This window comes from Rouxiella sp. T17 (assembly GCF_036663475.1).
GTDB lineage: Bacteria > Pseudomonadota > Gammaproteobacteria > Enterobacterales > Enterobacteriaceae > Rouxiella.
In genome coordinates, this window is the sequence record NZ_JAWUEA010000015.1 from 1 (window position 1) to 57671 (window position 57671).

General features: G+C 51.3%; 52 protein-coding genes. 17 read left to right on the forward strand and 35 right to left on the reverse strand.

The features are described from left to right. Nucleotides 1-690 precede the first annotated feature (690 nt). From tcyN to fliZ, 5 genes are all read right to left on the reverse strand, one after another. The gene (gene tcyN / locus SC206_RS04720; protein ID WP_332734686.1) at nt 691-1443 is read right to left on the reverse strand and encodes an L-cystine ABC transporter ATP-binding protein TcyN; all 753 of its coding nucleotides are present in this window, start codon (nt 1441-1443) and stop codon (nt 691-693) included. Next, nucleotides 1440-2108 carry a cystine ABC transporter permease gene (gene tcyL / locus SC206_RS04725; RefSeq protein ID WP_332734688.1) on the reverse strand — a complete coding sequence of 223 codons (669 nt, stop codon included), beginning with the start codon at nt 2106-2108 and terminating at the stop codon, nt 1440-1442. Before tcyL ends, tcyN begins: the two co-directional genes overlap by 4 nt. Before the next feature lie 12 nt (nt 2109-2120). Then, the gene (gene tcyJ / locus SC206_RS04730) at nt 2121-2924 is read right to left on the reverse strand and encodes a cystine ABC transporter substrate-binding protein (protein ID WP_332734690.1); all 804 of its coding nucleotides are present in this window, start codon (nt 2922-2924) and stop codon (nt 2121-2123) included. A gap of 289 nt (nt 2925-3213) precedes the next feature. Then, nucleotides 3214-4197, reverse strand: coding sequence for a D-cysteine desulfhydrase (locus SC206_RS04735; RefSeq protein WP_332734787.1), 984 nt, complete (start codon nt 4195-4197; stop codon nt 3214-3216). A gap of 272 nt (nt 4198-4469) precedes the next feature. Next, nucleotides 4470-4994, reverse strand: a complete 525-nt coding sequence (gene fliZ, locus SC206_RS04740; protein WP_332734691.1) for a flagella biosynthesis regulatory protein FliZ — start codon at nt 4992-4994, stop codon at nt 4470-4472. Between the two features lie 345 nt (nt 4995-5339). Here fliZ and SC206_RS04745 point away from each other — a divergent pair, with 345 nt between their 5' ends. Continuing rightward, complete coding sequence (locus SC206_RS04745; RefSeq protein WP_332734693.1) at nt 5340-5516, forward strand: GhoT/OrtT family toxin; 177 nt, start codon at nt 5340-5342, stop codon at nt 5514-5516. A gap of 123 nt (nt 5517-5639) precedes the next feature. Here the strand turns inward: SC206_RS04745 and rlmC are convergent, their stop codons facing one another. The 9 genes from rlmC to nfsA all read right to left on the reverse strand — a co-directional run bounded on the left by rlmC (nt 5640) and on the right by nfsA (nt 14753). Next, nucleotides 5640-6773, reverse strand: coding sequence for a 23S rRNA (uracil(747)-C(5))-methyltransferase RlmC (gene rlmC, locus SC206_RS04750; RefSeq protein ID WP_332734695.1), 1134 nt, complete (start codon nt 6771-6773; stop codon nt 5640-5642). Between the two features lie 85 nt (nt 6774-6858). Beyond that, the gene (locus tag SC206_RS04755; RefSeq protein WP_332734697.1) at nt 6859-7308 is read right to left on the reverse strand and encodes a YbjO family protein; all 450 of its coding nucleotides are present in this window, start codon (nt 7306-7308) and stop codon (nt 6859-6861) included. Between the two features lie 61 nt (nt 7309-7369). Continuing rightward, complete coding sequence (potI, locus tag SC206_RS04760) at nt 7370-8215, reverse strand: putrescine ABC transporter permease PotI (RefSeq protein WP_332734699.1); 846 nt, start codon at nt 8213-8215, stop codon at nt 7370-7372. Further along, nucleotides 8215-9165 (reverse strand): putrescine ABC transporter permease PotH, encoded by a 951-nt coding sequence (gene potH, locus SC206_RS04765; RefSeq protein ID WP_332734701.1) that lies wholly within the window; start codon nt 9163-9165, stop codon nt 8215-8217. The genes potI and potH overlap by 1 nt, the downstream gene beginning before the upstream one ends. A 16-nt stretch (nt 9166-9181) precedes the next feature. Then, nucleotides 9182-10330 carry a putrescine ABC transporter ATP-binding subunit PotG gene (gene potG / locus SC206_RS04770; protein WP_332734703.1) on the reverse strand — a complete coding sequence of 383 codons (1149 nt, stop codon included), beginning with the start codon at nt 10328-10330 and terminating at the stop codon, nt 9182-9184. A 255-nt stretch (nt 10331-10585) separates the two neighbouring features. Then, the gene (gene potF, locus SC206_RS04775; RefSeq protein ID WP_332734705.1) at nt 10586-11695 is read right to left on the reverse strand and encodes a spermidine/putrescine ABC transporter substrate-binding protein PotF; all 1110 of its coding nucleotides are present in this window, start codon (nt 11693-11695) and stop codon (nt 10586-10588) included. A 647-nt stretch (nt 11696-12342) separates the two neighbouring features. Further along, nucleotides 12343-12825: a YbjN domain-containing protein gene (locus SC206_RS04780; protein WP_332734707.1), complete on the reverse strand. Its 483-nt coding sequence runs from the start codon at nt 12823-12825 to the stop codon at nt 12343-12345. 284 nt (nt 12826-13109) lie between these two features. After that, nucleotides 13110-14012 (reverse strand): 30S ribosomal protein S6--L-glutamate ligase, encoded by a 903-nt coding sequence (gene rimK, locus SC206_RS04785; RefSeq protein ID WP_332734709.1) that lies wholly within the window; start codon nt 14010-14012, stop codon nt 13110-13112. A gap of 18 nt (nt 14013-14030) precedes the next feature. Beyond that, the gene (nfsA, locus tag SC206_RS04790; protein WP_332734711.1) at nt 14031-14753 is read right to left on the reverse strand and encodes an oxygen-insensitive NADPH nitroreductase; all 723 of its coding nucleotides are present in this window, start codon (nt 14751-14753) and stop codon (nt 14031-14033) included. A 342-nt stretch (nt 14754-15095) separates the two neighbouring features. On the opposite strand from nfsA, the gene SC206_RS04795 reads away from it, so the two are divergent. Further along, entirely contained in the window at nt 15096-15359 is a 264-nt protein-coding gene (locus SC206_RS04795) for a GrxA family glutaredoxin (protein ID WP_332734713.1), read from the forward strand. 932 nt (nt 15360-16291) lie between these two features. Next, the gene (locus SC206_RS04800; protein ID WP_332734715.1) at nt 16292-16678 is read left to right on the forward strand and encodes a YebF family protein; all 387 of its coding nucleotides are present in this window, start codon (nt 16292-16294) and stop codon (nt 16676-16678) included. Nucleotides 16679-16809: 131 nt separating this feature from the next. On the opposite strand, the gene SC206_RS04805 is transcribed toward SC206_RS04800, so the two are convergent. Both SC206_RS04805 and SC206_RS04810 read right to left on the reverse strand, forming a co-directional pair. Continuing rightward, on the reverse strand, nt 16810-17913 hold the full coding sequence (locus tag SC206_RS04805) for an ABC transporter substrate-binding protein (protein ID WP_442976031.1): 1104 nt from the start codon (nt 17911-17913) through the stop codon (nt 16810-16812). A 73-nt stretch (nt 17914-17986) separates the two neighbouring features. Then, nucleotides 17987-18547 carry a GNAT family N-acetyltransferase gene (locus SC206_RS04810; RefSeq protein ID WP_332734719.1) on the reverse strand — a complete coding sequence of 187 codons (561 nt, stop codon included), beginning with the start codon at nt 18545-18547 and terminating at the stop codon, nt 17987-17989. A gap of 267 nt (nt 18548-18814) precedes the next feature. On the opposite strand from SC206_RS04810, the gene SC206_RS04815 reads away from it, so the two are divergent. Together SC206_RS04815 and SC206_RS04820 are read left to right on the forward strand one after the other, a co-directional pair. Continuing rightward, nucleotides 18815-20371: an MFS transporter gene (locus SC206_RS04815; RefSeq protein WP_332734721.1), complete on the forward strand. Its 1557-nt coding sequence runs from the start codon at nt 18815-18817 to the stop codon at nt 20369-20371. Nucleotides 20372-20457: 86 nt separating this feature from the next. After that, a complete protein-coding gene (locus SC206_RS04820) occupies nt 20458-20730 on the forward strand; it encodes a DUF3811 domain-containing protein (protein ID WP_332734723.1) in 273 nt (90 codons plus the stop codon). Nucleotides 20731-20740: 10 nt separating this feature from the next. On the opposite strand, the gene SC206_RS04825 is transcribed toward SC206_RS04820, so the two are convergent. Continuing rightward, on the reverse strand, nt 20741-21133 hold the full coding sequence (locus tag SC206_RS04825) for a hypothetical protein (protein ID WP_332734725.1): 393 nt from the start codon (nt 21131-21133) through the stop codon (nt 20741-20743). A gap of 454 nt (nt 21134-21587) precedes the next feature. Further along, complete coding sequence (locus SC206_RS04830; RefSeq protein ID WP_332734727.1) at nt 21588-21812, reverse strand: hypothetical protein; 225 nt, start codon at nt 21810-21812, stop codon at nt 21588-21590. Nucleotides 21813-21895: 83 nt separating this feature from the next. On the opposite strand from SC206_RS04830, the gene SC206_RS04835 reads away from it, so the two are divergent. Together SC206_RS04835 and SC206_RS04840 are read left to right on the forward strand one after the other, a co-directional pair. After that, nucleotides 21896-23008, forward strand: coding sequence for an LLM class flavin-dependent oxidoreductase (locus SC206_RS04835; RefSeq protein WP_332734729.1), 1113 nt, complete (start codon nt 21896-21898; stop codon nt 23006-23008). Between the two features lie 51 nt (nt 23009-23059). After that, the gene (locus tag SC206_RS04840) at nt 23060-23983 is read left to right on the forward strand and encodes an ABC transporter substrate-binding protein (RefSeq protein WP_332734731.1); all 924 of its coding nucleotides are present in this window, start codon (nt 23060-23062) and stop codon (nt 23981-23983) included. An 894-nt stretch (nt 23984-24877) separates the two neighbouring features. Here SC206_RS04840 and cbl read toward each other — a convergent pair. Then, entirely contained in the window at nt 24878-25840 is a 963-nt protein-coding gene (gene cbl / locus SC206_RS04845) for an HTH-type transcriptional regulator Cbl (RefSeq protein ID WP_332734733.1), read from the reverse strand. 155 nt (nt 25841-25995) lie between these two features. Next, nucleotides 25996-26946, reverse strand: a complete 951-nt coding sequence (locus tag SC206_RS04850) for a 2-hydroxyacid dehydrogenase (protein ID WP_332734735.1) — start codon at nt 26944-26946, stop codon at nt 25996-25998. A gap of 173 nt (nt 26947-27119) precedes the next feature. Between SC206_RS04850 and glgX the strand changes: the two genes are divergently transcribed. Next, nucleotides 27120-29393 (forward strand): glycogen debranching protein GlgX, encoded by a 2274-nt coding sequence (gene glgX / locus SC206_RS04855; RefSeq protein ID WP_332734736.1) that lies wholly within the window; start codon nt 27120-27122, stop codon nt 29391-29393. 58 nt (nt 29394-29451) lie between these two features. On the opposite strand, the gene SC206_RS04860 is transcribed toward glgX, so the two are convergent. The 3 genes from SC206_RS04860 to smrA form a co-directional block, all read right to left on the reverse strand. Beyond that, nucleotides 29452-30294, reverse strand: coding sequence for a serine hydrolase (locus tag SC206_RS04860; RefSeq protein ID WP_442976030.1), 843 nt, complete (start codon nt 30292-30294; stop codon nt 29452-29454). Between the two features lie 311 nt (nt 30295-30605). Beyond that, entirely contained in the window at nt 30606-31658 is a 1053-nt protein-coding gene (gene apbE / locus SC206_RS04865; RefSeq protein WP_332734738.1) for an FAD:protein FMN transferase ApbE, read from the reverse strand. Nucleotides 31659-31884: 226 nt separating this feature from the next. Continuing rightward, nucleotides 31885-32460: a DNA endonuclease SmrA gene (gene smrA, locus SC206_RS04870; protein WP_332734740.1), complete on the reverse strand. Its 576-nt coding sequence runs from the start codon at nt 32458-32460 to the stop codon at nt 31885-31887. Nucleotides 32461-32753: 293 nt separating this feature from the next. Here smrA and SC206_RS04875 point away from each other — a divergent pair, with 293 nt between their 5' ends. The 4 genes from SC206_RS04875 (at nt 32754) to uspE (ending at nt 37559) form a co-directional block, all read left to right on the forward strand. Further along, complete coding sequence (locus tag SC206_RS04875) at nt 32754-33563, forward strand: mannosyl-3-phosphoglycerate phosphatase-related protein (RefSeq protein WP_332734791.1); 810 nt, start codon at nt 32754-32756, stop codon at nt 33561-33563. A gap of 40 nt (nt 33564-33603) precedes the next feature. Beyond that, nucleotides 33604-34824, forward strand: coding sequence for a glycosyl transferase (locus SC206_RS04880; RefSeq protein WP_045047746.1), 1221 nt, complete (start codon nt 33604-33606; stop codon nt 34822-34824). Between the two features lie 687 nt (nt 34825-35511). Next, nucleotides 35512-36267 carry an FNR family transcription factor gene (locus tag SC206_RS04885; RefSeq protein ID WP_332734746.1) on the forward strand — a complete coding sequence of 252 codons (756 nt, stop codon included), beginning with the start codon at nt 35512-35514 and terminating at the stop codon, nt 36265-36267. A 314-nt stretch (nt 36268-36581) separates the two neighbouring features. Continuing rightward, nucleotides 36582-37559 (forward strand): universal stress protein UspE, encoded by a 978-nt coding sequence (gene uspE / locus SC206_RS04890; RefSeq protein ID WP_332734748.1) that lies wholly within the window; start codon nt 36582-36584, stop codon nt 37557-37559. Nucleotides 37560-37709: 150 nt separating this feature from the next. Here uspE and SC206_RS04895 read toward each other — a convergent pair whose 3' ends face one another. The 3 genes from SC206_RS04895 to pntA form a co-directional block, all read right to left on the reverse strand. Beyond that, nucleotides 37710-38567: a manganese catalase family protein gene (locus SC206_RS04895; RefSeq protein ID WP_332734750.1), complete on the reverse strand. Its 858-nt coding sequence runs from the start codon at nt 38565-38567 to the stop codon at nt 37710-37712. Nucleotides 38568-38851: 284 nt separating this feature from the next. Continuing rightward, on the reverse strand, nt 38852-40243 hold the full coding sequence (pntB, locus tag SC206_RS04900) for a Re/Si-specific NAD(P)(+) transhydrogenase subunit beta (RefSeq protein ID WP_332734752.1): 1392 nt from the start codon (nt 40241-40243) through the stop codon (nt 38852-38854). A gap of 10 nt (nt 40244-40253) precedes the next feature. Further along, the gene (gene pntA, locus SC206_RS04905) at nt 40254-41783 is read right to left on the reverse strand and encodes a Re/Si-specific NAD(P)(+) transhydrogenase subunit alpha (RefSeq protein ID WP_332734754.1); all 1530 of its coding nucleotides are present in this window, start codon (nt 41781-41783) and stop codon (nt 40254-40256) included. Nucleotides 41784-42350: 567 nt separating this feature from the next. On the opposite strand from pntA, the gene ydgH reads away from it, so the two are divergent. Beyond that, nucleotides 42351-43325, forward strand: coding sequence for a DUF1471 family protein YdgH (gene ydgH, locus SC206_RS04910; RefSeq protein ID WP_332734756.1), 975 nt, complete (start codon nt 42351-42353; stop codon nt 43323-43325). Nucleotides 43326-43461: 136 nt separating this feature from the next. Here the strand turns inward: ydgH and SC206_RS04915 are convergent, their stop codons facing one another. The 7 genes from SC206_RS04915 to SC206_RS04945 form a co-directional block, all read right to left on the reverse strand. Beyond that, entirely contained in the window at nt 43462-44460 is a 999-nt protein-coding gene (locus tag SC206_RS04915) for a sugar phosphate isomerase/epimerase family protein (RefSeq protein WP_332734758.1), read from the reverse strand. Nucleotides 44461-44556: 96 nt separating this feature from the next. Continuing rightward, nucleotides 44557-45525: a transketolase family protein gene (locus tag SC206_RS04920; protein ID WP_332734760.1), complete on the reverse strand. Its 969-nt coding sequence runs from the start codon at nt 45523-45525 to the stop codon at nt 44557-44559. Further along, the gene (locus tag SC206_RS04925; RefSeq protein WP_332734762.1) at nt 45518-46348 is read right to left on the reverse strand and encodes a transketolase; all 831 of its coding nucleotides are present in this window, start codon (nt 46346-46348) and stop codon (nt 45518-45520) included. The genes SC206_RS04920 and SC206_RS04925 overlap by 8 nt, the downstream gene beginning before the upstream one ends. Before the next feature lie 170 nt (nt 46349-46518). Next, complete coding sequence (locus SC206_RS04930) at nt 46519-47628, reverse strand: ABC transporter permease (protein WP_332734764.1); 1110 nt, start codon at nt 47626-47628, stop codon at nt 46519-46521. Nucleotide 47629: 1 nt separating this feature from the next. Further along, nucleotides 47630-49150: a sugar ABC transporter ATP-binding protein gene (locus tag SC206_RS04935; protein WP_332734766.1), complete on the reverse strand. Its 1521-nt coding sequence runs from the start codon at nt 49148-49150 to the stop codon at nt 47630-47632. Continuing rightward, nucleotides 49150-49761, reverse strand: a complete 612-nt coding sequence (locus tag SC206_RS04940) for a DUF2291 family protein (RefSeq protein ID WP_332734768.1) — start codon at nt 49759-49761, stop codon at nt 49150-49152. The genes SC206_RS04935 and SC206_RS04940 overlap by 1 nt, the downstream gene beginning before the upstream one ends. A gap of 70 nt (nt 49762-49831) precedes the next feature. Further along, the gene (locus SC206_RS04945; protein ID WP_332734770.1) at nt 49832-50770 is read right to left on the reverse strand and encodes a D-ribose ABC transporter substrate-binding protein; all 939 of its coding nucleotides are present in this window, start codon (nt 50768-50770) and stop codon (nt 49832-49834) included. 200 nt (nt 50771-50970) lie between these two features. Here SC206_RS04945 and SC206_RS04950 point away from each other — a divergent pair, with 200 nt between their 5' ends. Continuing rightward, nucleotides 50971-51921 (forward strand): sugar-binding transcriptional regulator, encoded by a 951-nt coding sequence (locus tag SC206_RS04950; protein WP_332734772.1) that lies wholly within the window; start codon nt 50971-50973, stop codon nt 51919-51921. Between the two features lie 63 nt (nt 51922-51984). Here SC206_RS04950 and SC206_RS04955 read toward each other — a convergent pair whose 3' ends face one another. Further along, nucleotides 51985-52404 (reverse strand): hypothetical protein, encoded by a 420-nt coding sequence (locus SC206_RS04955; protein ID WP_332734775.1) that lies wholly within the window; start codon nt 52402-52404, stop codon nt 51985-51987. Nucleotides 52405-52701: 297 nt separating this feature from the next. Between SC206_RS04955 and rstA the strand changes: the two genes are divergently transcribed. Genes rstA through SC206_RS04970 form a run of 3 tightly spaced genes read left to right on the forward strand, consistent with a single transcriptional unit; the run spans nt 52702 to nt 56257 of the window. Then, nucleotides 52702-53433: a two-component system response regulator RstA gene (gene rstA, locus SC206_RS04960; protein ID WP_332734777.1), complete on the forward strand. Its 732-nt coding sequence runs from the start codon at nt 52702-52704 to the stop codon at nt 53431-53433. Continuing rightward, nucleotides 53433-54737 carry a two-component system sensor histidine kinase RstB gene (gene rstB, locus SC206_RS04965; RefSeq protein WP_332734779.1) on the forward strand — a complete coding sequence of 435 codons (1305 nt, stop codon included), beginning with the start codon at nt 53433-53435 and terminating at the stop codon, nt 54735-54737. Before rstA ends, rstB begins: the two co-directional genes overlap by 1 nt. Nucleotides 54738-54775: 38 nt before the next feature. Continuing rightward, a complete protein-coding gene (locus tag SC206_RS04970; protein ID WP_332734781.1) occupies nt 54776-56257 on the forward strand; it encodes a carboxypeptidase M32 in 1482 nt (493 codons plus the stop codon). Nucleotides 56258-56400: 143 nt separating this feature from the next. Here SC206_RS04970 and SC206_RS04975 read toward each other — a convergent pair whose 3' ends face one another. Then, nucleotides 56401-57237 (reverse strand): alpha/beta fold hydrolase, encoded by an 837-nt coding sequence (locus tag SC206_RS04975; protein WP_332734783.1) that lies wholly within the window; start codon nt 57235-57237, stop codon nt 56401-56403. Nucleotides 57238-57671: the final 434 nt, after the last annotated feature.

Below are 57671 nucleotides of genomic sequence, written 5' to 3' on the forward strand. Positions count from 1 at the left end.
TCGCGGCGCTTCGCGCTTCCTTCACTTCGTTCACAAGCCAAAAACGTCTTGTTCATCTCCGCTCAGCGCCGCCCTGAGGCCGCCAATCACAGCTATTAAAGAAAAGGCGGATACTCTTGGGCGGTCAAGCTCCAATTGCTCCAACAACATAGTGACTGAAATTAAAAATGGCGCAAAAGATAGAAATGTATGTTGTTTTACATAGGTTATCTGGCGCACTCAGTGACTGCGCTGAACGCAGTTGAGAGAGACGATTTTGGCTCTCGAACGGAGTGAAGGGACGGCGAAGCCGCGCGGCGCGCGCCATGCAAGAGTTGCTGGAATGATGTTGGCATTGAGCGGCAACACTGCTCAACGAGGACAAAAGGCGCAGAGATGCAAGAGGTGGCGCCTTCCACCTCTTGCCCGGTTCCGGCACTGTGGATTAAATGCCCATTGAAGTTTTGAAACCGGAAAAATTCCTCAGGGCTTATTGACCTAAGAAATTGACCTTAAAAATTGCCATTTAAGACACTGCCTCTGGGCCAGCGCCCAGTAAGCGAAGCGCATGCAGTTGAATTTAAAGACTTTTACCCAAAAGACTTTGAATCAAAAGATTTAGAATCTAAGAAAATTGCCTTTAGATTCCAAATCTAAAACCAAAACCAAAGCCAAAGCTTTTTGCTCTCAGCCCCACGCCAGTGGGAAAAACTAATTTTGCAGGAATTTTTCCAAAAATTGTTTTGTTCTTGTTTCTTTAGGCGCCGAAAACAGCTCCTTCGCAGGGCCTTGCTCGACGATCTTCCCTTGATCCATAAAGATCGCCCTGTCTGCTACGTCACGGGCAAATCCCATCTCGTGGGTGACGATCACCATCGTGCGATGCTCTAACGCCAACGCTTTGATAGTGTTCAATACCTCACCCACCAGCTCGGGGTCGAGGGCGGAAGTCGGTTCGTCGAACAGGATAACTTCAGGGTTCATCGCCAGCGCGCGGGCAATCGCGACGCGCTGCTGCTGTCCGCCGGAAAGACGTCGGGGATAAGCGCTCTCTTTTCCGGAAAGTCCAACCTTGGCAAGCAGCTGTCGGGCGTTGGCTTCGGCCTTGGCGCGCGGCTCGCCCTTAACAATCGTCGGGCCTTCGATGATGTTTTCAAGCACGGAGCGATGCGGAAACAGATTGAAGTTCTGGAACACAAAACCGACCTGCTGACGCAGTTGGCGAACCTTGTCCTTCTGTTTACTGATTGCAATGCTGGCATCAATCTCGATATTACCCACCTTGATGGTGCCCGATTCAGGCACCTCGAGCAGGTTAATGCTGCGCAATAGCGTGGTTTTTCCGGAACCGCTCGGCCCAATAATCGCCACCACTTCCCCGGCGTTAACCTGCAGATCGATACCGTGCAGCACCGTCTGACCATGAAATTTCTTGACCAGCTTTTTCACGTCGATGGTACTCATGATGGCTCCTGATCCTGTCGGTTAACTCTATCTTCCAAACGATTCTGCAAAAACGACAAAACGGTCGCCAGCACCCAGTAAATCACCGACGCGGCAAGGTACATGGTGAACACTTCAAGCGTGCGCGAGGTCACCAGTTGCGCCTGTCGGAACAGCTCGGGAACCTGAATCGTCGCGGCAAGCGAAGTATCTTTCACCAAACCGATGAAACTGTTGCCGAGCGGCGGCAATGCAGTGCGCGCAGCCTGTGGCAATACCACGCGGCGCAGGGTCTGCCACGAATTCATGCCGATGCTGGCGGCGGCTTCCCACTGACCTTTATCGATCGACGAAATCGCCGCGCGTAAGGTTTCGGACGTGTAAGCCGCCGTGTTGAGAGAGAGGCCAATCATCGCCGACGGGATAGGATCCAGCTCGATGCCAAACTGTGGCAGGCCGTAGTAGATCATAAACAGCTGGGCAATCAACGGCGTTCCGCGAAAAATCGACACATAAAAGCGCGACAACCACGACAGCGGCCAGAAATGTGAAAGCCGCATCAGCGCCAGTAAAAATCCGAGCAGCAGGCCAAACACCATGCCCCCGAGGCTAAGCTCGAGGGTAAAAATGGTGCCTTTTAATAAAAATGGTGCTGAATCCAGCACCAGTTGTAAACTTTCTTGCATCAGGCTTCGACCTTACTTGGAGACGTCTGTGCCGAACCACTTGTCGGATATTTTCGCCAGTGAACCGTCTTTCTGCATCTCGGCAATCGCCTGATTAATGGCGGCCAGCAACTCAGGATTATTTTTACGTAACGCAACGCCTGCTTCCTGACGCGCAAACGGCTTACCGGCCACGGCCAGCGTATCGCCGGTTTTCTTGACCAGATCCAGCGCCGCGAGACGGTCAACCAGAATCGCGTTGATACGACCTACGCGCAGATCCTGATATTTTGTCGGGTCATCATCATAGGTACGGATGTCGACGCCCGGCTCATTTTGGCGCAGCCACTGCTCGTAATTGCTGCCCAGACCCACGCCGACTTTTTTACCTTTCAAATCATCAGGGGTCGAGAACTGGCCTTCGTTGCCTTTATTGGTCAGCACCTGAATACCGGAAACGGTATAAGGGGTTGAGAAATCGTACTTTTTCTTGCGCTCATCAGAGATAGTGACCTGATTGATCGCCACGTCGATACGTTTTGACTCCAGCGCGGCGAGCATGCCGTCCCATTTGGTTGGCGAAAGCTTGGCTTTTACGCCCATGTGTTGGGCCAGCGCGTCGGCAAATTCGACCTCGAAACCGGTCAGTTTGCCGTCATCGCCCTGAAAACTAAACGGCGGATAAGTCCCTTCCAGCCCGACGATGATCGTTCCGCGCTGCTTGATTTTACTGAGCACATCTTCCGACGCGGCAAAAGCATGGCTGACCATGCCTGCCGACAGGCTTATTGCTACAGCACCCAGAATAAAACGACGACGCAATTGTGAAAAAGCCATACTCACCTCATATTCGAATGTTTTTATAAACTCTCGATAGCTTCTTGAAAGATTAAAGCCTCGAGCGTCTTGTTTTCGACTGACCTGTTGCTGATTACTAGGCTGTAATATTGTCTACTGACTCGCCACGTTAGCGGCCAATCAACCGTTAACGTGGACTATTAATGAAGGAATTTTAGCATTAATAGAGTTGAATTAAGGTTATATCAACAATAGGCGATACGCCATAAAGCGCACAGCCCCACTCTTTAATGACTACAAACCCTAACGTCTACAGAAAGACGTACAACTATAAATAGGCAAACAGCGCCGGAGAGCCGCCGGTGTGGACAAACAGCACGGGGCCGTCACCCGGGATCAGCTGGCGTTCCAAACCGTCGAGCAGACCCGCCATAGTTTTGCCGGTATAAACGGGGTCCAAGAGCATCGCTTCGAGCTCGGCCAGTAATTTGATGGCTGCCAATCCCTCCTGACTTGGTTCGCCATAACGCGGCGCGAAATAGTCATCCCATAGTTCGATTTCTGGAATTTCACCCGGCAAGTCGAGCAGCTTCATCACTTCTGTAGCGATAGTCTGCACTTTAGGGCGCTGCTCTTCGGCTATACGTGACACCGTCACACCAATTAACTGAGTGGTTGGCATTAATTCACGCAGTGCCACGGCTAATCCGGCATGCGTTCCTGCACTGCCCGACGCTACAACGACGGCGCTAAAATCGACGAATCCGGCGGAGCTTTGTTCGGCAATTTCGATGGCGCACTGCACGTATCCTAAAGCACCAAGACCATTCGAGCCGCCGACCGGGACTATATAAGGGCGGAACCCTTGAGCTTCGAGCAAGGTTGCCTGTTCGGCCATTTGCGCCATCGGATCATATAACCCGTCGCACATTACAACTTCGGTATTAAATAGGTCCAGCAGCAGGCGATTACCATTGTGCAGGTAATTTTCAGCCTCGGTGCCGATTGGATTTTCCAATAAAGCTAAACATTTCAGCCCAAGTTTTGCCGCAACCGCCGCCGTTTGGCGCACGTGATTGGATTGAATTGCACCTGCGGTAATTAGCGTATCTGCGCCCTCTTCGATGGCCGCCGCTGCTAAAAACTCGAGTTTTCTCAGCTTGTTACCGCCTAAAGCCAGCGGCGTGACGTCGTCACGTTTAATATAAATATCGCGGCCGACAAAATCAGATAGGCGATTCAATCGCTCGAGCGGCGTGCTATTACCCACTAAATCAATGCGTGAAAAGTTTTCCAGCTGATGTTTAAGAATTGAAAGTGACGATGGCGCGGGCAAAGATGAAGGCACGGTATTCCTCCGGAAAGATTAATAAATAACGCGTTAGGATTATCAGTATCTGTCTATTATATCAGTGAATTAACAATCTATACGCCGATAATCTGTAACGGCGTTATGCTTAAAAGAGCTTTATATGATTAAAGCGCCGTGCAAGCTCAAAGGATATAAAAAAAGCAGGCCTTAATAAAAGACCTGCTGGTTATCTGTCGTTTAAGATACAGATTCAAGAGGCTCGCTGCCGGCCTCTATTGCAAGGCGCTGACAGGCATTTGTCTCTCCCATGCGAGATACTGATCGTATTTTCGCAGGGCAATCCGATAGTTATCCGATGCGGCCAACGGCACATCGTCCATAATACGCTGATGAATACTTTCCCCTTGCGTCCGTTCTTGAGGATAGTTGCTGGCCGTCAGGATCTCGTCGAGCCTGCGCAGTCGAACAACGTATTCACGCACCGTACTGTGGTTCATTTCGGTTTGTTTAAACAGATATTGTTTAAAGGCGACAATATCGAAATACAGTGAACGGGTGTTAAATGAAATTTCGCTGCAAAAACGACAAAGCGCACTAAGTTCCTGGGTCAAATTCTCCCACAGCGCCTCATCAATAGGCTCATCCATCTTGGCGATGGCCTCTTTATTGATGACCTGTCCGCGAAAAACGAGCGCCATCCTGTCCAAGTCTTTTCCACACTGGGAGCAGTTGGTCTGAGTATGCTTGTAATCTTTTAGATAACGGCTCAGTGGCCGAGTTTTATTTCCCGCTGGCATAATTCACTTCCAACAAATAGTGGTAATTCTCAGTAATAAATCTGGGTGGCCTCTATGTGCCTTATGTAAAAGATTTAGAATCTTTTAACCAGCTTAAACCACTACCTTAGGGTGCGACAAGTCATGATTGAGCTTAAAGCAAACGATTACGCTTATTCTACGATTGTTCTCCTGCCGCCATTCTGCATTTAAGGAAAAACAATTTTCTTTTAAAACAAGTTACTTAACATTAACATTTTGTTTACTTTGTAAATTTGTGAACATACTCACTTACTAATTGATTGCAAAATGTTAACCGCTTAGAATACCCGCTCTTGTTAAGGTTTTCTAAATGTTGAGGTAGCCGTGCATCTGTGGTGGGAAGTGATTAAAACGATTTACTGGGGTGGTTTGGGGATTGCTGCGCTGTTTACGCTGCTGGTAAGTCGCGATACGGTAAGGATCCGCCTGCTGACCTCTGGCATTATCGGCCTGACCTGGCCTATGAGTTTGCCGGTCGTGGTGATGTTTTCACTGTTCTAACGATTAGAAAATCACGATTCAAGCTTTCGCTGGCGGTCGCTCAAGAAGCCCTGCCGCCAGCCAAATTTTCTTTTTCTCTTGCTACTCTTGAAGCCTCATACCTTTTTCTTCTTTATTTTCAACCTATTGCATCACTCTTACCAGCAAGGTAAGCACCTCATAGTGTGCGGTGTGTGGGAACATATCAAATAGCTGTACTCTTTCGATGCGGTAATTCTTCAGCAGTGCAATATCCTTGGCCATCGTTTGCGCGTTGCAGCTTGAGTAAAGCAAACGCTCGGGCGCCATGTTGTCGAGATATTCACACAGTTCGCGGCCAATGCCACGCCTCGGCGGATTTACTAACACCAGCTCTGGCACGCTGTCATGCCCGGTGGCGAAGCCGGTAGAATCCAGCGCTTTAAACTCGACATTTTTCAAACCCAAACGCTCGGCAGAAATTTTGGCGCAGACAATCGCCTCGGCGCTGATTTCAATCCCCGTTAATTGAGTGTCGGGCTTGGCGCAGTGCAAACCAAAACCGCCGACGCCGCAGAACAGGTCCCACATGCTGGAGATTTCGCGCTCTGCAACCCAATCGCGCGCCGTGGCGTAAAGCGCGGCCGCCACCTGTGGGTTGGTCTGGAAGAAGCTTTGCGGACGGATAAACAGCGGCACCTGATTAAAATGCTCTTCCAGCGCCTGCTGGGAGGTTAGCGCAATTTCTCTTTCGCCTTCCAGAATCGCCATGTGTACCGGCTGAATATTGGCCGAAATCACCTGCAACGCCGGAATCTGCTGCTGTAACCAGGGTAACGCCGCGCGCAGCTGGGTCAGCTTGGTTTCAGAACGCAGCACAAAGCGCAGCATCAGGCCGCCGTTATATTCACTTTGGGTCAGCAATATATGTTTCAGTTCGCCGCGCTTGCGCGCCACGTTATAAGGCGTTAAACCGGCGCGGGCGATAAAGCTTTTAAGATGTCTGAAGATGTCGCTAAAACTGGCCGGATAAAGCGGACAGGCGCAGAGATCTACCGGCGTGCCGTCGCGATGCAGCATGCCCAGCAGCGGGCGCTCAACGCTGCCGCTCACCACCATTTTGGCTTTATTGCGAAACGCCTGCTCTTGCCCCGCCACCGGCTCGCGCCATTCCCCCACGGGTAATTCGGCCAGCAGAGCAGCAAGATCCTCCTGTTTATCGGCAAGTTGAACGGCGTAAGGTTTTTCCAGCCATTGGCAGGACCGGCAGGTTCCGGCGGTATATTGGGCGCAATGCATAAATAAGGACCGTTGTCGCTAAAGCGTATTCAAACCATGAAAAAGTTGGCGCGAAGTGTATCACCGCTGCGGGCCAAAGGCTCTTTTATCGCACGTCACGATTGAAAAAACGTCGGCTGCCGGCAGGCAAATAGATAAGGCCGAGCACCAGCAGGTCCGGCAATCTTCTTTGCAGCAGTTCGGCCATTAACTGCGGCGTGCTGTCGATGTCGAGACGAAACAGCATCGGGCCAATCCACTCTTCCGAGGCGCAAAACAGATAGATTACCGTCAATAACTGACAGCCGAAAAACAGCCGGCGACTCCAGCGACGCCCGCGCATCATCGCGTAGGCGCACTGGCATTCGAGCAATAAAATCAATAATCCGGCCAGCATGATAAAGCTGTTAAACCATGACTCGCTGCTAACGCTAAGCAGCTCTTTGATGCCAACATAACCATAGGCATCAAAGAGTAAAACGAATTCGAGCAGGCGCGTAGCAACGATTGCCGACGCGCCGACCATTACGGGAACCGGTATAAATGCCAGTTTCATACGTCCTTGTTGCCCTCTTGTTTCTTATTATTAGGTGTTTAATGCCTGATTAACGCGCCAATCAATGGCGCGTCGCTTTCTGCATATCTTTCACGCGTTGCTTTTCGGCGCGATGCATAAACCACCAGGCAATGATGCCGATAATCCCGACCACCAGCAGAATCAGCGTTGCCAAGGCGTTGATTTCTGGATTGGTGCCGAGACGCACACTGGCAAAAACCAGCATTGGCAAGGTGGTCGAGCCCGGACCCGCCACGAAGCTGGCTATCACCAAATCATCCAGCGACAGCGTAAACGCCAGCAGCCAGCCAGAAACCAGCGCAGGCGCAATCATCGGTATAGTGATAATAAAGAAGACCTTAAGCGGCGTCGCACCGAGATCCATCGCCGCCTCTTCTATTGAACGGTCAAGCTCGCGAAGACGCGCAGAGACCACCACGCAGACGTAGGCGCTACAAAACGTCACGTGCGCCAGCCAAATGGTAAACATGCCGCGCTCGCTCGGCCAGCCAAAGGTGTGCCCCATCGCCACAAACAGCAGCAACAGCGCGAGGCCGGTAATCACATCGGGCATGACTAACGGCGCGGTGAGCATGAAAGCAAAGCCCGTCGAGCCTCTAAAGCGTTGATAACGCACCATTACCACGGCGGCCAGCGTGCCTATTACTACCGCCATGCTGGCCGCGGCCGTGGCGATCGTCAGGCTCATGCTCACTGCGCTTATCATCGCCGAGTCATGAAATAGCTGGGTGTACCAACGCGTTGACCAACCCGCCCACACGGTGACCAGTTTGGAGCTGTTAAACGAGTAGATCACCAGTATGACCATTGGCGCGTAAAGGAAGGCGAAACCCAGCACCAAAATCACAATTCGCCACGGCGAGCGCACAACCGGTAACGGATTCATTATTTATCCCCCAGCGCTTTATTCTGGTATTTGTGGAACCAGATGATAGGCAGGATCAGCAGCAACAGCATGACCACCGCGACCGCAGAGGCCACCGGCCAATCGCGGTTGTTGAAGAATTCTTGCCATAGGATACGGCCAATCATGATGCTGTCTGGTCCGCCGAGCAGCTCAGGGATCACGTATTCACCCACCGCCGGAATAAATACCAGCATTGAACCAGCAATAATTCCGCCTTTGGTCAGTGGCACGATAACTTTGACAAACGTTTTAAACGGTTTTGCGCCTAAATCCAGCGACGCTTCCACCAGCGAATAGTCCATTCGGGTCAACGCGGTGTAAATCGGCAGCACCATAAACGGCAAATAGGAGTAAACGATGCCGATATACACCGCCAGATTAGTATGTAAAATAACCAGCGGCTGATCGATAACGCCGAGCCACATCAAGAAATTATTCAGCACGCCGTTGTCTTTCAGGATAGCCATCCAGGCATAAACGCGGATCAAAAACGAGGTCCACGACGGCAAAATAACCAGCAGCAGCAAGATGTTACGCGTGGCTGGCCTACTGTGTGCAATCGCCCATGCCAGTGGATATCCAATCGCCAGACAGAGCAGCGTCGAGATAGCAGCAACCTGAAGCGATTGAAGATAAGACTCGATATAGAGCGGATCATCAGTCAGCTGAATGTAATTGCCAAAGTTTAGCGCGATATCCAGCACGCCATCGGCCCAGCTCATTAAATCGGTATAAGGCGGGATGGCGCGGGCAATATCGGCAAAGCTGATTTTAAGCACGATTAAAAATGGCAGCGCGAACAGCAGCAGGAACCACACCAGCGGCAGCAGGATCACCAACTTGCGGCCGTGCGCCTGCCGAATTCTGTTGATAAAAGCGCGGCCTTTACCCGGAGGTTGCGCCTCAGGGACCGGAGAGACCATAGTCATAGTTGTTTACCTCGCCCTAAACGGTTAACACGACGCAGCTGTCGGCTTCCCAACACAGGCGCACTTCATCGCCCCACGTTGGCATACCCTTGCGGAAACGGTGGCCGTTTTGCAGCTGGGCAGTGATCATCTGGCCGCTATGCAGCCTGACGTGATAAATCGACAAATCGCCCAGATAAGCAATGTTTACCACCTCTCCCACGGCGAAATTACAGCCATCGGCGGGCACGTCTTCGCACAGCATGATTTTTTCTGGACGCAGTGCAACAAACGCCGGTACGCCGTCAATAACCGTGGAGTCAGCCGCTACTTTAAGTGGATGAACCAGGCCCGGACTGCGGATCACTAACCCTTCTTCCTGCCGCGACTCGAGCAGGCCTTCAAAAACATTTACCGAGCCAATAAATTCGGCGCTGTATTTGCTGTTCGGATGCTCGTAAATCTCTTCGGGTTCGCCAATCTGCACAAACTTGCCGCGATTCATGATGGCAATACGTCCCGCCATGGTCATCGCCTCTTCTTGATCGTGGGTGACCATCACGCAGGTTGCGCCGACGCGCTCGAGAATATCCACTACCTCAAGCTGCATGCGATCGCGGAGTTTTTTATCCAGCGCGCCCATCGGTTCGTCGAGCAGCAACAATTTTGGTCGCTTGGCGAGGCTGCGAGCCAGCGCCACACGCTGACGCTGACCGCCCGAAAGCTGGTGCGGCTTACGTTTGGCGAAATCCTGCATGTGAACCAGCGTCAACATTTCGGCCACCCGCGCCTTGATATCGGCAGAAGGCATTTTGTCCTGCTTGAGGCCAAAGGCGATGTTTTGCTCAACGGTCATGTGCGGGAACAGCGCGTAAGACTGAAACATCATGTTGATCGGACGCTGATAAGGCGGCACCTGCGAGAGATCCTGTCCGTCGAGCACAATCTGCCCGTGAGTCGGCGACTCAAAACCGGCCAGCATGCGCAGCAGGGTCGATTTACCACAGCCCGACGCACCCAGCAGCGCAAAAATTTCGCCTTTATAGATGGTGAGATTAACGTCATCGACCGCGGGCTGGCCGTCGAACGATTTGGACAAGTTGCGAATTTCCAGCAGAGGCGTCAAAGCTTTCAGGGCTTTTTCACCTTTATTCTGCGGCTGAGGGCGTGGAATTGCGTCATTCACTCAGGGAGTTCTCCGTAAAAGCAGGTGATAAACGAGTTAATCGCTGTTTTTGTTTGTTGTTCATGGATTGTTCATGAACCGTTCATGCGCCGTTCAAGGACTGTTCATCTAGTTTAGAGCATAACAGTCCAGCCAAAATTCGCCGGATTGATTACCTATTAACGAATGGAATCAGCGTGAAAGGCGAAAAGCACAGCGGCCCCGAAACTTTACGGAGCCGCTGGAGGCGCAAACAGCGTGTTGGATGCGTGCTGCTTACTTGCCGCTTTTCACTTTGGTCCACGAACGGGTGATTACGCGGTCAATCTTCGGATCCTGAACTTTCAGGGTGAAGAGCTTGGCGCGCACGTCAGCCGGTGGATAAATGCTTGGATTATTGCGGATTTCTGGTTTCACCAGCGGAGTCGAGGCCGCGTTGCCGTTGGCGTAATAAACGGCATTACTAATGCCCGCCATCACTTCCGGTTTCATCAGATAGTTAAGGAACTGATACGCTTCGTCAGTATTTTTCGCATCGGCTGGCATCGCGAAGACGTCGAAGAACGCCAGTGCGCCCTCTTTTGGAATGCTGTAGGCAATATTGACGCCATTTTTAGCCTCTTTTGCACGATTTGACGCCTGAACCACGTCACCCGCCCAACCTACGGCCACGCAGATATCGCCGTTCGCCAAGTCGTTAATGTACTGGGATGAATGGAAATAACGAATGCTCGGACGCAGCTTCAGCAGCAGATCGGTTGCCGTGGTGGTGTAATCCGACGCCTTGGTGCTGTTCGGATCAAGATGCAGATAGTTCAACACGGTGGCATAAATTTCAGCCGGTGCGTCGAGGAACGACACGCCGCAGCCTTTCAGCTTGGCGAGGTTGTCAGGATTTAATACCAGATCCCAGCTATTGACCGGCGCGTCTTTACCCAACGCGGCTTTTACTTTATCAACGTTGTAGCCAATGCCCGTGGTCGCCCACAGATAAGGAATCGCATATTTATTGTCAGGATCGTGCTGGGCCACCATTTTCAGCAGCTCAGGGTCTAGATTTTTGTAATTTGGCAGTTTGCTCTTGTCGAGCGGTTTGAACACGCCCGCCGCAACCTGTCGTTCAAGGAAGCTGGCCGAAGGAACCACCAGATCGAAACCGGTGCTGCCCGCCATCAGCTTGCCTTCCAACACCTCGTTGGAGTCAAACACGTCGTAAACCACTTTAATGCCCGTTTCCTTTTGGAAATTGGCGACAGTGTCAGGCGCGATATAATCGGACCAGTTATAGATGTGCAGCGTTTTGTCTTCTGCAGACGCAGCGACGGAAGCCGCCATCGCCACACCGGCAATTACGCCGGACAACCATTTTTTACGCAGGGTAAACATCCGTTATACCTCCAACAGGGTGAACCAATAAGGTGAGCCTACAGTGTGAACTATTATGCAAACTTACAACGTGAAGCAAGCGGGGTAGATCTTGGCAACTGAGCCAACGTGGGGAGTAAAACAGCCCTACGCTCGGTTACTTACTAGATTAGTCAAAACTTTACTAAACGGAACATTTTGTTGCCTAGTCTGGCATCTACGCCCGTCGCCTTCTATGTCCATTGCCCTCTTTGCCTTTAAAGAGACATACCGGCATTTTAAGACACCACTTATCGATTAAACGCTTGGTTTTTCGAGGTATCCTCCTCGTCCTGAGGAATCAGCAGCATAACGCTGTGAGACAGATCACACCATAGGCCTAGATGAAAAGAGGTCATTAATCGAATTTTTATGCAGTTTTGTCTATACCCTGCGCCATTTCATTATATATAAAGAGAAATAGCCCGTAACATTAGGATATATCCAGCATAAAATATGGATAAACATAAAAAAGACAGCGCAGCCATCGGAATGACTGCGCTATATGAAAGATTCTTGGTAGGAAATTCTTGGGCTGGCTGTTATGAAATTAACCAGTGAAAGCTTAGTGCGTTATGATTTAAGCCAGCTTGAGATAACGCTTTGTGTGATTAATGTGATTAGTGTGATTAATGCAGCAACGGAACATTTAGGTTAACTACCGGCGCGCCTTCTTCTTCATCGCCGAGGAACAGCAGTTCGTTGGCATGCGCTTCAAGAATAATCATCGACATTTGCTCTTCGCCCTGTTGCAGGAAGTGAGCAAACTGTTCTGGCGTGATACCTACGACCACGCTAATCGACTGACACACAATCAGTTTTGGCAGATTGTCGTCTTGAATATCGACGAAGGCTTTAACCGTTAATGAGCTGGCATTAATTTGGCTGAGATCGGCAACCAACGGGATAAGCGCCGTTGGTTTAACTTCTGCCAGCGCCGAGAACAGGATAACGCCGTCAACCAGGTCGATTTTGGCATCAAAAACGCCGTCGAAATTCTGCATGTGTGGCAGATGAAGAGCCTGACAGGAATCACACTCGAAAAATGAGATGCCCAACTGATCGAGCCAGCGTCGAAGTAACGCCAAATCAGGGACGGTGAGTGAATCCATATAAGCAGCCTCAGTGTGTCGGAAAGCTCGATGACAAATCGAAAAATTTCGGAACTTGAAAATGGGGTTACGCGCCGCAGCCGTAATCGGACATTTTAAGCGAATGTTCAAGAGCCACAGCTTACGGAAATTTCCCTATAAGCGCCACGATCAATGCCGAGATTAGTCTCTATTCGCTTAAAATATAGGTGCTTCAGCCACAAAATTCGGCATTTGGCGATTTATTGATCGCTTCAATGCTTTGATGTCGGCTGTTCATTTACAGGTAATGCCTGACATAAGTGCTAGCCACCGGATTTGAGTTTAAAGCCAGGCTTGGCGCGATGTTCAATGTAATCAATCATCATGCCCGCAATATCAAGACCGGTGGTGGTTTCTACGCCCTCAAGACCCGGCGAGGCGTTGACTTCCATCACCAGTGGGCCACGTGCCGCGCGTAAAATATCAACGCCCGCGACATCAAGGCCCAGCGTTTGCGCCGCGCGAATTGCCATCTCTTTCTCTTGGGCAGTAATAGTGACTTTACTTGCCGTGCCGCCACGATGCAGATTGGAGCGAAATTCGCCCGGCTTAGCCTGCCGCTCGATGGCAGCCACCACTTTTTTACCGACCACCAGACAGCGAATGTCACTGCCGTTGGCTTCGCGGATATATTCCTGCACCAAAATATTGGCGTTCAGGCAGCGAAAGGCATCGATAACACTTTCTGCCGCCTGACGCGTTTCGGCCAGTACCACGCCGAGCCCCTGCGTGCCTTCGACCAGCTTCACTACCAGCGGCGCACCGCCGACCAGAGCAATGAGATCGGCGGTATCGTCGGGAGAGTGAGCAAAACCGGTGATCGGCAGGTCAATTCCGGCACGGCCAAGCAGCTGCATTGATCGCAGCTTGTCTTTGGCTCGGGTAATCGCTACCGATTCGTTTAACGGAAAGCTGCCCAACATTTCAAACTGGCGCAGCACGGCGGTACCATAAAAGGTAATGGCGGAGCCGATACGCGGAATGACTGCCTCATACTTGTCTAACTGTCGCCCGCGATAATGCACGCTCGACGCCGAACAGTTGATATTCATATAACAGGAAAGCGGGTCGATGATATCGATTTGATGTCCTCGAGACTCCCCTGCTTCTTTTAAACGCTTGCACGAATAAAGAGTTCCGTCGCGCGACAGTATGGCAATTTTCATCAGACACTCCGTCGTCTGTCAGCGGGTAATCCAGCCTTGTTTATGCAATGCAGCCAGCATAAAGGGACGCTGCTCTTTTTTCAGCGTGCGCACAATCAAATCACTGAAATTATCGCGGCGGGCGTTGCTATCGCGGCTTGCATAATAGGCTTCAAGCTCGGCGTCGTATTCTGCCAACTGCTCTTTATCCAGCGGCTGATAGGCATTTTCATGCACCAGCATGGTTTGCGGCATGCGCGGTTTAAATTCGTTTACGTGCTCTGGATGGCCGATACAGAAACCAAACAGCGGCATGACGAATTTAGGCAGATTCAGCAGCGCGACCACATCTTCTACGCGGTTACGAATTCCGCCGATAAACACGCCACCCAGCCCTAATGATTCGGCAGCGGCCATGGCATTTTGCGCCATTAACGCGGTATCTACACAGCCCAGCAGCAGCTGTTCGGCGAGGCCCAGCTCAGCTTCGGGATTGATTTGCTGATTGCGATTGAAATCGGCACAAAACACCCAAAACTCGGCGGCGCTCTCAACCCACTGTTGCCCACCGGTATATTCCACCAGCGTTTTACGCAGGTTTTCATCGGTGATACGAATAATAGAGGAACATTGCAGGAAACTTGAGGTAGACGCAGCCTGTGCCGCGCCGATAATCGCTTCGCGCTGTTCGTCGGAAACAGGTTGGCCGGTAAAAGAGCGCACCGAGCTGTGGGCGCGAAGAAGGTCAATCGTTGGCGTCATAATAAGGTTCCTTGGATTAAATTTGGACAAAGTGGAAAGTCCGAAAGCAGGCAATAATTCCTGTTCGTTGCCGCCATTGCAAGCGCGGCCGCACTAATTGACCCCCTGTTAACGTCCTTTCATTCTGTGAGCGGGTTAACAGTTAATCGAAGCGTGCTTTTTTCGTGCAGATAGGCACAGCACATCAAAGCGACAGGTAAATCCTACTTTTTTTTCATCTTTCGAGCAGGCATAGTACCCCCAAGCATTGAGAGCTATGCGCTAAATATAAAAATTCTGCGATACTTATCTCAAATTTACAAAATCCTGGCTTTCAGGTATCAAAAAATCTAAGGAGTCTCCATGTTTGCAGTAATTTTCGGGCGTCCTGCGTGTCCATATTGTGTTCGTGCAAAAGAGTTGGCTGAGAAACTGACTGAAGAACGTGATGATTTCAACTTCCGTTATGTTGATATCCATGCGGAAGGTATCAGCAAAGCTGACCTTGAGAAGACTGTCGGTAAGCCGGTTGAAACTGTGCCACAGATTTTCATCGACCAGAAACACATCGGTGGATGCACGGATTTCGAGGCATATGCCAAAGAGAACTTGGCACTTTATCAATAAGAATTGAATCTTAGATTTAGAATCTAAGGGCAATTTTTTTAAAGGCGGATTTGGATTTTAAATTCAAATTCGCTTTTTTTATTTCAAAATTTCTTTTTTAAGTTTAAGTTCAAGTTTAACTTCAACTGCATGCGCTTCGCTTACTGCGCGTTGCTGAAGCTTGACCGAGCATTAACGGTTTTTTAAATTCAAAAGCATGCGCTTCGCTTACTGCGCGGCGGCGCAGACCGCCTCAAGGATGTTCCTAAGCGAACACCCTTAAGAATCCCGCGCTTTTTTTCCACAGCTGTAACTTGAGGACTACATTCGTAGATCTTTCCAGTTGCCGCAGCGTGTGGCGTAGGTCGCGCGGCTTCGCCGTTCCTTCATTACGGATTTGAGCCAAACACGTCTCAAATCACTCCACTCAGCGCCGCCCCGATCCCGCCAATTACAGCCTCAAAAGAAAAACCGATAACTCTTAGGCGGTCAAAAGCCGATCCCTCAAACGATAAATTTTAGGTTGAAGGACCGGACCTTGACCGCCTAAGAGTATCTGCCCTTGCTTTAAATGTTGTGATTGGCGGGATCAGGGCGGCGCGGAACGGAGTTGAGAAAGACGTTTTTGGCTTTCGAGCGAAGTGACGGAAGCGCGGAGCGCCGCGACCTACGCCACACACGGAGGTTTCTGGAAAGATCTCCCGTTTTAGTCCTCAAGTTGCAGCTGTGGAAAAAAAGCTTGGGATTCCAAAGGGGCGAGCGACTGCGCCTCTTTGGGCGGTCTGCGCCGCCGCGCAGTAAGCGAAGCGCATGCAGTTGAACTTGAAGTTGAAGTTGAACTTGAAGTTGACCTAAAAATTTGCCTTTAGATTTCTAAAATCTAAAACGTAAAAGGTTTCGTTAAACCCCATTTCCCTTATAATTAGGAAATTTTTGGAAAATCAGGAGTTCCCGTGATAGGAAAGACAGGTAAAATCGTTTTGGGTAGCATGGTTTGTGTGGTGTTCGCGATGGTCGTCCTCACTCTCGGCATGACCTATATCTACCCGACCTGGATGCAACGCACCACCCCAGAAGCCTGTGCCGATGTCACCGCGCAAAACGCGATGGACCTTGTCACCCGCGATTTTATGCAGAACAAATTGCCAAATTGGGGTAACGATAAAGATAACCTCGGGACCCAAGTTCCAAGCCTGTCGTTTATCTCAGATAACGTGAAAGATAATAAAGGGACCTATGAAGTGCCGTTTACCGCACGCGGCCCCGCCGGTACGCTGAAATATGCTGCCCACCTCAACTGCACCAATAAATATATTAAATACGATACTATCGATCAGTAATGCTCGAAGGTTGATAGTTGATAGTGATAGTTCAGAATCAATGATTCATCGTCGATAGCTCACATCGTCTTTCACTACGCCGTCGCTCGACGGCGTAGTGCTTTTCATCGTTTAACGTTATCTCTTTGCCTTTATTTAAGGGCCTTGGCGGGCAGTTGGCTCCAATAAGTTCCAGTCAATGGCATCGGCATAAATTGCTGGTACATCTCGTTGAGGGTTTGCTGCGGATCCAGCGAGGCAAATAGCTGCGGATAAAACGCTTTGGCAAACACTTCAACATCAATCAAATGAAACGGGCTGAGGTAAAAGGTGTGCCACACGCTGTGCGCCCTGCCGTTTTGTACGGCGCTAAGACTAGATAAAACAGGCTGTTGTGCCATTATTTTTACAAAGCTGGACTGCGCCTGCTGTGCGCTCACTAAAGGACCAAGCTGGAGATCGTCAGGTTTTTCAGGCCCTGACATGCCGGTAGTAATATAGACGTCAGGGTTAGCGATGATGACTGATTCAGGGTTCATTTCTCCATAAACGCTCTTAAATGCCTTGGCGGCAATGTTGTCGCCCCCGGCAAATTCAAGCAGGTCCGCCAAATTGCCGTGCGCTACAGTCGTGCAACAACTTTCACGACGGCCCAGATGCAGTTGCAACATTACCGTCGGCTTTTTCCCCTGATAGGTCGCCAGCGTTTGCGCAATATGATTCATATGTTGCTGATAAAAGGCGATAAATTTCTCGGCTTTTTGCTGGGTGTTAAACACTTCTCCCAGCAGACGCAGGCTTGGCACCGTGTTATGCAGCTGATCGACACGCAAATCGACATAAATAAATGGGATACCGGCGCGCGTAAGCTGCGTTTCAATCGTGCCTTGATCGGTGGATTGTTTTGCGTAACGCGGGAGGATCACTAAATCAGGTTTCAACGCGAGAATTTTCTCCGCGCTCATCTGATTAAAACTGTTATTGCCGAGCTGAGGAATGCTGGCCGCGTGCGGATAAGCTTTGACATACAGCGGCCAGTTTTGCGGATCATAATGCGGTAAATCGCCGGGCCAACCGACTACGTGCTCGGTCGGGTCGCCGCTGTCAATGAGCGCCAGCGTATAGAGCATGCGGCTTTCACCTAACAAAATACGCTGTGGATGATCGGGGATTTCGACCTTGCGCTGGTAAATATCGACCACCGTTTTGGCCTCGACAGGAGAGATCATCGCCGCGCCACTCATGGCTATCGCCATCCACATTGCCCATCTGTATAAACGCATAAAGCCTCAAGACTTATTGTAAAGCCTCGGATGATATTGATTATCGTTACTTAGTGCAATCGATGGGGGGCGTGCTGTCGCCCTCGCCTAAGGTTCGTTGCATGAGAATAGTGTTAAGCCAGCGACCATGTTTAAAACCGACGCCGGTTAATTGCCCGATAACAGTGAAGCCCAATGATTGATGCAAACGTAACGAGGCGATGTTTTCGCTATTGCCGATAATTACCATCATTTGCCGCCAGCCGCCGCGCTCGGCCCTGTCGATAGCTTCAGCCATCAATCTTTTACCCAGCCCTTTGCCCTGCTCTCCTTCTGCTAGATAAACGGATCCTTCGACGGTAAAACGATAGGCGTAGCGTGGACGATAAGGCGATAGATAACAGTAGCCTACTACTTTTCCTTGCCGACGTGCGACCAGATAAGGCAGTCCTTTGCTCAACACATTGCGACGGCGCAGCAGCATCTCGTCGAGCGACGGCGGCTCTGTTTCGAAACTCGAACAACCGTGAATCACGTGTTCGGCATAGATTGCCTGCACCTGCGTCATATCCGCCTCGCTGGCGTCGGCAAGTTCAATCTCTTCATCGGTATAACGCACTGCTAACATAGAAGTTTCTCGGCGAAAAAAACCAAATGGTTGTGCGATTTAACCTAAATCAGTGCGCTGGATTTTTCAACACGCATTTAGCGCTAATTACTGCACTTCCAGCAATCCTCGCAACTATAAGAAAATCTGATTATGTGATGTGAAACTCCTCTTTGCTTTGCATTATTCTTCCCCCTTATGATTGATAGCAGGCTAAGACCAGAAAAATTTCTGCTTTACGCTGCCACACCTCGTTGTTTTTCCTCATTTTGCCGTAGAGCAAGGTTTATGACTGATACCGCTATTGCTTCACCGTTGACTTTTAAACGCTCGTTATTGGCCGTGCTTGGACTCGCGCTGGTGTTGATGCTTTCTGCACTGGATCAAACGGTGATTGGCAACGCCATGCCCTATATAGTGGCCGATTTGGGTAATTTCGACCTTTACGCCTGGGTCGCCACCAGTTATCTGCTGACCTCGATCATTACCGTGCCGATTTTTGGCCGCCTCGGCGATTACTATGGCCGCAAATATTTTGTGATTGCCGCCACGGTGCTTTTTACGATCTCTTCTGCGCTGTGCTCGTTTGCCGGCAGCATGCAGATGCTAATTTTGTGGCGTGCGGTGCAGGGAATCGGCGGTGGAATGCTGGTCGGCACGGCGTTTGCCTGTATTCCGGAGCTGTTCCCCGACACTCGTCAACGGCTGCGCTGGCAGATTTTATTTAGCACCGCGTTTAGCATCGTAAACGCGCTCGGCCCAACGCTCGGCGGTATTTTGACCGAACAATATGGCTGGCGGTCGGTATTTTACCTCAACCTGCCACTCGGCCTGCTGGCCTTGGTCGTGTCGTGGATTTATCTTCCTTATTTCAAACCCGCTAAAAAGGCCGCCATTCGCCTTGACTGGTTGGGAGCTTTACTGATTATGTGCGTGCTTGGCAGCATGCAGCTGCTGGCCGAATTTCTGCCCAGCAACGGCTCCTCGTTTACGCTGATTGGCCTGCTGCTGGCCTGCGGATTAAGCGCCGCGCTGCTGATTTTCCAACAGCGTCGGGCGCATTCGCCTATCTTGCCGCCTTCGCTATTTGCCATCGGTCCGGTTAAACAGCTGTTTATCATTTCGGTGCTGATTGGCGCGGTGCTGTTTACCTTACTGTACTTTATGCCGCTACTGTTTCAGGGTGGCTATGGTTATTCGCCGAAACAGGCCGCGTGGCTGGTTACACCGATGGGCGTGAGCATTACCATCAGCGCGATTATCAATGGCCGAATCGTGACGCGCATGCGTAATCCGATGCGCCTGCCGCAGATGGGATTTTTAGTGGCCGCGACCGCCTGCGCCCTACTCGCGCTCATCGGCAGTAAAGGACATTTTGGCACGTTGATGGGCCTGATGATGATGGCGGGCATCGGTATCGGTTTCATTCTGCTTAACGTAACAATCTTTATTCAGACGCTGGCACCGCGTGAGTTTCTCGGCATCGCCACGGCGCTGACTCAGTCTTTGAGGTTGGTTGGCGGATTGCTTGGCACGGCGTTGACCGGCGCGGCGGTAACAAAATGGTACAACGTTCACGTCGGCGGCGCGTTGCAGCAGGCCAATTCGGCGGAAATTCCAGAGAATGTTCAGCAGCATTTTGCCGATCCGCAGGTACTTTTGCAGCCGGTTGCCCCTGTTTTCGCTGCTTATTACCCATTGGCACGCGAAGCAATGGTTAATGCTATCGACATCGGTTTGGCGGTGTGTGCAGTGTTGGCTTTGCTGGCTTTTTGGCAATCTACCCGCCTGCCGTTGATTCAATTTCCGGGCGTGGCGCTGAAAGATAAGAAAAGCCGTAGTTAAGTTGAGTAAAAAATGCGTTATGTCTGAGTTTTTTAACCTTTAGCGGCTACACTGGAGAACACTTTCCTCAGAGGGACCCAAAAGTAATGAAAAGACTCACGCAACAAGACATGACGGAAAGCGAGCAACGCGAGTTGAAAACGCGGCTTGATAGGGCGAGAAAAGCCCAGGGACGGGAGCTGACCAACTCCGAGAACAATCGCACCAAAGATGAATATATTGATGAATTGATGGCGGAAAAAGAAAAAATCGCCAGCAAAGCGCGCGCAGAAAAACGCCGAGCCAAAGCCAACGCCACGCCAAGCACCTCGGCAACTTATGACTGGACGGCGAGAACGCATCCACGGGGGAGACGATAAGTTTTAGTTTTTAGATTTGAAAATCTAAAGGCAAACTTTTAGGTTCAAATTCAACTTTAACTTCAACTGCATTCGCTTCGCTCAATGGGTGGCGCTGAGGCTTGACCGAGCCTTGGCGGTCTTTGAATTCAACTGCATTCGCTTCGCTCAATGGGCGGCGCTGAGGCTTGACCGAGCCTTGGCGGTCTTTGAATTCAACTGCATTCGCTTCGCTCAATGGGCGGCGGCCCATACCGCCCAAAGGCCCGCAGTCGCTCGGGCCTTTGGAATCCGAGCTTTTTTTCCATAGTTGCAACTTGAGGACTACATTCGTAGATCTTTCCAGATGCCTCAGCGCGTGGCGTAGGTCGCGGCGCTCCGCGCTTCCCTCGCTACGCTCACAAGCCAAAAATGTCTTGTTCATCTCCGCTCAGCGCCGCCCTGATCCCGCCAATCACAGCCTCAAAACAAAAACCGGATACTTTGAAGCGGTCAAGGGCCGATCGCTCAGGCTTGGTTTTATGTATCAGCAATATCAGAAATAAAATCAGGGAAAACTCGGTTGTGTATTAAAGAAAACTCAGTTGATTAACACCCCAAATAGTAAAGATAATTCGGTAAAACAAAGTATTAATTCAGTTTGAGCGATCGGTCCTTGACCGCCTAAGAGTTATCGGTTTTTCTTTTTAGCTATTATTGGCGGGATCGGGGCGGCGCTGAATGGAGTGATTTGAGACGTGTTTGGCTCAAATCCGTAATGAGGGAACGGCGAAGCCGCGCGACCTACGCCACGCGCTGTGGCAACTGGAAAGATCTCCCTTTCTCGTCCTCAAGTTACATCTGTGGAAAAAAAGCGCGGGATTCTCAAGGGTGTTCGCTTAGGAACATCCTTGAGGCGGTCTGCGCCGCCGCGCAGTAAGCAAAGCGCATGCATTTGAATTTAAAGACCGCAATGGCTCGGTCAAGCCCAGCACCGCGCAGTAAGCGAAGCGCATGCAGTTGAGCTTGAGCTTGAACTTGAGCTTGAGCTTGAGCTTGAGCTTGAGCTTGAAATTAAATTTGAAATTAAAATCAAAAAACCATTTTTTGAATTTATAAATCATAAATATTGATTTCTAAAAGCTCACCACTCTCTTTAGGGTTAAAAAGCAGCCGTCTTCTGCCAAAGACCCATAAGGAGTTAGAAATGAGCATTCAATTTATTGGGATGATCGGCCATCGATTGGCGTCGGAAATCATTCCAGCCACGGGACCTATCTTCGACAAACAGTACATCGCCGATTTCGCCAAAGCCCACGAAAATGCCGGATTCGACAGGATATTAGTAGGCTACGCCTCCGATCAACCCGACGGGTTTTTAGTCACCGCCCACGCTGGTGCGCATACCTCACGCATCAAATTCCTGCTGGCGCACCGGCCAGGATTCGTCGCACCCACCCTTGCGGCGCGTAAATTTGCCACCCTCGACCACCTGCTCGATGGCCGCCTTGCCGTGCATATCATCAGCGGCGGCAGCGATGCCGAGCAGCGTCGGGACGGTGATTTCGTGGCCAAAGACCATCGCTATGCGCGCACCGAAGAGTTCTTGCAGGTGATTAAAAAAAGCTGGTACGCCTCTCAGGGTTATGATCACAAAGGCGAATTTTATCAGGCGGAAAATGCCTTTTCGCACATCAAACCCCATCAAAGTCACCTGCCCGTGTACTTTGGCGGATCCTCGGATGATGCCATCCGCGTGGCGGGAAAACATGCCGATGTCTTTGCGCTGTGGGGCGAACCCCTTGCCAGCGCTGAAGAAACGGTTAAGGCTGTAAAAGCAGAAGCCGCACGTTATCAACGAGATATCGGTTTCAGTATCTCCTTCCGTCCGATCATTGGCCGCACCCAAGAAGAGGCTTGGGCCAAGGCGGAAGCTATTCGAGCCAAGGCAAAAATTCAGATTGAGAAAAGTGGCTATCACTTTGGCGCGCCAAAACCACAAAGCGTGGGGGCACAACGCTTGCAAAAGGCTGTCGAGCTGGGCGACAGGCTCGATGATAATCTGTGGACCGGCATTGCGGCGCTGGTCGGTGGTGGCTACAACTCTACGGCGCTCGTCGGCACCGCCGATCAGGTTTCCGATACCTTGCTCAAATATTATGAACTCGGAATTGAGACCTTCTTGATTCGCGGTTTCGATCCGCTCAACGACGCCATCGAATACGGTAAAGAACTTATCCCGCTAACACGTCAAAAAATCGCCGCTCGCCAGCAGGCCACTGCTCAGCATCAACTTCCTGAAGCGCATGCTCAGTGGTAAGTGCAGTAACTCTTTCAATTAACTCTTTTTCAATCTACACGAGAACATAACATGAAAATCTTACCGCTCAGCCTGCTGGTATTGACTCTTGCCGCCAGTTGGCACAGCGCGACGGCGGCGGAGGTGACTCTTCGCGTTGCCGATCAAAAAGGAAATATGCGCGCACAGCTTGAGGCGGCAAATAAATTACAAAATTTGCCTTATAAAATCGAATGGTCTGAATTCCCGGCCGCCGCGCCTCTTGCCGAAGCATTGAACGCGCAGGCGGTAGACGTTGGCGTTATCGGCGATGCCCCTTTATTGTTTGCAGAAGCAGCCGGTGCGCAGGTTAAAGCCTTGGTAGTCGATAAAACCGATGCTTACGGTACGGCGCTGATTGTCCGCCCTGACAGCCCTGTTCACACCGCTGCCGATTTAAAAGGTAAAACCATCGCCACAAACAAGGGTTCGATTGGTCACTTTGTTGCCCTCAAAGCACTCGCCTCGGCCGGTTTAACCAGCAAGGATGTCACTTTCCGCTTCCTGGCCCCGAGTGACGCCAAGCTGGCGCTAATCAGAGGTGACGTCGACGTGTGGGCCACGTGGGAACCTTACACCGCCTACGCTGAAACGCAGGATCATTTACGCGTGGCCATTAACGGGCGCGGCTTACGTTCCGGTAACACGTTCCTCGCTGCAACGGACAGTGCGCTGCAAAACTCAGCCAAGCGCGAAGCTATCAAGGATTATATCCAACGTCTCACCGACGCGCAGGTATGGGCTTATCAGCATTTGGATGCTTATAGCGTAACGCTTTCAAAAATAATCGGTTTTCCTCCGGAGGCGACGAAGCTTTCGTTTGGGCGTAGTGAAGCGCATTGGGAGAGGGTTGATGCTAAGACTGTTGAGCAGCAGCAGGAAACAGCGGACTTTTACTACAAAGTGGGTCTTTTATCGCAAAAGTTTGATGTAAAAGGGAGTTTTTCTGAGCTTTAACAAGCTCACAGTTTTTAGATTTTGGAAATCTAAAGGCAAATTTTTTTTGAATTAAATTTTTGAATTCAAATTCAAATTCAAATTCAAATTCAACTGCATTCGCTTCGCTCAATGGGCGGCGGCCCATACCGCCCAAAGGCCCGCAGTCGCTCGGGCCTTTGGAATCCGAGCTTTTTTTCCAAAGTTGCAACTTGAGGACTACAAAGGGAGATCTTTCCAGATGCCTCAGCGCGTGGCGTAGGTCGCGGCGCTCCGCGCTTCCCTCGCTACGCTCACAAGCCAAAAATGTCTTGTTCATCTCCGCTCAGCGCCGCCCTGATCCCGCCAATCACAGCCTCAAAACAAAAACCGGATACTTTGAAGCGGTCAAGGGCCGATCGCTCAGGCTTGGTTTAATGTATCAGCAATATCAGAAATAAAATCAGGGAAAACTCGGTTGTGTATTAGAGAAAACTCAGTTTATTAACACCCTAAATAGTAAAGATAACTCGTTAAAACAAAGAATTTATTCAGTTTGAGCGGTCGGTCCTTGACCGCCTAAGAGTTATCGGTTTTTCTTTTTAGCTCTTATTGGCGGGATCGGGGCGGCGCTGAATGAAGTGATTTGAGACGTGTTTGGCTCAAATCCGTAATGAGGGAACGGCGAAGCCGCGCGACCTACGCCACTCACCAATGTGCCTGAAACGATCTCACTTTTTCAGTCCTCAAGTTGCAGCTGTGGAAAAAAAAGCGTGGGATTCTCAAGGGTGTTCGCTTAGGAACATCCTTGAGGCGGTCTGCGCCGCCGCGCAGTAAGCGGAGCGCATGCAGTTGCAGTTGCAGTTGCAGTTGCAGTTGCAGTTGACCTTAAAAACTTAGAACTTAAAAAAATTGCCTTTAGATTCCAAATCTAAATCAAATTTCATAATCAATCACTACACTTGTCTCTCCCGTCGGCTGTTTAAAGACCTTCTCTTTAATCTCGTTAATCGACAAACTCTGATTACACAGCTCGATAAATCGCCACACATAGTTACGTTGTAACTGCGACCGTTTTAAACCTAGCCAGACGGTGTTTGACTCGAATAAATGTTCGGCATTAATCAACTGTAAGCCGCGATCGCGGTCGGCGTCGAAGGCTTTGTCGGCGAGAATGCCCACGCCAAGCCCCAGCTCGACGTAAGTTTTGATGACGTCGGAGTCCTGCGCGCTGAGCACGATATCGGGATTAAGCCCGTTTTGCTCGAACGCACTGTCTACGCGCGAACGCCCAGTAATGCCCTGACGATAAGTCACCAGCGAATATTCGCTCAGCTGCTGCAAGGTAACCGGTTGCTTTTCAAGCAAAGGATGACCGTCCGGAACCAAAATCGCATGGTGCCAACGGTAATAAGGGAAAGATGCCACCGACGGATCGTTAATCAGTTTTTCACTGGCAATCGCTACGTCGGCCTGTCCGCTCAGCAACATCGCCAATACTTCCTGCGGCGAACCCTGATGCAATTCGAGGCGTACGGCAGGATAAACCGCGCGGAACGCCTTGATTACACGTGGCAAACTGTAACGCGCCTGCGTGTGCGTGGTCGCAATAGTTAAAACGCCGGCATCCTCTTTTGAAAAGATATCGGCGAGGCGACGAATATTTTGTGCCTCGTTTAGAATTCTTTCCGCCACGGCGAGCAACTCTTTGCCTGGTTCGGTTAACCCCAGCAAACGCTTGCCGCGACGAATAAAGATTTCCACCCCGAGTTCATCTTCAAGCTCGCGAATATGGCGGCTAACCCCTGACTGCGAAGTAAAAAGCATGTTTGATACTTCGGTCAGGTTGTAATTGCATCGCGCCGATTCCCGAATAATTTTTAGCTGCTGGAAATTCACCGTCGCACCCCTGTTTCTTTAATTAAGTATTGTATTTGTGCCCTATTGTTACGTTCTGCTTGGCACTAGGACAAATACGAAAAAAAAGTTACTTATGCTTTTTCCTAATAAGGGCGCTCGGGTTATTACCTTTTTATGATGTTACTGGCTGATGACTATGAATTAGGCACCGGTGTTTTTACCGTCTCACCGCGGAAATGTGCACGTAGATTTTCAACCACCAGCTGCACCATATTATGCATCGCTTCAGGTGAACGCCCCGCCACGTGCGGCGTCAGCACTAAATTATGCCGAATACCTATCATCTGATCCGGAACGTCTGGCTCACCGTCGAGCACGTCGAGCGCCGCGCCGGCAATAGTATTATTTTGCAGGCTTTCAATAACTGCCTGAGTATCGACCACGCTACCGCGGGCAATATTAATTAAATAACCGGCGGGTCCAAGCGCGTGCAGCACCTCTGCATCCACCAGTTTCAGCGTATCCTTGCCGCCCGGCGTGGCAACCACCAGATAATCGGCCCATTGAGCCAATGACTGCGGACTGTCAAAATAGTGGTAAGGGCTTTCTGCAATTTCACGGCGATTGAAATAACCAATAGGCATCTCAAAACCTCCGGCGCAGCGTTTAGCAATCAGGCCGCCGATATTTCCCATACCAATAATCCCAAGCTTTTTACCGAACATTCCGGCGGGAATATTGCGCGCTTTGGCCCATTCGCCCTGACGTGTACGGTGATCGAAATAGGCAATTTCACGGGTAATGGCGAGCATTAGCGCAACCGTATGATCGGCCACCGCAGAGCTGTTGGTATTAGGACCGTGAGTGACCTGAATATTTTTGGCACGCGCGGCGGCAAGATCAATACGCTCATAACCGACACCCTGCGCGCAGATGATTTCAAGATTAGGCAACGCCTCAATCTGCTCGCGAGTAATACCGATAGTGCCGATGGTTAAAACGGCGCGCACGCGGTCGAGCAATTCGGGTGCGAGAGTGTCGCGTTCCTGCGGCGTGAGGGCAAAATGAATCTCGAATCCTGCCTCTTGGTAATAGGTAATAAACTTCTTATCGACAGGAATATAGCTGAGTACCATGGTGTTCATAATAGCTCCCTAATAAAGGGTAAAGGAGCTAATAACTATCCTGTAACAGCCTAAACTTGTACAGTATTTCAGCCAAATCTTCTGTTTCAAGGTGCGTTTGTAAATCTGCGTCTACACTCCTTTCATGCGCTTTGCATTAATTGCTTGTTTACTCTTTTGAGGAATATCTAACGATGGACAAAGCCCCACCAGACAAATTTGCTGTTCCAACTGGACCACTTGAAACGCCAGTAAAACCTCAGGCTCAGGTCGACGTAGAAATTAATGAACATGGGGTGCGCCTCATTCATCCTTATACCGATGGCGAGCTGGTCAAAAATTTTGACAGCGGCCATAAAACCCGCGTTCGTGAAGGTTTGCCGGTGCCGTTAGGCGCTACCTGGGACGGACTTGGCGTTAACTTTGCCATTTTCTCGGCCAATGCGACCCGCGTCGAACTTTGCCTGTTTAATGATGATGGCGAAGAGTACGACCGTATCGATCTGCCGGAATATACCGATGAAGTCTGGCATGGTTATCTGCCCGATGCCCGTCCCGGCCTGCTGTATGGCTATCGTGTTCACGGTCCGTATGCGCCGCATGAAGGCCATCGTTTTAATCCTTCAAAGCTGCTGCTTGACCCTTACGCCAAGCAAATTGTCGGCGACCTTAAATGGGACGACGCGCTGTTTTCCTATGATATGAAAAGCGAGAAGAAGGATTTGGCCCTCGACGAACGCGACAGCGCAGAGTTTTTGCCGAAATGTCGCGTTATCGACCCTGCTTTCTCGTGGTCGCGCTCGCGTAAAAATCCGGTGCCGTGGGAACAGACCATCATTTATGAAACCCACGTGCGCGGTTATACCAAACGCCATCCGGCGGTGCCTGAACATCTGCGCGGCACTTTTTCGGGTATGAGCACGCCGCAAATTGTCGATTACATTAAATCGCTCGGCGTCACGTCGATTGAGTTGATGCCAATTCACGCCTTTACCGACGACCGTCATTTACAGGAAAGTGGGCTGCATAACTATTGGGGTTACAACACCTTAAGCTTCTTTGCGCCTCATCCGCAGTATATGGCGACCCACACCATCAGCGAATTCAAGCAGATGATCGCCACCCTGCACGCGGCGGAAATCGAGGTCATTCTTGACGTAGTTTATAACCACACGGCGGAAGGCAACGAGCTGGGTCCAACTCTATCGTTTAAAGGGATTGATAACGCCAGCTATTATCGTTTGATGCCTGAAAACAAGCGTTACTACATTAATGATACCGGCACCGGCAACACGCTGAATTTGAGTCATCCGCGCGTGCTGCAAATGGTTACCGACTCCCTGCGCTACTGGGCGACGGAAATGCAGGTCGACGGCTTCCGCTTTGATTTGGCAACTATTCTTGGCCGCGAAAGTTACGGTTTCGACGAGGGCTGCGGCTTCCTCGACACCTGCCGTCAGGACCCGATCTTAAGCCAGTGTAAACTGATCGCCGAGCCTTGGGACTGCGGTCCGGGCGGCTATCAGGTTGGCGGCTTCCCGCCGGGTTGGGTCGAATGGAACGATAAATTCCGCGATTCGGTGCGTCAATTCTGGCGCGGCGACGAAGGCCAGCTGGCAGAGTTCACCACCCGCCTTTCCGGTTCGGCCGATATTTTCAACCATCGTGGCCGTAAACCTTATGCCTCGGTCAACTTTATTACCGCCCACGACGGCTTCACCCTGAATGATTTGGTCTCTTATCAGGACAAGCACAATGAGGAAAACGGCGAAGACGGCAATGATGGCACCGACAACAATATTTCGGCCAACTATGGCGTTGAAGGTGAAACTGAAGACCCGGAAATCAACGAGTTGCGCCTGCGACAAATGCGCAACATGCTTGCATCGCTGTTCTTTGCCCAAGGCACGCCAATGCTGCTGGCAGGCGACGAATTTGCGCGAACGCAAAACGGCAACAATAATGCCTACTGTCAGGATACGCCGATCGCGTGGGTAAATTGGGAGATTGAAGAGCGCGGCAGGCAGATGATTTTGTTCACTTATCGCCTAATTGCCTTACGTAAGCGCTTCCCGATTCTGCATCGCGGTCGTTTCCTGACGGGGAAAGTGCATGAAAAGCTCGACGTCAAAGATGTCAGCTGGTTTATGCCGAACGGCGACGAGATGACCGAAGAGGCCTGGGGCGACGCGCATGCCAAATGTATCGGTATGCTGCTCGACGGGCGCGCGCAGCCAACGGGTTTGATTCGCTACGGCTCATTGAGCACCGTGTTAATTCTATTTAACGCGGCCCATGAAGACGTGGTGTTCTCACTGCCATCGGTGGCGCACGGTGAAAGCTGGCGGCACATTATGGACACCTTCCAGCCAGACGACATCAACGAGCATCACGTTGATTTTGGGTCGGAATATACCGTTCGTTCGCGCACTACCGTGCTGTTCGAGCTGATCAGCCACAAAAAATAATCGTTTGGCTAAATCTCTCAAAGCGCCTTTTCAGGGCGCTTTTTTTTATGTCTGAACCCTAAAGATTGCCGTGCATCAGCCAGGCTTTGAGTCCGAGCGCATCGTGATAATGCGAATAACGGTGCGGCCCGCCGGCGATCACCATCAGTACGTCCTGCCCTTTTAGCTTGGTATAAACAATCAGGCAGTGTCCGGCCTGATCGGTAAAGCCGGTCTTCTGCAACACGATATTCCAGGTTTTATTGTTGATTAAGCCGTCTGAACTGCGATAAACCAGCTGCCCGCGACCGGGATGCACCACATAACGTTTATCGGTCGAAAGCTGGCGGATAAGCGCGTAGCGATAGGCGTGCTTGGCCATAATCGCCAAATCGTGCGCCGAGGCGGTATTGCGCGGCGTGAGGCCGGTGGCATCGTAAAAATGGGTGTGGCGCATGCCGTAAGCTCGCGCCTTACGATTCATCTGGCGAATAAATGCCTTGCGGCCGCCCGGATAATAACGACTTAGCGCCGCCGCCGCTCTGTTCTCTGACGACATCAGCGCGATGTGCAGCATATCTTTTCGCGATAGCGTCGAGCCGATAGTCAGCCGCGAATGGGTATTCTTCAGCAGGTCGCGATCGGCGCTGGTGACGGTAATCTTCTGTTTAAGCGACTGTTTGCTGTCGAGCACCACCATCGCCATCATCAGCTTGGTGAGTGACGCCATCGGATAGGCCCGCGCCGTGTTTTTCTGATACAGCACGCGGCCATTTGAGGCATTCATGACCAAAATCGAACGCGACAGCATGCGTGGATAAACCTTTGCCATTACGTTGGTTGAGAAAACGGTAAACAGCAGCATCAACATGATAAACAGCGGACGAGGAAATAATGTTCTAGCGCGGGAGAAAAATGACATGACAACCATAATACGTTTAAAAATGAATGGATGACTTCAACAATCTTGAGACCAAACAGCCGCTTCCTGAAGACAAGGGCGGAGAAAAATGCCTGATTGTTCATCATAAAAGCACTCTCCAGAGAGCGAAGAGTGCCTAATTTGTTACAGCTTGCCTAAAGGTAAATTGTAAAAAAATCGTTGCAAACCTCTCTAATCGCGCCATAACGGCGTGGAGCAAACGCGTTTTAGGAAGGTTCTTAATCATTCTAAGGCGAGATTTAAAGGCGCCATGTAAAAACGGCAGTTCACGCCCATCTGTTTTCTCGCCTTTAAGGCTTTTCGCCCTTACGCAGGTAGGCTTTAAACTGCTGGGTCATATTGGTTTTGAACCCGTCGCCCTCTTTGGTGATTAAATAGACCGCCAAATGCTCTTTCTGGGCCAGCGCCAACGCTTTATCCGTGCCGAGCACCATTAGTCCGGTATCCCAGCCATCGGCTTCCAGCGCGGTTGGCGCAATGACCGTGGCAGAGACCAGTTTGTGGGTTATCGGACGCCCCGTCGCAGGGTCAATAATGTGAGAAAGTCTTTTACCATCAAGCTCATAGTAATTCCGATAACTGCCGGAGGTGCTGATGCCCATGCCTTGCAAATCGACAATCGCCTGCACCGCGTTCTCTTTATCGGTAGGTTTTTGAATCGCTACCTGCCACGGTTTGCCTGCCGGATTTTTGCCCCTCGATACAACGGCACCGCCAACAGAAACCAGATAATCGCTGATGCCATTGCCTTCAACCAGCCGCGCCAGATGATCGGTGGCGTAACCTTCGCCCACGGTTGAAAGGTCAACGTATAAGCCAGGCAAATCCTTCTGTAGATATTGGCCGTCAGACTGCTGGATTACCTTGAGGTGCTGTAATCCTACTTCGGCCTTCGCGCTGTCGATTTGCGCCTGCGTCGGCATTTTTACCGGCTCTTTATTGGGTCCGAATCCCCAGAGATTGACCAGCGGACCCACGGTAATATCCATTGCGCCAGCGGTTTTCTGGCCGATACGCAGCGAGGTGACGATGGCGTCGGCCATGCCGCTGCTGATCGGCTGCGGAACAGTGCCGTTATATTGATTAAAACGGGACAGCACAGAATCGTCTTTATAGGTCGAAAGCTGGTGGTCATCTTCGGCAAGCTGCGCCTCTATTTGCCGACGCAGCTCGGGCTCGCGGCTTTTATCCAGCCCAACGACGCTCACCCGATAAAAGGTGCCCATCGTTTTACCGGAAATAACCGTGGCGGACGCCTCGTCGGCAGTTGGCCCGCAGGCAGAGAGCAGCAATCCGCTGCCTAACAGCAGCGTGACCGAGAGAAGATGACGATTAAAAAACATGAAAACTCACTTAGCTAGCGCGATAAAGGTCATACCCAACATCCAAAAGTCATTGCGATGGCTAAAAAATTAATCCAATGCGCCATCAGCAATGTTCAGGGAGGCAAGAGTATACAGATCAACGTAAACAGGGCGTTAACGATGCAGGGCTTATCGCGAATTTTAAGGTTTTCATACTGGCTATTGAGCTAACGATTAAAATAGTCACCTTGAGTTGATAAGAGGATTATTTGCTGCGCTTGGCGTGGCGCTCCCAGTTTTCCTGCTTGGCCGCCGCAGATTTTTTCAAGACGATGTAACAGGCGCCCGCCCCACCGTCTTTACCCTGCGCCACGCAAAATGCCTGCACTTCATCGAGCTGTTTTAACCACTTTGCCACGTAGCTGCGCACAATATTGGCGTGGCTCTGGTTATGGCGGCCACGTCCGTGTACCACCAGCAGCGTGCGCAGATTTTGCGCTTCAGCCTGTAAAAAGAAGCTGAAAAGCTCTTGTCGACAGGTTTCTACAGGCTTACGCAGCAGGTTCAGGCTGGCTTCAAGCGGATATTTGCCGTGACGAAGCTTGTCCAAAACGCCTTGCTGCACGCCGTCATGCTTATATTCCAGCGGCTCTGCGCAGTCGATCACCTCGAGGAAACCGGTAGTGAAAATATTTTCAGATTCGGTGAGTTCCGGCCCGTGTATTTTGGCGGATTTTTGGTGATTCTTGAGGTAAACCACCTGTTGGGTATCTGCGAGTTTTTGTACGCCGGCCATCTCCTGAAAGAAAAGAAAATCATCGTTTTCATCATCAATTTTCATTGTCTGTCTCCCGACGTCGCGGTCTGTTTTAATCTTTTCAAGGCCAGACTTTAAGATTGATTCAAGGCAAGCCCCAAGCCTGAGTGTACCCAAAAACACGCGGGCTGCAATATTCTGCCCTTTCCTTTATTGCGCCGTGTTCCTTTCACATTCGCGCTATGCCCCCTTCTTTGGTAAGCCATCAGATGGCCGCGCGAAAAAATAGGTCGCAGATTTAGGTATATACTTAAAAGCTGGAACAGAAACATGTCGACATTGTGAGCTTCTGTTTCCATTGATATTGGGGAGAAATGATGCCGTACCTTGAAGACAATCTGGTTGTATTCACTGACCTCGACGGTTCACTTCTGGACCACCATGATTACGGCTGGCAGCCCGCGCAGGCATGGCTCGATAGACTCAAGGCCGCCAAGGTGCCAGTCATTTTAACCACCAGCAAAACGGCGGCGGAGGTGGTTGAATTGCAGGCGAAGCTCCAGCTTGCCAATCAGCCGTTTATTGCCGAAAACGGCGCGCTGATCCGTCTTCCTGAGGGTTGGAACACGGAAAACGCCGAGAAATCGGGCCAGATTATCGGCGCGTCTTATCACGATATTCGCCGAATTCTGGTGAATTTACGCCAGCGTTTTGATTTTGAATTTCGCGGTTTTGGGGATGTTAGCCCGCAGCAGGTGATCGACTGGACCGGTTTGCCTTCGCATAACGCCGAGCTGGCGATGCAGCGCGAAGCCTCGGAGCCGATTATCTGGTTTGGCAACGATCTGGATTTTGCGCGTTTCGAAAAGTATCTGCATGAGGAGAAACTGGCCCTCACTCGCGGTGGCCGTTTCTGGCACGTCATGGGCGCGGATGCCGGAAAGGGTCAGGCGGTTAACTGGCTGCGCGAACAGTTTACGCAGCGCAGCGGCAAGCCGGTGATTACGTTGGGTCTTGGCGACGGTCCGAATGATATTGGCATGCTTAACGCCACCGATTTTGCCGTGGTCATTCGGGGAGTTCATGAACACCCCATGCAATTGGATAACGAAACGACGGTTTTCCGAACCCGGGACTATGGCCCAGAGGGCTGGAAGCAAGGATTGGATCACTTCATTAGTCTCTGACTTTTCTGAATAATTTATTATTACAAGAGCCGAGGTTCGTATGAGCGACTTTTATCAGGACGGTATCATTACCAATTTTCATAATCTGACCAAGAGAAAATTGGAAGAACTTGAGTACGATCTACAGGTGTTCTCCGGGCGTCGTTCAATGGGGCTTATTCTACCTTCGCTGTTTTCAGAACTTGAAGGCCCCGCGCTTTCCAAAATTGTCGATGAACTGACCAAAGTTCCGTATCTTGAAGAGATCGTTATCGGGCTTGACCGCGCCGATCGCGACCAGTTTCTGTTTGCCCGCGAATTCTTCTCGCGCCTGCCGCAGCGGCATCGCATTTTATGGAATGATGGCCCGCGACTCAAAGCGCTGGACGAAGAATTGAAGAAAGAGAATCTTTCACCGATGGAACCCGGCAAAGGCCGCAACGTCTGGTTCTGCGTGGGTTATACGCTTGCCTCGCGCCGTACCAGCGTGGTCGGCCTGCATGACTGTGACATTGTCACTTATACCCGTGAAATGCTGGCGCGTTTGATGTATCCGGTGGCGAATCCGAATTTCCATTACGATTTCTGTAAAGGCTATTACGCTCGTGTGGCCGACGGCAAGTTTAACGGTCGCGTAGGTCGCCTGCTGGTCTTCCCGTTGCTGAAATCGCTGCAAATTGTTTACGGTAATTCGGATTTTCTGGAATATCTGCGCAGCTTCCGTTATCCACTTTCAGGTGAATTTGCGATGCGTACGCAAGTGCTGAGCGACCTGCGAATTCCGAGCGACTGGGGTCTGGAAATCGGCGTGCTTTCGGAACTGCATCGTAATACGGCGACTAAACGTATCTGTCAGGTCGATATTGCCGATAACTATGACCACAAGCATCAGCCGATGTCTGAAGAGGATGCCAGCACGGGCTTGCAGCGCATGAGTATCGATATTACAAAAGCGCTGTATCGCAAAATGGCGATTTTAGGCGTGCCGATCACCGCCGAGTCGTTCCGCATTCTTAAAGCCACCTACTATCGCAACGCGCTGGATATGATTGACGGCTTTGAGCACGACGCGCGCATGAACGGCCTCAAGTTTGACCGTCACAGTGAAGAGTCGGCGGTAGAGCTATTTTCGGGTGCGATAATGGAGGCGGGATTAGCCTTTGTGGACACGCCAAGCGAAAAGCCGTTTATTCCAAGCTGGAGCCGAGTGCAATCTGCGTTTCCGGATATGCTGGAGCGTCTGCATGACGCCGTCGAAGAAGATAATAAAGGTAATGTTTAAGCTTTTCCGCCGCGTGCTTTTAAACAGTAAATGGCTTAATCAAGGCTAGCTTTTCTCTCTGCCCTACTGTTAATCCGAGACATCGCTATAATTTTAATGGCGATGTCTCTTAACATCCCGCCGCATTATTTCAGCAAGTCATTATCTTTTATAAGTAAGTTTATCTTATCGGATTTCAGCTGTAATCCCGGTGGGTCAATAACTACCATGAGGTATTTTACAGGACAAGTCTGTAATTAATTCTTTCAGGTCCGACCTCCAGCCTTAAAATGTAACATTAAAGTAACACTTGAGCGGCGGCGTTATAAACACTTGCCACAGACAAAAGAGAAACCAAAAGGTCAGCAGACTACATCCTTATGATTAGTATGCATTTTATTTACATCCTTTTAGGTAACACGCGTTTAACACGTTATTTAATCTTATAGCTCGGCGATTACCTGACTGTTTAGCTCGGTTATTTACCGCAATGCTTAATTTTGAATAAAAATATTTTTATTGGCTTTTTGCGCGTTAAATCACGCTCTTTTTCAATATTCTTACTTTCTTTAAAAAATATTTTTAATTAAAACCCCTTTAAAATCGTGGTTTTTAAGTAAATACCTCCTCTGGGACAGGACTTACTCTTATCACCCCCTGTAAAAGGTGGTAAAGTTGACGCATATCAATATTGCGAGAGCGAAACCTATGATCCCGGAAAAACGTATTATTCGGCGTATCCAATCTGGTGGTTGTGCAATCCACTGCCAGGACTGTAGCATTAGTCAGCTATGTATCCCCTTCACCCTTAATGCGCACGAACTCGACCAGCTCGATAACATTATCGAACGAAAAAAACCGATTCAAAAAGGGCAAACGTTATTCAAGGCGGGTGATGAACTTAAATCACTTTATGCCATTCGTTCCGGGACCATTAAAAGCTATACCATTACCGAACAGGGCGACGAGCAGATTACCGGTTTTCATTTAGCGGGTGACCTTGTCGGCTTTGACGCTATCTGTAATGTGAAGCACCCAAGCTTCGCGCAGGCACTTGAAACCTCAATGGTCTGCGAAATTCCATTCGAAACCGTTGATGATCTTTCCGGAAAAATGCCGAAACTGCGCCAGCAGATGATGCGTTTGATGAGCGGCGAGATTAAGGGCGATCAGGACATGATCCTGCTGTTGTCGAAGAAAAATGCCGAAGAGCGGCTGTCGGCGTTTATCTACAATCTGGCTCGCCGATTTGCCCAGCGTGGTTTCTCGCAGCGCGAATTCCGCCTGACCATGACCCGTGGAGATATCGGTAACTATCTTGGCCTGACCGTCGAAACCATCAGCCGTCTGCTGGGGCGATTCCAGAAATCCGGCATGCTGAGCGTGAAAGGTAAATACATTACGATTGAAGACTATAGCATGCTCGCCGTGCTGGCCGGACAGGCCATTCCCGAGCCTTCATAACCTCCCTCCTCATCGTCCCCGGAGCCGGATCCTTGCCAACTGGATAGTTATAATCTAGTTTATTGATCCGGTTCACTTTATCCCCCTGTCCTGTTTGTTCAACGTGGTTTATTCTATAAACAGGTGTTGGCTTTTTGCGCCCTCGCAAAAGACGGGGCCGAGTAAAGCCAATTCAGGCTTAGGCTTCTTTGGTTGTACCTTACTGGGTTTTGACATTGCTTGAGAACATGGCGCCGCGTGCGCTTTCAATCATCATTGTTTGTGCTTTCACTTAACTTGATGGTTCAGACAATAATAATGTTTAGGAGGCTACCTTGGCCAAGTATCAGAACCTTCTGGTCGCTATCGACCCAAATCAGGATGACCAGCCGGCCCTGCGCCGCGCGGTATATCTGGTTCAACGCAACGGCGGGAAGATTAAAGCCTTCCTTTCCATCTATGATTTTTCCTATGAAATGACCACCATGCTGTCGCCCGAAGAGCGCAGCGCGATGCGTCAGGGCGTGATTGCAGAACGCACGGCATGGATAGCGGAACAGTGCCACTATTACGTCGAAGCGGGCATCCCTATCGATATAAAAGTGGTGTGGAACAACAAGCCTTTCGAAGCGATAATCCAGGAAGTGTTGAACGGTCAGCATGATTTGCTTTTGAAAATGACCCACCAGCACGACCGTCTCGAGTCGGTAATTTTTACCCCAACCGACTGGAATCTATTGAGAAAATGCCCTTGCCCAGTCTGGATGGTTAAAGATCAGCCTTGGCCTGAAGGCGGCAAAGCGGTGGTGGCGGTGAATCTGTCGAGCGAAGAGCCCTATCACGACCCGTTAAACATCAAGCTGGTTAAAGAGAGCATCGAGCTGGCTTCGCACGTTAACCAAACGGAAGTGCATTTAGTGGGTGCGTACCCTGTTACGCCGATTAATATCGCTATCGAACTGCCCGATTTTGATCCGAGCGTTTACAACGATGCCATTCGCGGTCAGCATTTGATTGCCATGAAAGCGTTACGCCAGAAGTTCCAGCTCGACGAGAAATACACTCACGTTGAAAAAGGCTTACCGGAAGAGGTCATCCCGGACCTGGCTGAGCATCTACAGGCGGGCGTCGTGGTGTTAGGCGCGATTGGTCGCACGGGCCTTTCAGCGGCTTTCCTCGGCAATACCACCGAGCAGGTTATCGACCATTTGAAATGCGATTTACTGGCGATTAAACCCGACGATTTTGTCTGTCCGATTGCTATCGACACCAGCGGCGAAAATGCAGCCGCGCAGGACGTCGATAAAGTTTGACCTGCACTGCCTTAACCAGAAAGTTAAACCAAAAAACGCCCAATATTTTGCTATTGGGCGTTTTCTTTTTACTGCTCTTCGAAAATAACGAAGATAGCGGCAAAAATTTGGTGAAATCGTTTAGCGTTTTACTCGATTAGTGACGCCTAATCAGATTGGGCCTTTGACCGGGGGTACGGCGGCATCAATTTGTTCCTGCTGAGCACCTGAACCCGGGCGTGCATTGCCTAAAATTGGCTCCTGACCCAAAATATCGGGCTGCTCTTTGGCGGTAAACTGGCCTTTACCATCAAATGCCGGGCCTTCACACCAACGCCCTTTCGGCAATGGCTTGTCCAGCGAGGTGTTCAGGCAATAATAGGAGTGCTCCAGCGCTTCGTTTTCCTGCGGGAAACTGTTTGGAATGGGCAGTGACGAATTCAGGCCGCCCATCTCTTCAATCACGCCTAACCACTGCTGCTGGTGCATGGTATCGCGGGCAATCAGGAAGGAGAGAAACTCCTTCATTCCCTTATCTTCCGTCAGATTATAAAGACGCGTTGCAAGAACGCGGCCGGTAGCCTCTGCGGTGACGTTAGCCAGCATGTCCGCCGCCACGTTGCCCGATGCATAAATATGACTCATATCGAAAGGCACGCCGTTGGCGTTGACAGGTAGCGCGGCCAAGCCGGAAGAGAGCACGTGGCGCGGATTCATGCCGCCCAAAATCGCATTGACGACCGGATCTTTCGCCGACTCTTCCTGATAGGAAAGCGGCGCGCCATCAAGGTTCAACGCTACCGCGTAGCCGAGCATCTCAATGTGGCTCAGCTCTTCGGTGGCGGTCGAAATCAGCAGGTCTTTGATTCGCGCATCGCCTCGCGCTCCCATTGCCTGAAAGAAATATTGCATCGCGACGCGGATTTCTCCTTCGACTCCGCCAATAGCCTGCTGTAAAAGCATGGCGAATTCCGGATCGGGTTTCTCGACACGTACAGGAAATTGCAGTTTGGATGAATGATGGAACATGGCTTTCTCCTTCCCAGTAGTTGCAGCAGTCATTGTCCAGGGGTTGCATCAATAGTTGCAGTCGAACTGCATAAAAAAGCCTAGATTCGGGATGTACAAAAATAAAACGGCGCGACCAAAATTAAGCCAAATTAAGATAATTCTGGGGCGAGTGTCGAGGCGATTGATGCAGGTTTACAGGGGGAATAAAGCAATAAAAAATGCACCCTGACTTGCTGAGCGTTCAGCTTTTGGGGTGCATTCAAGTTGTTCAGACTTTTATAAATTAAGCGCCTTTACAACGTTTACAGCGCGCGCAAGATACCTTCTACGCTTTCTTTGGCATCGCCAAACAGCATTTGGGTATTATCCTTGAAGAACAATGGGTTCTGCACGCCGGCATAGCCCGTGCTCATTGAACGTTTGAACACGATAACGTTCTGCGCTTTCCACACTTCCAGCACCGGCATACCGGCGATTGGACTGCGCGGATCTTCCTGCGCGGCCGGGTTAACGGTGTCATTGGCACCAATAACCAGCACCACGTCGGTGTCGCTGAAGTCGTCGTTGATTTCGTCCATTTCAAGCACGATGTCGTAAGGCACTTTCGCCTCGGCCAGCAGCACGTTCATGTGGCCCGGCAAACGTCCGGCAACCGGATGAATACCGAAACGCACTTTGATGCCCTTGGCACGCAGACGCGCGGTGATGTCTTGAACCGGATACTGCGCCTGCGCCACCGCCATGCCGTAGCCCGGCGTGATGATGACAGAGCTGGCGTTTTTCAGCATGTCGGCCACGTCTTCTGCGTTGACTTCGCGGTATTCGCCCATCTCTTCACCTTCGCCGGTGGAAGAGCTGTCGGTACCGAAACCGCCGGCAATCACGCTGATAAACGAACGGTTCATCGCTTTACACATGATGTAAGAGAGAATCGCACCCGATGAACCCACCAGCGCACCGGTAACAATCAGCAGGTCGTTGGAGAGCATAAAGCCCGCCGCCGCCGCTGCCCAACCGGAGTAGGAGTTCAGCATTGACACCACGACCGGCATGTCTGCGCCACCAATCGACGACACCAAATGCCAGCCGAAAGCCAGAGCAATAAGGGTCATGATGATCAGGGCAAAGACCTGCGTGCCGGTGCTTTCAGCGCGGACAAACACAATCAGCAGCAGCAGAGAAACCACCAGCGCCGCAAGATTCAGCTTGTGACGGTGCGGCAGAGCCAGCGGCTTGGACGAGAAAATCCCGCGCAGTTTGCCGTAGGCCACGATAGAACCGGTGAAGGTTACCGCGCCGATAAAGATGCCGAGAAACACTTCGGTCAGATGGATATTTTCCATCACGCCGACCATTGGCACGCTGCCGCTGTCCAGATAGCTGTTGAAGCCAACCAGAACCGCAGCAAGGCCAACGAAGCTGTGCAGAATCGCCACCAGCTCCGGCATTTGGGTCATTTCAACTTTGCGCGCCAGATAGACGCCGATAGCGCCGCCGACGATCATGGCGAAAATAATCCAGCCAACGTGACCCGAGTCAGGACCGAGAATGGTAACGATTAACGCAATCGCCATGCCGGTGATGCCAAAAATATTCCCCTGCTTGGACGTCTCGTGCTTCGAGAGTCCCGCAAGGCTGAAAATAAACAGAATAGCGGCAACGATGTATGCAGCTGTAACTAAACCTCCAGACATGGTCTACCCCTTAATTCTTACGGAACATTTTCAGCATGCGCTGAGTGACGGTAAATCCGCCAAAAATATTGATACTGGCAATCAGCACCGCGACAAAGCTGAGGAAACTGACCCAGCCGCCGTGACCGATTTGCAGCAGCGCGCCGACCACGATAATGCCGGAAATGGCATTGGTGACCGCCATCAGTGGCGTGTGCAGCGCGTGGCTGACGTTCCAGACCACGTAGTAACCCACCACGCAGGAGAGCGCGAACACGGTAAAGTGTGACAGGAACTCTTTCGGCGCCACGTCGGCCAGCCAGCCAAACAGCACGATGGCAATCGCCATAATGATATATTTGGTCCACGGCGAGGCAGGCTTGGCTTCTTCTTTGGCGATGGGCGCAGCGGCTTTCGCGGCCTGCGGCTGGGCAGAAACCTGAATTGGCGGAGCTGGCCAGGTAACTTCACCGGTTTTAACCACGGTTACGCCACGCACGACGGTATCTTCGAAATCAATCTCGATTTCACCGTTTTTCTCTTTGCAGAGCAATTTCAGCAGGTTAACCAGGTTGGTGCCGTAAAGCTGGGAAGACTGCGTCGGCAGACGGCTTGGCAAGTCGGTATAACCGATGATCTTCACGCCGTTTGGCGTCACGGTGATCGCGTCAGCGACGGTCAGCTCACAGTTGCCGCCGGTTTGCGCCGCGAGGTCAACGATGACGCTGCCCGGTTTCATCGACTCAACCATTTCGCGGGTGATCAGTTTTGGTGCTGGACGGCCTGGGATAAGCGCGGTGGTGACAATAATGTCGACCTCTTCTGCCTGCGCGGCAAACAGCGCCATCTCGGCCTTGATAAAGGCTTCGGACATCACTTTTGCATAGCCGTCGCCGCTGCCGGCTTCTTCTTCGAAGTCCAGCTCGAGGAACTCGGCGCCCATGCTCTGAACCTGTTCCTTCACTTCTGGACGGGTATCGAAAGCGCGAACGATTGCGCCAAGGCTGCCAGCCGCGCCGATAGCGGCCAAACCGGCAACGCCTGCGCCGATAATCATCACTTTGGCCGGTGGCACTTTGCCTGCGGCGGTGATTTGGCCGGTAAAGAAGCGGCCGAATTCGTGGGCGGCTTCAACAATCGCGCGATAACCGGCGATGTTGGCCATGGAGCTCAGGGCGTCCATTGACTGCGCGCGTGAAATACGCGGCACGGAATCCATCGCCAAGGCAGTCACGCCGCGCTCGGCCAGCTTTTGAATCAGCTCGGGATTTTGTGCTGGCCAGATAAAGCTCACCAGCGTGGATCCGGCCTGTAATTTGTTGATTTCATCGTCAAGCGGTGCATTGACCTTCAGCACGATGTCGGCGTGCCATACGGCATCGCCCGCTTCGACCGTTGCTCCAGCCGCTTCAAAGGCTGCATCGTCAAAGCTGGCCAGTTTACCTGCGCCCTGCTCTATGGCGACTGTAAAGCCGAGTTTCAGCAGTTGTTCCACCGTTTTCGGTGTTGCTGCAACGCGGGCTTCATTGGTCAACCGTTCTCTTGGTATACCAATACGCATAATTATTCCCTTCACCCTTTTATTTGACGACCGAGGTCATCGTTGTAGATACAAAAGTTTAAAACCTACCGATTTGATAAAATTTGAAAACTCGCCGCCTTTTTATCACCGACATGCTGACTAAATTTTCAGGCGGGCTATAACCTACTGAATATCGGGTTAATATGCTAGGCGCAATCCGTATTAATGAGAATTAAATCACCCTTAAAATGGCATAAGGCTCAATTGCGCTGCCAACCGCCCATATTGCCCCATTATTTCACTCTAAAAGCGGGTTAATTCGGGATCAATCACTCTGCTAAATTATCGAAAGAAGGCGATTTGGCGGGCCTAAAAGTGATAAAAATGTAAATTATTAACATATTATTCACTTATCAAGGCGATACCTGAACTTGTAGGGATTAAATATTGAGATTGGTACCTATTAGTGGTTAAAACAGCGCGTGAAGCAGTAACAAAATTACTCAAGCACTCGCCATTATTACATGCAATAATCGAGCGCTAATCTGTTACACATCAATAATTCAGCAAGTTTGAACATTACTGCGCAAGGTGAAAGGATTTTTTATGAAGCAGACGAAAACGATCATCGCATCGGCCGTTGTTTTATTAGTCTCGCAATTCTCTTTTTTGTCTGTTGCCCATGCAGCGGAAGAAATCAGTCCCGAGAAAGCAGCCGCCCTTAAGCCCTTTGATCGCATTGCATTTACTGGTCGTTTTAACAATCTTGGCGATGCCTCAGACGAAGCATCCAAACGTGCCGACCAACTCGGCGCTGACTACTTCTATATTCTAGACACCAACAGCCTTTCCGACAGCGGAAACTGGCGCGTGGTGGCCGACGTGTATCATAAAGATGCACCAAAAGTCTCCGACAAGCCGAAAGCCCAAACTGTTAACGGCATCAGTGGCATTAAACAGCTGCCGAAAACCGAAGCTTATCAGCTCGAGCCTTATGACACGGTCACCGTGAGCGGCCTGTTCCACAGCCAGCCCGATGTGCTTGAAGCGATTGGCAAAGCGGCAAAAGAGAAAGGCGCCTACGCCTTCTTTATTGTACGTCAAATCGACGCCAACAACGGCGGCAACCAGTACGTTACGGCCTTTATTTACAAGAAAGACGCGCCGAAACGTGTCACCCAGAGTCCTGATGCTATTCCTGCCGATTCCGATGCAGGCCGTGCAGCACTGGCCGCCGGTGGCGCAGCAGCTAAACGCGTTGAGATCCCGGGCGTAGCCTCTTCAGACAGCCCGAGCCGCAAGGTGGGTAATTTCTTCGAAACCCAATCTTCTACCGGCAAGCGTTATTCTGTTACCACGCCAGACGGCAAGAAAATTGAAGAAGTGAACAACGTCACCGCCGCGCAGATGACGCCGTTTGATACCGTGACCTTCACCGGCCACTTCAACAGCATCACCGACGTATCGGAAGAAGTAGCGAAACGCGCTGCCGACCGAGGCGCCAAGTTCTATCACGTCACGCGCCAGTGGCAGAACAAAAGCGGCGGTAACCTTACCGTTACGGCTGACCTGTTTAAATAAAGTCTGTGATTATCGCTGCGCTTTTGATTCGAAAGCGCAGCGAATAAAAGACAAAGGGCTGATTCGATATCAGCCCTTTTTGCTTTATTAGTCTATTAATAAATAAACAAAATAAATAGCTAACCGAACGTTCTGATCACTCCTCGTCTTCGATAGATGAAAGCAAAGCGTTCTGAATAATCCGCTGGGCCTTCATCGCGTCCTGCTGCGCCTGCGCGGCTTGAAGCGCGGAGATATCCAGCTTGTCGAGCGCACGGTAAATATGTTTCAAGAAGCGAATGGAAAGCTGCGCGGCTTCGATATTATTTTCGCGGAACGGGAACTGATCGAGTTGCCACACGCCGTCCCAATTGTTGATTTTCAGCACGTAGAAGAATTCGAAAATCTCCGTCATGTGAACAGTGCCGACCACTAAATCGTCGTCCCAGCTGCGCAGGTTGTCATTAACGTCCATGCCGAACAGACGTCCGCGATCGATAATCAGCTGCGCAGAGTCGGCTGGCGATTCGCCGCCAAACAGCGCGTGACCGAAATCGAGCAGCACGCCGACGTTATCCAGCCCAATATCGTCGATACCCAGCAAGGTGCGCGCCGCCGAATCCCACGTCATTTTCACTCGCGGTTCGCGCGGCTTGTATTCGATAGCGAATTTAACGTCGGGGTTTGCCGCCGCCAGATCCCGCATGCCGTCTACCGCCAGCTTCCATAGCTGCTTGTGATCAACCTGGAACGGATAGTCCCAGCCGTCCTGACCCGGCCAGATTTTGACATAGCTGGCCCCCAGCTCGCGCACCACGTCAGCGGCTTCATTCATCAGCGCTATCGCCTCGGCGCGCACTTCAGGATCGGGATGGGTAAATGCGCCGCGCGACCATTTGCGCAGATAAATTTCAGGGGTAATGCCGATGGCTTTAAGACCCGCATCTTCCAGCGCCGCCTTAACCTGATCCAGCGTCACGCCCGGCGAAAAGGGATAAGGAATATCGACATACGACAGGTCACCGACCTTTTTAGCTTCCTGAATCTGTTCAATCGTGCTTAACGCCGGGCCGTAGCCGTCCACGGCATAGCGGTCGATATAGTTGGCAAAATGCCAGAGACCTGCGCCAAACTTTGGGTAGTTGTAGGTAGTCATGAGGGTCAATCTCCATCTTCGACGTCTTGGTTAAATTCACACAGCAGCCGCTGCACTTGATTTATTAGCTCTTTTTTATTAACTCTTTTTTATTAACTAAATGCCGCCGCCGTCACGGCTTGTTGCCGGTTTGCAGAGTCGAAGCGCGTGCTGCACCAAGCTGGCGGCGTCGATGCTGTGACGGGCGCGGGTCGAGGCGCGATCGCCAGCAATAGCGTATTCGCCGTCGCCGATGCCCAAACGCAACAATGGAATGCCGCAGCCGCCTTCGGCCAACACTTCGGCCACCAAACTGCCTACGCCGCCGTTAATGTTGTGCTCTTCAACGCTGATAACCGACGGATAATTCTTAAGAATTTGCAATAACTGCTGGGTGTCGCACGGACGAATCGAAGGGATTGAAATTACCCCCGCCGACACGCCCTGCTGTTCCAGCTCGGCGGCAGCGTCGACTGCTTCGTGTACCGTCGACCCCATCGCCACCAGCGCGATATCCGTGCCCTCGCGCAAAACGTCAATCGCACCGGGAATAAATCTATAGTGCTCGTCGTGCAGCTGGGGCAGCGCTTTGCCGTCGAGCCGAATATAGACCGGACCTTTATAATCCAATGCGTAATCAATAATTTGCAGGCACTCTTCCGGACTGGAAGGCGCAAAGATCTGGATATTGCCGAAGCCGCGCATGATGGCGATATCGTCGATGCTGTGGTGAGTACTGGCGAGCGGGCCGTAGCTGGTGCCTGCGTTAAGGCCAAACAGCTTGACGTTGGTGTTGTTGTAACAAACGTCCACTTTGACCTGCTCGTTGGCGCGCGAAATTAGAAACGGCGCGGCGTTGCAGGTGACGGCGATTTTACCGCCGATAGCCAGCCCCGCCGCCGTGCCGACCATCGTCTGTTCGGCGATACCCACGTTGACCAAGCGGCCAGGAAACGCCTTGATAAACGGCGATATTTTGGCCGTAGAGGTCGAGTCTGCCACCACTGGAACAACGTCTAGCCCGCGTTTTACCGCCGCGATCAGCGCGTCGACCATCACGGTCGCAAGATGTTGTGCATTACTCATCTTTCAGCTCCTCTAACGCCAACGTAATTTCGTCGCCGATTGGCACCCGATGATGCCATTCCGCCTTGCTCTGGATAAACGAGATGCCAAAGCCTTTCTCGGTATTGGCGATAATCACGTTGGGCTTGCCGTTGGCGGGGAGATTTTCCAGCGTGTCGACCACCGACTGCATGTCGTTGCCGGCACATTCCGTGACGTTGAGGCCAAACGCACGCCATTTTTCCGCCAGCGGATCGGTATTCATGATTTCGCTGGTGGCACCGGCCAGCTGTAATTTGTTCTTGTCATTGATAATAATCAGGTTATCGAGCCCGTAATGCGCGGCCACCAGCGCGGCCTCCCAATTACTGCCTTCGGCAAGTTCACCATCACCCGTCACCACAAAAACCTTGCGCGCGCTGGCATCTTTCTTCGCCGCAATCGCAATCCCTACCGCGACCGGCAAACCGTGCCCCAGCGCGCCGGTATTTAATTCAACGCCGGGCGTTTTATGTTTCACCGGATGGCCGGGCAGATGCGAATCGGCGTGTTGATAGGTCGGCAGCCACTCCTCCGGGAAATATCCGGCTTCGGCCAACACGCAGTAATAGCCGCCCACCGCGTGACCTTTGGACTGAATATAGATGTCGCGAGTGCTCTCTTCGGTGCGCTCGGGCGCGCAATTTAACAATCTAAAATAGAGCGCCGTGAGGATCTCGACCTGTGACAGGTCCGCTCCCGTATGTCCGCCTGCCGGACTGTTGGCGTTTAATAAAATGATACGGCGACGAATGGCCCGCGCCTTGGCTTGTAGCTGTTCGACGGTCAGATTGAACGGATTCATCTTGCCACCTCTGCAAATGTTGTCGCGATGAATAGCCGGGTTCCGTGGTTCAACATCTTTAATGAACGAAACCAGGCTATGAATTTACATTGAATTGAGAATTTAAATCAGCGCATGAATTTAAATCCAGCCATGAATAATTATTCAAGTTAGGTAAAAAAAACCCAGCCTTAGCCGGGTTGGCTGCCTTCTCCTGCGTCAATCACCGCTTTTTGCGCGACTACGGCGGCTTTCTGCTGCATACGGTTCTGCATCTGATCGATAATTACCGCGATGATAATGACCACGCCTTTGATAACCATCTGCCAGAATTCGCTCACGCCCATCATGATCAGGCCGTCGGCCAGAAAACCGATGACAAAGGCGCCGACCAGCGTGCCGAGAATGGTGCCGCGTCCGCCAGCCAACGAGGTACCGCCCAAAACCACCGCCGCAATAGCGTTCATTTCAAACGAGGTGCCGTTGGCCGGATGGCTCGCCACTAGCTGTGACGAGACCACAATGCCCGCAATCGCCGCACAAAAACCTGACAGTGAATAGACCAGAATTTTTATGCGTTTCACCCGCACGCCCGAAAGTTCAGCCGCGCGTTCATTGTCGCCAATCGCATAGACCTGACGACCAAACGGCAGGCGGCGCGCGATATAGGCGATGACCAGCGCGAGGACGATCATCATCCAGATGGCGTAAGGCAGCCCCAGAAAGTTTCCGGCACCGATTTTGTCAAAACCGGTGTTGCCAAGCTGCGGATTTCCCTGCAAAGCCGGGAAGGTTTCTCCGCCGGAGGTCAGCATCGCCGCGCCGCGCAAAATGTACATGGTGCCCAGCGTGCAGATAAACGGCGCGACGTTATAACGAGTGATAATCCAGCCGTTCGCCGCGCCGATAATCGCGCCGACCAGCAGCACAAACGGCACGATAACCCAGACGGTCGGGAAAATCGCAATGCCAAACATCGGCAGTACGATGCCCTTGGTGATCAACCAACCCGCAATCATGCCGCACAGCCCCAGCGTCGCACCGATTGAGAGATCGATACCCGCCGTGATGATAACGAAAGTGATACCCAGCGCCAGAAAGGCGTTAATGGCGATGTGTTTCACCATAATCACCAGACTGCCGACGGCGAGAAAATCGGGAACGGTAATGGCAAAAAAGCCGACAATCAGAAACAGCGCAATAAAGGTACGCAGTTTTAACAGCAGCAGGATCAGGCTCTCCCGCGAGTTAAAAGGTTTGAGCGCAGGCGCAGTCAACGCCACTCCAGGACTATTTTTCATATCAGAACCCCTGTGCACTTGCTTTCACCAGCGCCGACTCTTCCGCCGCCGCCCGAGGAATATCGGCGGTCAGCTTGCCGCCGGACATCACCAAAATACGGTCCGAAACCGCCATAATCTCTTTCAAATCTGAGGTGGAAAAGAGGATGGCAATGCCCTGTTCCGATAAATTGACCATCATTCGAAAAACATCGGCTTTCGCGCCGACATCAATTCCCCGGCTCGGCTCATCCAGTAACAGCAGCCTTGGATTAGTCAGCAGCGAGCGGCCAATTACCACCTTCTGCTGATTACCGCCGCTCAGCGCGTTAATGGTGACTTCCGGCGATGAGACTTTGATCGACAGATTGCTCACCGTGTTATCGACCACTTTCTGCTCCTGCTGGCGTGAAATAGCGAAACGATGATCCAGACGCTGCCACAGGCTGGCGATGGTCAGATTACTGGCAACGGATGAAACCGGAAAAATACCGGAACGTTTTCGATCTTCGGGTACCAGACTCATGCCCATGCGGATGCGATCGGCAGTCGAAAGTCGCTGCGGCACCGGTTTACTATCGAGCCACAGCTTGCCGAGATAGTTACGCTGAGTGCCGAGTAAACATTCAAAAAGTTCGGTTCGTCCTGCGCCCATCAGGCCATAAATGCCGACAATTTCTCCGGCACGCACGTTAAACGAGACGTTTTCAACCAGCGTATTGCCCGACGGGCCGACACAGGTAATCCCTTCCGCTTCCAGCACCGCCGCGCCAAATTGGCGATCGGGATGCAAAAAACTGCTGACGGGATCGCTGCCGAGCATTTCGCGCACAATCCACGGCACGTCGATATCACTGACCTGCGCTTCGGCCTGAAAACGCCCGTCGCGCAGGATGGTAATCACGTCGCCTATCGTCATCAGCTCCTCCAGCCGATGCGAGATATAGATGATGGTCACGCCCTGACGCGTCAGCTCGCGGATGACGCGAAACAGAATTTCGACCTCTGTTTTGCTTAACGCCGAGGTAGGTTCGTCGAGGATTAAAATATCGGTGTCTTCGGCCAGCGCCTTGGCAATTTCCACCAGCTGCTGCTGCCCAACCTTAAGATTGGCGACCAGCTCGCGCGGCGAAATGACCTGATCCAGCCGTTTCATCAGCTCAGCGGTGCGCGCCTCCTGCGTTTTTTCATCGATAGGCTTCAAACCCTTCTGTAGCTCGCGGCCCAGAAAAATATTCTCCGCCACCGAAAGATTCTCAAACAGGTTCAGCTCCTGATGCACCATGCCGATACCGAGTTTGGCGGCGGCGCGGGTGCTGTCGAGCTGGACCTGCACGCCGTTAAGCCAAATCTCTCCGCTGGTCGGTTGCTGAACGCCCGCCAGAATTTTCATCAGCGTTGACTTACCCGCGCCGTTTTCACCGATGATCACGTTAACCTTGCCGCGCCAGACGTTATAGCTGACCTTATCCAGCGCCAGCGTGCCTGGAAACAGCATCGACACGGCGCGGGTTTGCAGAATAATCGGATCGGGCTGGCTCATTAAGGCTGCTCCTGTTTTAGCGTCACGGCTACCACGTCCTGCACCTGATTCGGTAGCATGCTCACCGCCAACACCAGTTGCACCGGTTTGCCGACCCAGCCGTTATCTACCGTCGGCAGCTGTTTCACCGCGTGTCGGTTTAAAGCCTTGGTCAACTGAGCAAACTGCACCTGATTGGTGAAGTCTTCAAATTTAAATCCGGCGGCGTCGCGGATGGCGTTGCTACGCATTACCGGCCCAATCATGACCGGCACGGATTCGCCGTTGATGGTGACGGTTAACACCCTTTCTCGTTCTTCTGGCGCACTCAATGCTGTGACCGTTCCACTGGCGCGAACGAAAACGCTTTCAGTGGTTCCGGCTTTCACTGTGCTGCTCTTGGTTTTCATATCCGCCCAGCTCAGGGCGTGTTCCTGAGAATTTTTCAGCACTTTGCTGTCCCAATTCTCTTCTGTAACCTGCTGCGGCGTCTGATTACTGAAACTGGCTTTGGCCAGCGGATCTTTCGGAATGATCGGCTGGCCGCTGCTATCCAGATCCACCACGGTGCAGCCACTCAGCAGCACCGCCGTGGTCAGTAAACCGGCGAACGAGAGTCTCGTCACCATCATCAACTCCTTGCTTTAATCACTTGGCGAGCTTGAGATAATTACCCATACCTAGATGTTTATAAGGAGTTAACTACTTGGCAAGATTAAAGTTTTTCAGTTTACTGGCGTTGCTGTCGTCGATTAACACGCAGTCCATCAGCTGTTTCTCACCTTTTTGCGCCTTGCCGTTGGTCAGGTAATAGTCGGCCTGCTCAATCGCCATTTGCGCCTGCGCCCAGCCCGGTTGCAGCACGGTCGCCTTGATATTGCTCTTGTTGATAATTGAATCACGGACATAATCGCTACCGTCGAAGCCGACCACGATCACGTTGGTTTTACCCGCCGCCTTAAGCGCCGCTTCTGCGCCGAGCGCCATGGTGTCGTTACCGGAAATCACGCCAACAATATTCGGATTCTTTTGCAAAATGGTTTCCATACGGCTGAAGGCTTCCGTTTGACTCCAGTTAGCACTTTGCTGGGCGACCATTTTCATATCGGAATAGTCATCGAGCACGTCGTGATAACCTTGCGAACGCACGCCGGAGTTAGTGTCGGACTCTTTGCCGAGCAGCTCGACGAACTCCCCTTTGCCGTTCAACAATTTGGCGAATTTCTCCGCGCCCAGCTGCGCGCCCTGATAGTTATTGGAGACGATTTGCGCTACCGCAATGCCGGTTTTGTTGATTTCGCGGTCAATCAGGAAAGTCGGGATCCCGGCATCTTTGGCTTTCTGCACCGGCCCTACCGTGGCGTCTGCGCCGGCATTATCCAGCACGATGGCTTTCGCTTTGCGACCGATCGCCGTTTCGATCAGCTGATTTTGCTTATTAACGTCGTCGTCATGCGAAGCCACCAGCGTGGTATAACCCAACGCCTTGGCCTTTTGTTCGGCACCTTCGGCTTCGGCTTTAAAGAACGGATTGTCGTGTGACGGGGTAATAATCACGATGAGCCCTTTTTCAGCCGCAAACGCGGAAGAAGAGAGAGCAAGAGAAGAAAGCAGCAGACCGGCAAGTAGGGTACGTTTCATTATTATCTCCACTGTGAATATATATTCAATTGTGATTCTTTATTCATCCACTATCATTTACAGAGTGGTCTTTGTCTAAACAAAGGTGATGAAAAATAGAACAGGATCACAACCTGTGGTGATTTTTACGCCAATCCGTGAGTGAGTTGTCATTTTCGGCGCCTTGCATAACAATAAGGACGCCCGTTAATGGAGGAATTATGTCAAAGCAGGACGAACAGCGTTTGATGGTGAAGATTGCCACGCTTTATTACACGGACGGCGTAAAGCAGTCCGACATTGCCAAAACCCTGCATCTCTCCCAGTCGTTTGTTTCACGTATGTTGATGCGCTGCGTAAACGAAGGCATGGTGAAAATCAGCGTGATCCCGCCGAGTAACATTTTTCCTGCTCTTGAAAACAGCCTTGAAAAAAAGTACGGCATTCAGCAGGCCGTGGTGGTCGACGTCGAAGACGAGGCAACGCCCGCGCAGATTCGTCAGGCTATCGGCTCTGCCGCCGCGCACTATATGGAAACGCGGATCCGCGCCAACGATTTAGTCGGCATCTCCTCCTGGAGCGGCACGATTCGGGCGATGGTCGATGCGCTGCACCCGAAAAGCGTAAAGGCGCGTGGCGTGATCCAACTGCTGGGTGGTGTGGGTTCAAACGGCAACGTGCAGGCAACAATTTTGACTCAAACGTTGGCCGCACACCTTGGTTGCCAGGCGTGGTTGCTGCCGGCGCAAAGTATCGAGCGTTCGGTCGATGAGCGACAAAGGCTGGAGAATAATCAGGATGTCGCTGAAGTTATGGGCAAATTTGCCGAGGTGGACGTGGCGATCGTCGGCATCGGCGAGCTTGAGCCGTCGCAGTTGCTGAAAAATTCGGGCAACTATTACGATGAGGCGATGCTGGAGATTCTGGCGGCGCGCGGCGCGGTAGGCGATATTTGCCTGCACTATTTCGATGCCAGCGGCAAACCGGTATTAAGCGCCGAAGAAGATCCCGTGATTGGCATGGAGCTGGCGCAGGCGCGAAACTGTCCGCAGGTGGTCGCGCTGGCGGGCGGCGTTGGTAAGGCCAATGCGATTCGCGGCGCGTTAATTGGTCAATATATCAACGTGTTAATCGTCGATTATCCAACTGCGCAGCTGTTGCTGAAAGAGTAAGGCAAGAAGAAGAGGAAAAAAAAGAGGAAGCGGCTGGCGGGGTAATGGCCCCGCAGCGTTAAATCAGTGGGTTGACGGCTGTTGTAGAATTTCAACCGCCAAATGCTCATCTTTTTGCAGCAAAGTGAGCGGATGTTTACACTCTTCTTGAATGGCAACCAGCTGCTGATCGGTTAATCCATAAGGCAAGTGAATATCTACGCTGTAAATATTTTGCTGCTGAGCCAGTTCAATCAGGCGGACGATATTAATCTCGTCACTCACCTGCGTTGATACTACCTGTAAAGCCAGCGCGTTTAAATTATCTTGTCTGGACTTTTCCTGGGTCGTGCGCGAACGCAACACCATGCCAAAAAATGGCAAAACCCCATAAATGGCATCGAGAAAACTCCATTGTTTTTTACACGATGCGGACAGGTATTCCATGTAATTGAAGGACGCTTTTTCACTGCGCACATCGGGTACCAGGCGACTATCAGCCATCTCCATTCCTCTCGGGGCCAGTGCTCCCCTCTAACATTCGTTAGAAAGACCTTTCTTGAAATGACCATGTTTTACAACGATAAACCTATTCATCGCGTCAAACATAATCCTCTATATAATGGCATAGCTTTATATAATGACATAGTTTATTGATGCTTTGCTAGCGAGTTCAACGGCCTAATGACGTCGACGCGAGCAGTACATTCAGGTAATTTAAACGACGACTTCCTGCGGTCATAGCGTTGCCGCCCCGCTCGCGCTATGCTGGACTCCGATTTTCACGTAAACAGCAAATCTATGAATAAAATCGTTTTTGTAGAAGATGACGCCGAGGTCGGTAAATTGATTGCCGCCTACCTCGGCAAGCACGACATCGACGTTCTGGTCGAACCGCGCGGCGACACGGCGCAGGCGAGAATTGCGCTCGAACAACCTGATTTGGTGCTGCTCGACATCATGCTGCCCGGCAAGGACGGCATGACGCTTTGCCGCGACCTGCGCCCCACTTTCGACGGCCCAATTGTGCTGCTGACTTCGCTCGACAGCGACATGAACCATATTCTGTCGCTGGAAATGGGCGCCAATGATTATATTTTAAAAACCACGCCGCCCGCCGTTTTACTGGCGCGGTTACGGCTACACCTGCGTCAGCGCCCCTCTTCAACGACGCCCGAAGGTGAGAAAACCAGTCAGCCGATTCAGAAAGGGAATGCGCTGCATTTCGGTAAACTGTGTATTGATCCGGTAAACCGTGACGTCACGCTCGGCGATGAGACGATTACACTGTCGACCTCCGATTTTGATTTGCTGTGGGAGTTGGCGACGCACGCTGGCCGCATTATGGATCGCGAAGCATTACTGCTAAATCTGCGCGGCGTCAGTTATGACGGCATGGATCGCAGCATCGACGTGGCGATTTCCCGCCTGCGCCGTAAACTTTACGACAACGCCCTCGAGCCGTTTCGCATCAAAACCGTGCGCAATAAAGGCTACCTTTTTGCTCCCAATGCCTGGGAGACGGCGAAGTAATGAGAAAACTTTTTGTGCAGTTTTTCCTGCTGCTGCTGGTCTGTTTTCTGGTGATGGCGATGCTGGTGGGGCTGGTCTACAAAGTTACCGCCGAACGCACGGGCCGTCAGTCGATGAACGACCTGATGAAAAGCTCGCTCTATTTGATGCGTAGCGAGCTGCGTGAAATTCCTATCCGCGACTGGAACAAGACGATCAGCACGCTGGAGCTGAATCTGTCGTTCAAACTTCATATCGAGCCGCTGGGTAAACGAAAGCTGAGTCCGGCGCTGGATGCTCAACTGCGTGACGGCGAAATCGTTGCTCTCGACAGCGAATACACCTTTATTCAACGCGTGCCGCGCAGCAATTACGTGCTGGTGGTCGGCCCAATCCCTTATCTATTTTACATGCACGAAATGCGGCTGCTCGACCTCGGGCTGTTGATATTTATCGGCTTATCGCTGGCGTTGCCCGTATTTCTCTGGATGCGACCGCACTGGCAAGACCTGCTGCGGCTCGAAAACTCGGCCCAGCGGTTGGGTAATGGCCATTTAGATGAGCGAATTAATTTTGATTCGACTTCGAGCTTAAATCGGCTTGGCATCGCCTTTAACCAGATGGCCGATAACATCAACACGCTGATTGCCAGTAAAAAGCAGCTGATTGACGGTATTGCCCACGAGCTGCGTACGCCGCTGGTGCGTTTGCGTTATCGATTGGCAATTAGCGAAAACCTGCCTGATTCCGAACAACAGGCGATAAACCGCGATATCGGCCAGCTTGAATCGCTTATCGACGAGCTGCTGACCTACGCGCGTTTGGACAGACCGCAGGTTGCGCTGCACTTAACGAAAATCAATTTGCCGGAATGGATCGAAGACAAAGCCGACGATTTTCGTTTGGTGAATACCGAACATGAAATCGAACTTAATGTTACTAAACCGGCAGATTTTGGCGGCGTTGATTTGCGTTTGATGGAGCGGGTGTTAGACAACCTGGTTAATAACGCGCAACGTTACGCCCGCAATAAATTGCGCATCAGCCTGTGGCTCGACGGCGAAGACGCCAGCCTGCAGGTGGAAGACGACGGCCCGGGCATTCCGCCGGAAGAACGCGCGCGTATTTTCGAACCGTTTGTCCGTTTGGACCCCAGCCGCGACAGAGCGACCGGCGGCTGCGGCCTCGGTTTGGCGATTGTCCATTCTATCGCCGTGGCCTATCAGGGACGGGTCATGGTCGATGCCAGCCCGCTCGGCGGCGCAAGTATGCGCTTCAGCTGGCCGATAAAACCGTCGTTTAATTTGGCTATCGAGCCGCAATAACTCATTTTTCTTTTATTTTTTACAGCACGGAGTTTCTCATGACGACAGCTTATGCACAGTTACGCGCTACATTTACCCGCTTGTCGCGATTCAGTCATCTTTCCTCGATTGCTGGCTGGGATATGCAAACCATGATGCCACCGGAGGGCAGCAAGGCGCGGTCCGAAGCGCTGGCCGAATTAAGCGTGCTGCAACATCAGATTCTCACCGCCGGTAAAGTGGGCGAATGGCTGGAACAGGCGAAACAGGAAGATCTCAACGACCTCGAGCAGTCCAATCTGCGCGAGATGGCGCGTCAATATCAGCATTCGGCGCTGCTACCCGAAAGCCTGGTGGAAGCCAAATCGCTGGCGGGTGCGCGCTGCGAACACGCGTGGCGTCGTCAGCGTCCGGCCAATGACTGGGAAGGTTTTGCCGATAACCTGCGTGAAGTGGTGAAGTTAAGCCGTCAGGAAGCCGCACTGCGTTCGGAAGCCGCCGGTATCAGCCGTTACGATTCTCTTCTCGATCTCTACGAGCCGGGTATGACCGCCACCAAGCTCGACGGCATTTTCGGCGATTTGAAAAGCTGGTTGCCGCAGCTTTTGCAAAAAGTGGTCGAGAAACAAAAGTCGACGGCTTTCATTCAACCGCAGGGCCCTTTCGCTATCGATAAGCAGAAAGAGCTGGGTCTGAAAGTCATGAAGCGTTTGGGCTTCAATTTTGACGCGGGACGTCTTGATATCAGCGCGCATCCGTTCTGCGGCGGCGTGCCTCAGGATGTTCGCATCACTACCCGTTACAACGAAAATGAATTTATCACTGCGATGATGGGCGTCGTTCACGAAACCGGCCACGCGCGCTATGAACAAAACTTGCCGAAAGAGTGGCTAGGCCAGCCGGTTTCGAATGCAAGGTCGATGGGCGTTCACGAATCCCAGAGCCTGTTGTTTGAAATGCAGCTGGGTTGCAGCGATCGCTTTTTGAAATCGATCTTCCCGCTGGTCATTGAACAGTTTGGCGAACGCGAAGGATTAAACGAAACCAACTTTATCAATCTAAACCAACGGGTGCAGCCGGGCCTGATTCGCGTTGACGCCGATGAGGTGAGCTATCCTGCGCACGTGATTTTACGTTATGAAATCGAGCAGGCGTTAATTGAAGGCGACATTGAAGTCGAAGATATTCCGGCGCTGTGGAGCAGTAAAATGCAGCAATATCTCGGACTCGATACGGTAGGCAATTACACCAACGGCTGTATGCAGGATATTCACTGGACCGACGGCGGCTTTGGCTATTTCCCGACTTACACGCTGGGCGCAATGTACGCGGCGCAGCTGTTCCAAACCGCGAACAAGGCGATTCCGACCCTGCAAGATGATATTAGCCGTGGCGATTTGACGGCGCTGTTCCAATGGTTGAACCAGAATATCTGGCAGCACGGCAGCCGTTTCTCGACCGATCAACTGATGCAAAACGCCACCGGCGAAATGTTGAATACCGATTATTTCCGCCAGCATCTGGAAAATCGTTATTTATAACTAACGCTCAACGACTCGAAAAATAGTAAAGAAGCAAATAGGTGCGCAAATTGAAACGCGCCTATTTGCTTCAACTTTCGTCTTTAAATTCCTGTTCCTAGAACCCCTGTTTCCTGCCTAACTGTTTTTGCTTAAGATCTACCTTAAGAACGAATAAAAGCCAGCAGGTCGGCATTAATGACATCTGCGTGGGTTGTATGCATACCGTGAGGGAAGCCGGGATAGATCTTCAGCGTGCTGTTTGAAAGCAATTTATCTTGTAACAACGAAGCATTTTTATAGGGAACCACCTGATCGTCGTCGCCCTGCATGACCAGAGTCGGCACGGTGATGCTTTTCAAATCCTCGGTCTGATCCGTTTCTGAAAACGCTTTAACCCCATCGTAATGGGCTTTAGCGCTGCCAGTCATGCCCTGACGCCACCAGTTTTGAATGGTGCCCTCTGAAACCTTTGCCCCTTCCCGATTAAAGCCATAGAAAGGACCCGAGGCAACATCTACAAAAAACTGCGAGCGATTACCGGCGGTGCCAGCACGAAGACCATCAAAAACTTCCAGCGGCGTGCCTTCTGGATTGCTCTCTGTCTTTAGCATTAAAGGAGGCACCGCGCTGATTAACACGGCTTTCGCCACGCGCCCCTGCGGTTGTCCATATTGAGCGACATAACGCGCAACCTGACCGCCGCCGGTAGAATGGCCAATATGCACCGCGTTATGCAGGTCCAAATGCTCAACTACGGCTGAAGCATCGGAGGCATAATGGTCCATGTCGTGGCCGTCACTCACCTGATCCGACTGGCCATGCCCGCGCCTGTCAAAAGCGATGACTCTGAAGCCCTCCCCCAAGAAAAACAGCATCTGGTTATCCCAGTCATCGGCGCTTAGCGGCCAACCATGATGGAAAACAAGGGGTTGGGCATCTTTCGGGCCCCAGTCTTTATAGTAGATATTTACACCGTCTTGCGTCGTTACAAATGCCATAAAACGAACTCCTCATGTGAAAGAAAAATCGATTTTCATCACTCGCTTCTCATGCAGGGCGAGACATCAATTGCAGAGAGCGATAGAGATTATTCAGAACTTTACCGGCCAAACAGACAACACGAGTATCAATCGCACATTCAAAAATATTTGTAAATGCGAATGTATATTATTGCAGCAACTTCACCATTGACCTTAGCACATCTGTAACTTCGGCAATTAACCGCACATCTTTTTGAGAAAAAGCGTACTAAGCGCCGTTGCTGCACCTTCAGATCTCACGATTTTTCAGCAATTTATGCCCTCACAAAGTACAAATACATGAACCACTAACAGTATGTTGTAACTAAGCACGTTATTTGTCTGTACATATTAAGAAGCCGTTAAGGTTAGTAAATTGATTTTAAAGGAAATAAATGTTTGTACATTGCGTT

Excerpts from the sequence above, each read along its gene's own strand:
- tcyN (WP_332734686.1), bottom strand. The coding sequence starts at position 1,443 with ATGAGTACCATCGACGTGAAAAAGCTGGTCAAGAAATTTCATGGTCAG.
- tcyL (WP_332734688.1), bottom strand. The coding sequence starts at position 2,108 with ATGCAAGAAAGTTTACAACTGGTGCTGGATTCAGCACCATTTTTATTA.
- tcyJ (WP_332734690.1), bottom strand. The coding sequence starts at position 2,924 with ATGGCTTTTTCACAATTGCGTCGTCGTTTTATTCTGGGTGCTGTAGCA.
- fliZ (WP_332734691.1), bottom strand. The coding sequence starts at position 4,994 with ATGCCAGCGGGAAATAAAACTCGGCCACTGAGCCGTTATCTAAAAGAT.
- rlmC (WP_332734695.1), bottom strand. The coding sequence starts at position 6,773 with ATGCATTGCGCCCAATATACCGCCGGAACCTGCCGGTCCTGCCAATGG.
- SC206_RS04755 (WP_332734697.1), bottom strand. The coding sequence starts at position 7,308 with ATGAAACTGGCATTTATACCGGTTCCCGTAATGGTCGGCGCGTCGGCA.
- potI (WP_332734699.1), bottom strand. The coding sequence starts at position 8,215 with ATGAATCCGTTACCGGTTGTGCGCTCGCCGTGGCGAATTGTGATTTTG.
- potH (WP_332734701.1), bottom strand. The coding sequence starts at position 9,165 with ATGACTATGGTCTCTCCGGTCCCTGAGGCGCAACCTCCGGGTAAAGGC.
- potF (WP_332734705.1), bottom strand. The coding sequence starts at position 11,695 with ATGTTTACCCTGCGTAAAAAATGGTTGTCCGGCGTAATTGCCGGTGTG.
- SC206_RS04780 (WP_332734707.1), bottom strand. The coding sequence starts at position 12,825 with ATGGATTCACTCACCGTCCCTGATTTGGCGTTACTTCGACGCTGGCTC.
- rimK (WP_332734709.1), bottom strand. The coding sequence starts at position 14,012 with ATGAAAATTGCCATACTGTCGCGCGACGGAACTCTTTATTCGTGCAAG.
- nfsA (WP_332734711.1), bottom strand. The coding sequence starts at position 14,753 with ATGACGCCAACGATTGACCTTCTTCGCGCCCACAGCTCGGTGCGCTCT.
- SC206_RS04795 (WP_332734713.1), top strand. The coding sequence starts at position 15,096 with ATGTTTGCAGTAATTTTCGGGCGTCCTGCGTGTCCATATTGTGTTCGT.
- SC206_RS04805 (WP_442976031.1), bottom strand. The coding sequence starts at position 17,913 with ATGGCGATAGCCATGAGTGGCGCGGCGATGATCTCTCCTGTCGAGGCC.
- SC206_RS04810 (WP_332734719.1), bottom strand. The coding sequence starts at position 18,547 with ATGTTAGCAGTGCGTTATACCGATGAAGAGATTGAACTTGCCGACGCC.
- SC206_RS04815 (WP_332734721.1), top strand. The coding sequence starts at position 18,815 with ATGACTGATACCGCTATTGCTTCACCGTTGACTTTTAAACGCTCGTTA.
- SC206_RS04820 (WP_332734723.1), top strand. The coding sequence starts at position 20,458 with ATGAAAAGACTCACGCAACAAGACATGACGGAAAGCGAGCAACGCGAG.
- SC206_RS04825 (WP_332734725.1), bottom strand. The coding sequence starts at position 21,133 with ATGAACAAGACATTTTTGGCTTGTGAGCGTAGCGAGGGAAGCGCGGAG.
- SC206_RS04830 (WP_332734727.1), bottom strand. The coding sequence starts at position 21,812 with ATGATTTATAAATTCAAAAAATGGTTTTTTGATTTTAATTTCAAATTT.
- SC206_RS04835 (WP_332734729.1), top strand. The coding sequence starts at position 21,896 with ATGAGCATTCAATTTATTGGGATGATCGGCCATCGATTGGCGTCGGAA.
- SC206_RS04840 (WP_332734731.1), top strand. The coding sequence starts at position 23,060 with ATGAAAATCTTACCGCTCAGCCTGCTGGTATTGACTCTTGCCGCCAGT.
- SC206_RS04850 (WP_332734735.1), bottom strand. The coding sequence starts at position 26,946 with ATGAACACCATGGTACTCAGCTATATTCCTGTCGATAAGAAGTTTATT.
- glgX (WP_332734736.1), top strand. The coding sequence starts at position 27,120 with ATGGACAAAGCCCCACCAGACAAATTTGCTGTTCCAACTGGACCACTT.
- SC206_RS04860 (WP_442976030.1), bottom strand. The coding sequence starts at position 30,294 with ATGTCATTTTTCTCCCGCGCTAGAACATTATTTCCTCGTCCGCTGTTT.
- apbE (WP_332734738.1), bottom strand. The coding sequence starts at position 31,658 with ATGTTTTTTAATCGTCATCTTCTCTCGGTCACGCTGCTGTTAGGCAGC.
- smrA (WP_332734740.1), bottom strand. The coding sequence starts at position 32,460 with ATGAAAATTGATGATGAAAACGATGATTTTCTTTTCTTTCAGGAGATG.
- SC206_RS04875 (WP_332734791.1), top strand. The coding sequence starts at position 32,754 with ATGCCGTACCTTGAAGACAATCTGGTTGTATTCACTGACCTCGACGGT.
- SC206_RS04880 (WP_045047746.1), top strand. The coding sequence starts at position 33,604 with ATGAGCGACTTTTATCAGGACGGTATCATTACCAATTTTCATAATCTG.
- SC206_RS04885 (WP_332734746.1), top strand. The coding sequence starts at position 35,512 with ATGATCCCGGAAAAACGTATTATTCGGCGTATCCAATCTGGTGGTTGT.
- SC206_RS04895 (WP_332734750.1), bottom strand. The coding sequence starts at position 38,567 with ATGTTCCATCATTCATCCAAACTGCAATTTCCTGTACGTGTCGAGAAA.
- pntB (WP_332734752.1), bottom strand. The coding sequence starts at position 40,243 with ATGTCTGGAGGTTTAGTTACAGCTGCATACATCGTTGCCGCTATTCTG.
- pntA (WP_332734754.1), bottom strand. The coding sequence starts at position 41,783 with ATGCGTATTGGTATACCAAGAGAACGGTTGACCAATGAAGCCCGCGTT.
- ydgH (WP_332734756.1), top strand. The coding sequence starts at position 42,351 with ATGAAGCAGACGAAAACGATCATCGCATCGGCCGTTGTTTTATTAGTC.
- SC206_RS04915 (WP_332734758.1), bottom strand. The coding sequence starts at position 44,460 with ATGACTACCTACAACTACCCAAAGTTTGGCGCAGGTCTCTGGCATTTT.
- SC206_RS04920 (WP_332734760.1), bottom strand. The coding sequence starts at position 45,525 with ATGAGTAATGCACAACATCTTGCGACCGTGATGGTCGACGCGCTGATC.
- SC206_RS04925 (WP_332734762.1), bottom strand. The coding sequence starts at position 46,348 with ATGAATCCGTTCAATCTGACCGTCGAACAGCTACAAGCCAAGGCGCGG.
- SC206_RS04930 (WP_332734764.1), bottom strand. The coding sequence starts at position 47,628 with ATGAAAAATAGTCCTGGAGTGGCGTTGACTGCGCCTGCGCTCAAACCT.
- SC206_RS04935 (WP_332734766.1), bottom strand. The coding sequence starts at position 49,150 with ATGAGCCAGCCCGATCCGATTATTCTGCAAACCCGCGCCGTGTCGATG.
- SC206_RS04940 (WP_332734768.1), bottom strand. The coding sequence starts at position 49,761 with ATGATGGTGACGAGACTCTCGTTCGCCGGTTTACTGACCACGGCGGTG.
- SC206_RS04945 (WP_332734770.1), bottom strand. The coding sequence starts at position 50,770 with ATGAAACGTACCCTACTTGCCGGTCTGCTGCTTTCTTCTCTTGCTCTC.
- SC206_RS04950 (WP_332734772.1), top strand. The coding sequence starts at position 50,971 with ATGTCAAAGCAGGACGAACAGCGTTTGATGGTGAAGATTGCCACGCTT.
- SC206_RS04955 (WP_332734775.1), bottom strand. The coding sequence starts at position 52,404 with ATGGCTGATAGTCGCCTGGTACCCGATGTGCGCAGTGAAAAAGCGTCC.
- rstA (WP_332734777.1), top strand. The coding sequence starts at position 52,702 with ATGAATAAAATCGTTTTTGTAGAAGATGACGCCGAGGTCGGTAAATTG.
- rstB (WP_332734779.1), top strand. The coding sequence starts at position 53,433 with ATGAGAAAACTTTTTGTGCAGTTTTTCCTGCTGCTGCTGGTCTGTTTT.
- SC206_RS04970 (WP_332734781.1), top strand. The coding sequence starts at position 54,776 with ATGACGACAGCTTATGCACAGTTACGCGCTACATTTACCCGCTTGTCG.
- SC206_RS04975 (WP_332734783.1), bottom strand. The coding sequence starts at position 57,237 with ATGGCATTTGTAACGACGCAAGACGGTGTAAATATCTACTATAAAGAC.